Here is a 53785-nt window from a genome sequence, read left to right on the forward strand (position 1 = left end):
CCGGCCGCGGCCCCGCCCGCGGTCTCCCGGGTCGGCGTCTCGCTCACGCGAACCTCCCATAAGGCCAGATACGACGCGATCTTCGGGTAGATCAGGTCCATCCGCACGGCCTGGTTCGGGCACCCTCCGAAGTGGTGGAGGCCGACGACCTCGCCTGTCGCGCGGCTGATCACCGGCGAACCCGAAGAGCCGCCCTCGGTGTCGCACATGTACGCGAAGTCGGTGGCGTAGCCGCGACCGCGGCGCTGCTCGTCGCCGACCAGGCAGCGCGACCCCAGCCCGTCGGGTTCGGAGGTGCTGGCCGCGGCGATCCGCAGCGGCTTCCCGCCCGGGTGCTCGGGGATGTAGATCTTGTCGTGGAGTCCCACCTGCTCCTCGCTGATCGGCAGCGCCGGCAGGTGCGCGATCTTCGCCGGATCGGCCACCGTGAACAGCGTGAAGTCGAGCTTGAAATCGGTCTTGAGGACTCTCGCGCCCCTCACCTTGATCGGCGTGAGGACCTTCCCGCCGGAGCACCAGACGCACTCGTAGCCGAACTGGACCTCGGTCACGCGCGCCTCGGTGCTGTCGACGAAGCAGTGGTTGTTCGTCAGCAGCCGGTCGTCCCCGGCGATCCAACCGGTGCAGTAGAACTCGCCGTTGATGATCAGGCGCGCCACCGAACGGCTCGCACCGTACGCGGCCGGGTCGGAGTCCTTGAAGCAGGCGGCGTTCCGCGAATCGTCCGTGCCGCAGATGCTCTCCGGGCCCGCAGTCGTCGCGCTGGGGCGGCTCGCCAGTTCGGAGTCGTTGAGGCCTCGCGAATACTCGGCGACGCGCGCCGTGGCGGCCGTGCCGTCTGCGGCGTCATGGAGCCGGACCTCCGCGGCCTCGCCTTCGACGGACAGCGCCCACAGGCCGCCGTCCAACACATCGGCGGAACGGTATACATAGGACTCGTCGCCGTCCGGGCTCGCGACGGTGATCGTGTCCCGCTCACCGAGCGCCACCCGGTCGAGGCGCACCTTGACGAAGGCCGCCTCCGCGTACTCGATCAATTGCGTCCGACCGGCTTCCAGCTCGAGGTCGGCCGCTTCGCGCTGGCCGATCTGGTCGGCCCGGTACTGCGGCGTCTCGTTCGCGGCGGTGGTGTGCGGCGCCCATGCGAGCACGGCGGCGGCCGTGACGGCGATGGCGGCGGTTCGGGCGAGTGTGCGCTTCGTCTGCAAGGGACCCTCTTCTGTTCGAAGTGTCGGCTCGGTCTCGCCCGGTCTAGTTGTTGTACTCGTCCTTGTATTCGTCCACGCGGTCCATCCACACGTCCCAGCCGCCCGCGACCAGCGCGATGATGAATGCGGCGACCGCGATGATCGAGATCCAGCCGAGCACGATCGCCGTGGTGGCGAGCCCGCTGCCGGAGTTGTTGCGGGACTTGATCTGGCTCTTCGCGACGTAGCCGAGGATGAGCCCGAGGATGCCCAGCGGCGAGCACAGCCCGACGAACGCGATCACGAAGGACGCGATCGCGAGCCCGTTCATCTCTCTGGGCACGTTGACCTGCGCACCCGGCTGGCCGTATTGCTGCGTCATGACGCCTCCATTGCAGACGGTGAGTGAGCGCAGTCTACGGAGGGATTCGGCCCCTTTAGGGCGTTTCGGGGGAATCAGGCCTGGCGCTTGAACCAGGCGAGGGTCTCGGCGATCGCCTGCTCGTGCGGGGTGACCTTGACGTGCTGGGGGAAGGCGGCGCGGAAGGCGGTGTCGTCGACGACCCAGGGGCGGTCGCGCTGGTACCAGGTCTCGCCGAGTTCCTTGACGACCGGGTTGAACGCGCCGATGAGGCGCTGCATGCCGCGGCTGAGCCCGGCGCTCTTGGGTTTGCCGCCGGCGGCCTTCCAGACGAGGGCGAGGAACTCGTCGCCGGTGACGGGAGGCCCGGCGGGCAGGTGCCAGGCGTACCCGTCGGCCTTCGGGTGCTCGCCGAGGGTGACGAGCCCGGCGGCGAGGTCGGGGAGGTAGGCGACGGTGTGCGGCTCGTCCATCTCGCCGACCCAGCGGGCGGTCCTCCCGGCCGCCGCGGCGGCGAAGATCGTCGGCCCGAGGATGGTGTTGACGCCTCCGGGTCCGAAGTAGTCGGAGGCGCGGCCGAGGCTCGCTCGGATGCGGCCGTCCTTGTGGGCGTTGAGGATCAGCTCGGCGACCCGGGCGCGGGCCCGGCCCTTCGGGAACGTGGCCGCGTACGGCAGCTCCTCGGTCAAGGGCCCTTCGACGGGCCCGTACATGTACAGGTTGTCGGCCATGACGAGCCGTGCCCCGGCCTTCTCGACTCCAGTGAGCACGGTGTCGGTGAGGCCCACGAACTCCTCGGTCCACTGTGCGTAAGGAGGCTGCGCGCACTGGTAGACCACCGTGGCGCCCGCGCAGGCGGCGATGGCCCCTTCGGCGGTGGTGATGTCGGCGCTGAGGCTTTGCGGGCCTTCGGCATGGCGGCTCACGGCGCGCACCTCATGGCCGCGGACGGTGAGCTCGGCGATGACTGCCTTGCCGATGGCGCCGGTGGCGCCGAGGACGACGTGCAGGTCGGACATGGGTGCTCCTGATTCCTGGGCGGTGATGCTCCTATATAACTCCGGACGCCGCGCCGTTCGTTGCGCCACGTTCTCGAGGCCGTCGAGGAAGAGTCCGAGGCCCAGCTCGAAGAGCTCGTCGAGGTCGAGGTCGTAGCCGTCCGGCAGTGCGCCGAGCGCGCCGAAGAGTTCGGCGAAGTGCGGCATGTCGCCCATGAACGCCGCGTCGCCGGTTCGCGGCAGGTACTGGAGGTCGGTCCACTCCTCGGAGGAGAGGCCGGTCTCGGAGACCGCTTCATCCTCGGCCTCGAAGTTCGCGGCCAGGCCTACGACATGGCTGAACAGCAGCACATGCACGTTCATGTGCTGTTTGGGCGGCAGGCCGAGTGGTTCGAGCGCGCCGAGGAGCCGGTCGCCGAGCCGGATGATGCTCGGCAGCGGCAGGGGCCTGGTGAGCGGCTGGGTCCGGCCGAGCCACGGGTGCGCGCGGTGCAGCCGCCACAGCTCTCGCGTCAGCGACTCCACTTGGGACCGCCAGGGGGCGGACGCGTCGCGCTCGAACGCGGCCGAGCCGTACACGGTGTCGGCCATGGCCAGCACCAGTTCGTCCTTGTCCTCTACGAAGCGGTACAGCGACATCGGCGCCACCCCGCAGCGGCTGGCGACCGCGCGCATCGAGACCGCCGCCAGCCCCTCGCCGTCGGCGATCTCGATCGCCTCCGCGAGCACCCGTTCGCGAGTCAGTTCCGCGGCCTCGCCGGACTTCGCCGCGCGCCTCGGCGCGACCACCGTGCCCGAGCGGGGACGGGTGATCACCAGGCCCTCGGCCCGCAGCACGTCCAAAGCCTTCGTCGCTGTGGCCAGTGCCACACCAAATTCTTGGGCGACCTGCCGGGTCGACGGCACCTTGTCGCCCGGAGTCAACTCCCGGTCGGCGATGCGCCTGCTCAGCTCGGCGGCGATGCGAACGTACGGCGGCGCGATCGACTCGGCCACGGCGGCCCTCCCTCAGGTCTGTACTACGACAGATCCTAGCCGCGGCCGGCCCGCGAAGGCCCGCCTGTACTAGGGCAGATCGAGAGCGTATTTGCAGGTCAAGGCCAGGTTTTCTAAGTTGGTTCCAGACAGTCGAGTACAACGTATCCGGAGGAACCCCAATGACCGCCGTCCTCATCTCAGGCTCCAGCATCGCCGGCACCGCCCTCGCCTACTGGCTCCGCGAGCAGGGCCTCACGCCCGTCGTCGTCGAACGCGCCCCGGCCCCGCGCCGCGGCGGCCAGGCCATCGACGTCCGCGGCGCCGCCCTCACCGTCCTGCGCCGCATGGGACTCGAAGCCCGCGCCCGCGAACTCGAGAACCACACCGACGGCATGAACATGCTCGACCCCCAAGGCAACGAGATCTTCCGCTCCGAAGAGTTCGCGCTCTCCTCCGGCAGCCTCGACTCCGATGACATCGAGATCCTCCGCGAGGACCTCGTCGACATCGTCCACGAGAAGAACCACGGCATCGAATACCTCTTCAACGACTCGATCACCGCGATCCACCAGGAAGAGGACGGGGTCGCGGGTGAAGGGGCCACCGTCGAGTTCGAGCACGCCGCCCCGCGCCGCTTCGACCTCGTCGTCGGCGCCGACGGCCTCCACTCCAACACCCGCAAGCTCGTCTTCGGCCCCGAAGCGCAGTACGTCAACCATCTCGGCACCTACCTCGGCGTCTTCAGCCAGGAGAACTACCTCGGCCTCGACAAGTGGCAGACCTGGTTCAACGACGGCGTCGCCGGCGGCGCGGTCATGACCGTCCGCGACAACAAGGAGCTGCGCGTCTACCTCGGCTTCGGCTCCGAGCCGATCGACTACGACTACCGGGACGTCCAGGCGCAGAAGCGGCTCATCGCCGACAACGTGACCGGCTTCGGCTGGGAGGTCCCCGGCTTCATCGAACGCATGTGGAAGTCCGAGGACTTCTACTTCGACGCCATGGCCCAGATCAAGATGGACACCTGGTCCGAGGGCCGCGTGACCCTCGTCGGCGACGCCGCCCACTGCGCCGCGCCGACCTCGGGCCAGGGCACCAGCCTCGCGCTCGTCGGCGCGTACGTCCTCGCCCTCGAACTCGGCCGCACCGACGACCACGCCCTCGCCTTCGCCCGCTACGAGCAGCGGATGCGCCCGTTCGTCGAGATCAACCAGGCGCTGGCCCTGATGGATCCCCGGGAGACGCCCCCGGAAGTGCGGACCGCCCGCACCGACGAGGCCAAGAACGCGATCGACCTCGACGCAATCGTCGCTTAAGGACACTGAGGAGGCCGCGCCCGAGCGGGCGCGGCCCCTTCGCGTTCAGTTCTTCCTGGGCGGCAAGGGGAGCGGCAGCGCCGGGAGGCCGTCGATGCTCTTCGCGTTGAACTCCTTGGACTCGCAGTACGCGGCGAACTCGTCGTCGCTCTTGCGCCCGAGGAACTCCCGCAGCAGCGGCCGGTCCTCCCGGTAGTCCATGAGCGGCACCGCGAACCCGCAGGTGTCGGTGATGAGCTTGGCGCGCACGATGATCACGGCCCGCACGCCAGGCCCGTCGGCCTCGGCGAACAGAGGAATCAGCTCTGCGAAGCGCGGGTCGTCGCGGTAGACGGCCTCGCCGGTGCCGTGGACGCGAACGATGTTGGGCGGGCCGGTGAAGGCGCACCACATGAGGGTGATGCGGCCGTTCTCCCGCAGGTGCGCGTGGGTCTCGGCGTGGCTGCCGCCGAAGTCGAGGTAGGCCACGGTCCGCTCGTCGATCACTTTGAGCGAACCGTTGTGGCCCTTGGGGGAGAGGTTGATGTGACCGTCCTCGGCGAGCGGCGCGGACGCCACGAAGTACACCGGCTGCGCCTCGATGAACTCGCGCAGTCGACCGTCGATCGCAGGATACGTCTTTCCCATGGTTCGAACCCCAGCTCCCATTCCTCGGCAAACCCGCACCCGAACCTACGCCCGCCCCACCCCGCCGGCAACTTCCTTCTCACGGGCTAAACGCTCGGCATGATGACCGGATAGGAAACTCTGCCGAGGGCTGAGCCGCTATTCGCCGAACGCCTGGCGGCGTTCGAATTCGAGGATCACGCGGTCGAGGAAGGCGTCCACTTCGGTCATGTCGTAGCCTTCGCGCAGGCGCGTGATCGTGAACTCGGCGTTCTTGACGTGATCCGAGTGCATCTGCTGCACGCCATCGGCGGGCTCGGCCAGCGCGAGCGCCACCTTGTCGAGGAAGGCGTCGACCTCGTCCTCGTCGTACCCCTCGGTGAACCGCACGGTCTTGAACAGGGCATGGTCGATGTCGGTGGCGGTCAGCAGCGGGTCCTGGGAGACGGCCCGGGGATTCGGCCGTTCCACGATCTCGATGAGACCGGCCTTGAGGCGGTCCAATCGCTCATGAAACTCGCCGGCGGGAATCTGGTCCGCCGCGGCCTGCTCGTCGCCGGCGACGAACCGCCGGTTCCTCGCGAGCGGCAGCAGCTCGGCGGTGTGCGTCCCGACCTTCTGCGGTTCAGGCAGATGGTTCGCCTGGGCGTGATGGAGGAGCTCAAGGTAGAGGTCACCGAGGGTCAGCATCGCCCCCGCACGCGGGCTGCCGTTCTCGAGCAGTCGCAACAGCGAGCCGGTGAAAGCGGTGTAGCCGAAGCCGTCGACGGCGAAGGACGGCTCATTGGCCGGCGAAGAAGTGAGCGTGAAGGCCCCGTTCGCGGTGATCTGGCCGAGGATGTTGCTCTCCTCTGCGCCCAGCAACTGCGTGGCCCTCCCTGAGAAGCAGCAGTCCAGGATGAGCACCTTGGTCCTCGCTCGCGACAACTGGATCGCATGGTGCAGGAGTTTGAAAGGGATGCTGCTCCAAGGGAGGAGCCGCTGCTGGCGTGAGGTCTGGGGGAGCGCCAGGTGCAGGAGGCCGTCGGACGCGACTAGGCCGTGGCCGCTGAAGTAGATGAGGAGCAGGTCGGAAGCCGCCTTGGTGCAGGCTTCCACCTCGCGGCCCACCTCGACGAGGTCGTTCGGGTCGAGCACGCTACGGCAGTTGGCGGCCGGCAGGCCGGTGTGCCGCTGCAGCGACTCCTTCAATGCCCAAAGGTTGTTGCGGATCTCGGGCACGTCGGGCAGGGTCTCGTAGGTGCTCGTGCCGATGAGCAGGGCCCGGGACTCCGCGCCGTTGGGAAGCAGCATCGGCTACTCGCCCTTGTCGATCCGCTTCGGACCCTCGTTCCCGAACAGGTGCTTCGCCACGATCATCGCGGCGGGGCCGCTGGCGCTGACCTCCTTGACGGTGCCATCGGCGCGGAGCGAGACCTTGATGCCCGACTGGCGGGTCCCGAGCCAGACACCGATGGTTCGACCGAGGGCATCGAGCCCGCCCGCGGCGATCGCCGCCAGCAGGAATTCCTGCAAGGCGCCGAGCTCGCCTTCCTTGATCTCGGCGGGCGCGAAGTCGACCTGTCCCTGGTAGTCGCCGTCCTGGTTCAGCCACTGCCACAACGACTCCAGCTCACCCCGGGGGTCATCGGCACCCGTCACCGCGATCTCGACGTCCATCGATCCACCTCCGCTCCCGATTCTCCCAGACCGCCGCCACTGGGCGCGGTCCGGCGAATGCCGCCGGGGGGTCCGCAAATTTTCTTGGGTTCCGCGATGAATCCGCCGGAGTGGGGGAGTCTCTATGGGCGTACACCGGAACACGAACCGAGGAGAACTGCAATGAGCACCAACGAGACCAACCCGACCGGCTTCCCCTACACGCTCACCGCCGAGGCCGACGCACCCATCGCCGCCGTCTGGGCCGCCTGGACCGAGGACGCCCCGTACGAGGCGTGGAGCTACTCCAAGCCCGGCTCGGTCCAGATGGACCCGACGCCCAACGGCCGCTACACCGCCACCGTCGTGACCCCCGACGGCCAGGAGTTCCCGATCACCGGCCGGTACATCGAGGTCGTCGAGAACGAAATGCTCCTCATGGGCATGGACACGCCCGACGGCGGCGAAGAGGTCATGCGTCTCGACCTGGTCGACCTAGGCGAGGACCGCACCCGCCTCACGATCTCGCAGAACTGCGCGACCAGAGAGGAGCACGACATGGCCAAGGAAGGCAGCCAGATGCTGCTGGACTCCTGCCTCGCCTACCTCTCCAAGTCCTGATTCGCGCGGAGGCGTCGGGACCGGACCGGCAGGGTCCGGCCCCGACGCGACTTCGCCGCCGTTCAATTCCGGGCACAATGGGAGGCCCACCGCCCCGGCCGCACCAGCGACCGGGGCCGAACACTGAACGGAGACAGGATGATCGGCATCACCGGAGCGACCGGCGGCATAGGTTCGGGCGTCATCCGCCACCTGCTCGCCGCAGGACGGGACGACCTCGTCGCCCTCGCCCGGCGCCCCGAAGCCCTCCCGCCCGGCGTCACCGCCCGCCGCGCCGACTACGACGAACCCCCGTCCCTGACCGAGGCGCTCCGCGGACTCGACACCCTCGTGATGGTCTCCAGCGACGGCACCGCCGAGACGATGACCCGCCACCACCGCAACCTCATCGCCGCCTGCGCCCCCGACGTCCACATCGTCTACACGAGCATCATCGACATCGCCCCGGACTCGCGCTTCTACTACGCACCGGGCCACCAGGAGACCGAAGCGCTCCTCGCCGACCGCCCCCACTGCCTGGCCCGCACCTCCGTCTTCGCCGACTTCTTCGCCTCCACCTGGCTCGACCTGCCCCGCAACGACGCCGCCGCGGGCGAGCTCGCCCTGCCGCTCGGCGACGGCGCTCCCGGCACCTCCCTCGTCGCCCGGGAGGACGTCTCCCGCGCGCTGGCCGCCGCCGCGACCGCCCGCGTCGAAGGCGTCGTCGACCTCACCGGCCCCGAAGCCCTCACCGGCGACCAGATCGCCGCCGCCGCGGCCGATGCGCTCGGGAATCCCTTGCAGTACAGGCCGATCGACGACGCCGACTACCGCACCCGCCTCGCCGCCGACGGTGAGCCCGACTGGCTCATCGAGGCCTACGCCAGCATGTTCCGGTCCGTACGCGAGGCCCGCTTCGCCGCCGCGCCCGGCGACATCGAGCGGCTGACCGGCACGCCCCCGACGACCTTCGCCGAGTATCTGCGACGCTGACGGGCATGCAGCTCACCGCCGACCAGCTCAACCGCGCCACCCTCGACCGGCAGTCCCTCCTGCGCCGCCGGCCCGGTGACGTGCTCGCCGCGGTCCGGTCCCTCGTCGCCGTCCAGGCCCAGTCGCCGGCCTCGCCCTACATCGGACTGTGGAACCGCCTGGCCGACTTCGACCCGGCCGAGCTCGACGCCGCCTTCACTTCCGGGGACCTCGTGCGCGGCAACCCGATCCGCATGACGCTGCACGCCGTCGCCGCCGACGAGTACCGGTCGTTCCGCGAGGCCACCGAGCCGTCCCTCTACGCCGCGAAACTCGGCGGGCGCATCGCCGCATCCGGCATGGCCGCGGACGACGCCGCCGTGCACGCCGCCGACATCCTCGAATACGCGTCCGAGGTCCGCTCCGCCCGCGACTGCGAGGACCGGCTCGCCGAAGAACTCGGCCCCGAGCAGGCGAAAGCCGTATGGCCGGGCATCCGCCAGTACGCGCCGCTGCTGCGGGTCCCGCTCGGCGGACCGTGGGCCTTCAACGAGAAGGTCGCCTACCTCGCGGCCGCGGACCGTCCCGCGCTCGGCGACCGCGATGCCGCCGATGCGGCCCTCGAACGGCTCGTCCTCCGCTACCTCTCCGGGTTCGGCCCGGCCTCCGTCCCCGACGTCGCCCAGTTCGCGATGGTCCAGCGCGGCAGGGTGAAACATGCCGTCAAAGCCCTCGGCGATCGCCTGGCGCAGCACGAGGGCCCGAACGGCGAGGTGTACTACGACCTGCCCGAAGCCCACATTCCCGACTCCGACACGCCCGCTCCGCCGCGGCTGATGGCCATGTGGGACAACGTGTTCCTCGCCTACCACGACCGCAGCCGCACCATCCCGCCGGAAATGCGCACCACGGTGATCCGCAACAACGGCGACGTCCTCCCGATGATCCTGGTCGACGGCCGCGCCGCCGGCGTCTGGCGCACCACCGCCGAAGGCATCGAGGCCACGGCGTTCCGGCCGCTCACCGACGACGCCTGGGCCGGACTCGCCGACGAAGCCGCAGCGCTCACCGCGTTCCTCGCCGACCGCGACCCCGACGTCTACAGCCGCTACCGCCACTGGTGGCAGCGGCTTCCTGAAGGCGAGACCGTGCTGCTGTCTCCTCGGTTAGGATTTCGAGCCCGCCCCCGAGCCGGAAGGAGCCCGCCATGAGCGGCCGCGAACACCACTACAAGATCACGACGCGCTGGACCGGCAACACCGGCAGCGGCACCGCCAACTACCGCGACTACGGGCGCGACCACGACCTCATCGCCGCCGGCAAACCCGTGATCCAGGCCAGCGCCGACCCCGCGTTCCGCGGGCAGCCCGAGCGCTGGAACCCCGAGGAACTGCTGGTCGCCGCTCTCGCCGACTGCCACATGCTCACGTACCTGGCGCTGTGCGCGCGCGAGCGCATCGTCGTGACCGCCTACGAGGACATCACGACCGGCACCATGGCCGAATTGGCCGGCGGCGGCCGCTTCACCGAGGTGACGCTGGCGCCGGTCGTCACGATCACCGACCCCGAGAAGGTCGATCGGGCGCTGGAGCTCCACCACGACGCGAACAAGCACTGCTTCATCGCGAACTCGGTGAACTTCCCGGTGCACCACCGACCCACCGTCAACATCGAATAAAGAAGCGGATCAGGCTGCGGGAGTGCAGGGAACGGTCGCCGGCAGCTCGAAGTTCCCGTTGACGTCGGCCTGGAAGCCGGCGTCAACGCTCTCGCCGGCGTCGAGGGCGGCGTTGAGGAGGATGTCGCCGTAGCGGTCGCCCTCGATGTGCTCGAGCCCGAAGGTCGTCGTCACCGTGAGGTGCTTGATCTCGAGCAGGACCTCCCACCCCTCGATCGGATCGGTGCCGGTGTTGGTCACGGTCACCGTGACCGACACCGAATCGTCCCACTCGTTGTCGAGCCTGAGCGACGCGGTGCACTGTGGACCGCTGACGGCGGCCTCCGTGGGAGCGGCGGGCTCGCTCGCGGTCGCAGTGCCCGAGGCCGTCTCGGAGGCCGAGGCGGACACGGTCGGCGACGGCGTCGCCGAAACGCTCGCAGTCGCGGTGCCGGACCCGCCGATCACGTCAGCGTCGGTGAGCGCCCCGCGGTCGTCGATCTGCCCCCAGTCCGGGTCGTGATCCTCCCGGAGCATGCTGAACTGCCAGATCGCGGCGACCGAGGTGAGGACGGCGACGGCGACGAGGACGAGCAGGAGGCGGCCGTGGAGGCGCCCGCCCAGCGTCGCGCGGTCCATCCAAGGGCGCATGGCGAACTCCTCCAACGGGATCGGTCGATTCAGGGGTGGACGCGCCCTGGGTCTCCGGTCCAGAGGGGCCCGGTCCCTGTCGTGCAGCGCCAGGTGAAGCGTACAAGGCGCCGCCGCGCGGGCGGAACCGCTGAACGGCACACGTGATCGGTGTAGATTCAGGCGGAATGGAAGGGACACCCATGCGCGCCGTCGTCGTCACCGATTTCGATACCGAACCCCGCCTCGTCGAGCTGCCCGTCCCCGAACCGGGTCCCGGCGAAGTGCTCGTGCGCCTCGCCGCCGCGGGTGTCAATCCCTTCGACTGGAAGGTGATCGAGGGCGCGATGCGCGGCTCGGTCCACCACGCCTTCCCGCTCGTGCTCGGCTCCGACGGCGCGGGCACGGTCGAAAGCGTCGGCGAGGGCGTCTCGTTCACTCCCGGCGACCGCGTCTTCGGCCAGTTCATGGACATCGAACAGGGCCGCGGCTCCTACGCCGAGTACGCGGTCACCAAGGCCGCCAAGCTCGCCCGCCTCCCCGGTGACCTCGACTTCGACACCGCCGCCGCCCTGCCCACCGCCGGCGCCGCGGCCCACGACTTCGTGGAGGGCACCGGGATCGGCCCCGGGCAGACCCTCCTCATCAACGGCGCGTCGGGCGGCGTCGGCCAGGCCGCCGTGCAGCTCGCGGCCGCGCAAGGCGTCCGCGTCATCGCCACCACCGACCCCGACACCGCCGTATACCTGCGCGAACTCGGCGCGTCCGAGATCGTCGACTTCACCGCGGGCCCCACCGCCGACCAGGTGCGCGTCGCCCACCCCGGCGGCATCGACGCCATTGTGGACCTCGTGACGAGCCCCGGCCGGCTCGAACCGATCGCCGCGCTGCTCAAGCCGAACGGCGTCATCGTCTCCTCGAACGGCGCAGTCGACGCCGAGCTCGTCGCCGCCCGCGGCCTGCGCGGCGCGAACCTCTACGCCAACGCCCGGCCCGCGACCCTCGCGTCCCTCGCTGAAGCGGTCGAGCACGGGCAGCTGCGCTTTCGCATCGACTTCAAGGCCCCGCTCGAGGAGGCCGCGGACGCGCTGGCGCGCTCGAAGGCGGGCAAGGCCCGCGGCAAGACCGTGCTCACCATCGAGGCCGCATAAGCGGACCGAGTCCTCTATGGCATGACCAAGGGTCGTCACTCGATCGCTTTGCGCGTATTCAACCATTTTGCTGCGAGAGTTGACGAAAGACAGCATTTGTGGTTATCGTTTGCCTGCTATTGCATCGAACCTATTCGATACGGTAGATGACGGATCGCGTACTTCCCGGCATGGTCGCGCGCCCGTCGCGCCGCCGTGCCCTCCCTGGCCGGCGGCCCCTCCGAAAAGGAACGACCGCACTCCAGGAGCGAGCATGCGCACACGAAACCGCACGCGAAATACCAAGAGGGCCGCCCTCGTCGCGGGCCTGACGGCCTCGGCGGGACTGGCCACGGCCACCGCCTTCGCCGTGTCCCCCTTGGGGAACGCCGCCGAAGGCGATGCCGACGTAGCGCAGGCCGGCTACCAGATGGAAGCGCTCGGCCGCGGTGTCACCGTCGTCCCCACCGGGGAGGGCAACCTCGTCAGCTGGCGGCTCCTCGGGACCGACGCCGCCGACACCGGCTTCAACGTCTATCGCGACGGCGAACTGCTCAACGAGGCCCCGCTCACCGGCGCCACGAACTACCTCGACGCCGGAGGCGACGGCGCCTACACCGTCGAAGCCGCCGGAGGCGAGCCCGAAGCCGCCGAAGCGGTCTTCAATGACGCAGGCGCCCTTGACATCCCGCTCGACGTCCCGGCGGACGGCGACGGCTACACCTACTCCGCCAACGACGTGAGCGTCGGCGACCTCGACGGCGACGGCCGCTACGAGTACCTCGTCAAATGGGACCCGTCGAATTCGAAGGACAACTCCCAGTCCGGCGTCACCGGCAACGTCTACGTCGACGCCTACACCCTCGAAGGCGAGCGGCTCTGGCGGATCGACCTGGGCCGCAACATCAGGGCCGGACAGCACTACACGCAGTTCCAGGTCTACGACTACGACGGCGACGGCAAGGCCGAGATCGCCATGAAGACCGCGGACGCCACTGTGGACGGCACGGGCGCCGTGATAGGCGACGCGAACGCCGACCACCGCAACTCCGGCGGCTACGTCCTCGAAGGCCCCGAATTCTTCACCGTCTTCGAAGGCGCCACCGGCGCGGCCGTCGACACCATCGACTACCAGCCCGGCCGCGGCAACGTCGCCGACTGGGGCGACGACTACGGCAACCGCGTCGACCGCTTCCTCGCCGGCACCGCCTACCTCGACGGCGAGAGCCCCTCGATGATCTTCAGCCGCGGCTACTACACCCGCTCCGTTATCTGGGCCGTCGACTTCGACGGCCAGAACCTCGCCGAACGCTGGACCTTCGACTCCGACGAAGCGGGCAGTGAATACGAAGGCCAAGGCGCGCACAGCCTCTCGATCGCCGACCTCGACGGTGACGGCCGCCAGGAAGTGGTCTTCGGCGCCATGGCCGTCGACGACGACGGCAGTCCCCTGTGGAACACCAGGATGTACCACGGCGACGCCCTCCACGTGAGCGACTTCGTGCCGGACAACGAGGGCCTCGAGGTCTTCATGCCCGCCGAGCACTCCGACCAGCCGTCCATGCGGCTCATCGACGGTGAGAGCGGCGAGGCCATCTGGTCCGAGCCGGCGAGCGGCACCGACAACGGCCGCGCGCTGGCCGCGAACGTCTCAGCCGAGAACCCCGGCGCCGAGTTCTGGTCCGCCGCCGAGGACGGTCTCCGCAACGGCAGCGGCGACACCGTCGGCGACAAGCCCGGTTCGATCAACTTCGCGTCCTGGTGGGACGGCGACGCCGAGCGCGAACTGCTCGACGGCACCGCCATCTCGGATTACGCAGACGGCGGCCTGCTGAGTGGCGAGGGCGTGGCCTCCAACAACGGCACCAAGTCCGTCCCGGCCCTCTCGGCCGACCTGTTCGGCGACTGGCGCGAGGAGGTCGTCTGGCGCACGAGCGACAGCTCGGCCCTGCGCGTCTACGCGACCCCGCACGAGACCGAACTGCGGCTGCCGACCCTGATGCACGACGCGCAGTACCGCGTCGCCGTCGCCTGGCAGAACACCGGCTACAACCAGCCGCCGCACCCGAGCTTCTACATCGGATCGGACATGGCCGCGGTGGCGGCCCCGGAGATCCACACGCCTTGATGCACACCATGAGATGAGGGGCCGGAGGCGCACTCCTCCGGCCCCGCTTCATGTCCCGGTTCAGGCTGTGGCGGTCTCGGCGTGCTCCGTGTCCTTCGCGGCTTCCTTGGAGGCCTTGATGCGGTGCTCCAGAGCGTGGAAGAAGAAGATGAGGCCCACGGTCAGGACGATGTGCCCGAACCCGGCGGTCCAGGCCAGCGTCGTGTCGGCCGCGCCTTGGGGGGCGGCGTCGAGCACCGTCAGCGTGCCGCGCAGCGTCATGACGGCGACGGTGAGGATCAGTCCGCCGTTGTAGAGCAGGAAGAACCACTTGAAGAGGCGGCTCTCGGTCAGGGCGAAGAGCTTCTCGAGCGCGATGACTACGAGGAAGAACAGCATGCCGAGCGCGAGCAGGTGGGTGTGCAGCGTGTCGAGCGGGGTGTCGCCCTCGAAGTGGTTGAGGTGGGTCAATTCGCGGGCGTACAGGCCGCTGACCAGCCCGAGGATCATGTAGATGTTGGCGGTGCGGAAGAGCTGCTTCACGTGGGGTTCCTTGGGGGTCGGTGTCTGTCGAGGGGGATTGCCGAAGGGGTCAACGCGCGGGATGGGTCGGCTGTTCCCGTTGCGCGGCTCGAATTCTCGCTTCGGCGGGACGGCGACGCGGCCGTCCCGCCGAAGGCCTGAAATCGCCTAGGCGGACTCGACGGGCAGGCCCGCGTCGGTCCAGTCCTCGATGCCCTCCTTGTACTTGCGCACATTGGTGTAGCCCAGGGAGGTCAGCCGCTCGGCGACCTGGGTGCTGTTGGCGCAGCCGGGGTTCGAGCAGTAGGTGACGATCGCGGCGTCCTTGTCCGGCAGGAGTGTCGGCGCCTGGGCGTCGACGTCGGCGAGCACGAGCGGGACGGCCCCGGGGAGGTGCTGCTTGGCGTAGTACTCGCCGCCGAGGGCGTCGATCACGGTCACGGCGTCGGTGTCGATCGCGGCCCGAAGCTCGTCGCGGGTGATGAGAGCGGTCATGGCATCGCCTTCCAAGTAAGTGGACTATAGTCCAGATGTGTACGACGATAGTAACGGACCACAGTCCGGTTCTGCAATCCCCTTGGAACTGCTGCGCACGCCGCCGCCGAAGGAACGCGCCGACGCCGCCCGCAACCGGGCCGCGATCCTGGACGCGGCGGCCCGGCTCTTCGCCGAGCACGGCGTCGAAGCCGTCTCGATGGACCAGGTGGCCGCGGCCGCCGGCGTCGGCAAGGGAACGCTCTTCCGCCGCTTCGGCGACAAGGCCGGTCTTGCTGCGGCCCTATTGGATGCGCGCGAACGGATCCTGCAGCAAGGAGTCCTCGGCGGCCCGCCGCCGCTCGGTCCCGGCGCGCCAGAGCCTGAGCGGCTGGTGGCCTTCGCCGACGCGTACCTGGACTACGCGCTCGAGTACCTGCCGCTGCTGCGCATGTCGGAGACCGCGAGCCCCGGCGCGCGGTACCGGATCGGCGCCTACCGCTTCTGGCACCGGCACGTCACGATCCTCTTGCCGCACAACGAGGATCCCGAGCACACGGCTCACGCGCTCCTGGCGATGCTCGACGCCGAGCACCTCACCGCCGTCCTGCCCGAGGTGGGGGAGGAGCGGGTCAGAGCGGGCGTGCGTCGACTGTGGGGCGAAGCGGGTCGGGTGTGAGCGGGCACCCGGCGCCCGCCCGCTCGGCCAGTTCCTCCCGCAGGGCGGCGAGCTCGGCCATCCTCACGTCGACCACCGCGATCTTGTCCGCGAACGGCGCCGAGAGCGCCGCGGCCGAATCGGGCGCCTCGCGCAATGCGGCGCCGTGCGCGGCGATCTCCGCCAGCGTGAAGCCGAGCCGCTGCGCGGTGCGCACGTAGGCGAGCCACGGCTCCGCCGAGGGAGCGAACTCGCGGTAGCGTCGCGCAGCTCGGCCCGTGGTCGCGGGCCCGCCGGGCCTGAACCGCTCAGTCCTCGGGCGGCAGCGGCTCGAGCACGCGGTTGTGGTGGCGCTGGAACACCATCGAGGTCTGGAACCGTGCGACCTCGGGCCGCGTGCCGAGCCGGTCGACCAGGAACGCGTGCAGCCGTTCGACATCGCGCACGGCCACGTGGATCACGATGTCGCTGCCGCCGGAGACCACGAACAGCGTCACCACCTCCGGCCACGAGCCCACGGTCTCCCGGAACGACTCGTAGGAGGACCGCTGGTGCCGGCGCAGCTGCACCGACACCAGCGCCTCCGCGCGCCGGCCGAGCGCCGCGACGTCCACATCGGCCCCGTAGCCGCGGATCACCCCGCGCCTGGTGAGCGCCCGGACCCGCTCCAGCGCGGTCGACGGCGCGACGCCGAGCCGGCGGGCCAGTTCCCGGTTCGACAGCCGCGCATCCGACTGGAGCAACCGCACGATCGATGCGTCAAGTTCGTCCATCCGCTGATTATCGCGCCAATACCGGCCGAACGTTCGGTGAGGCCCGTGATCGACCGAACAAGCGAATAGCTTTGCTGCACATGAACGACCGAACACCCCCTCACGGCTCGCTCGGGACCGCGCGCGGCACCGCCCTCTACCTCGGCGCGATCCTCGGTCCCGGCGTGCTGGCCCTGCCCGGCCTGGCCGCGCAGGCGGCGGGGCCCGCCGCCCTGGTCGCCTGGGTCGCGCTCCTCGTCCTCTCGATCCCGGTCGCCGCCACGTTCGCCGAACTGGCCGCACGCAGGCCGGACGCGGGCGGCGTCGCGACGTTCACCCGCGCGGCCTTCGGCGACCGCGCCGCCGCCGTGTGCGGCTGGTGGTTCTTCAGCGTCATCCCGGTCGGCGCCAGCTCGGCCGCGCTCGTGGGCGCGGCCTACATCGCCGACGCCGCCGGGCTCGGCCGGACCGCCGTCACCGTCATCGCCGCGACGCTCCTGGCGATGGCCTTCGCCGCCAACCACATCGGCCTGCGCCTCTCAGGCGGCGCGCAGCTCGTCCTCATGGGACTGCTCATCGCGCTCCTCGCCGTCGCGTGCGTCGCCGCCCTGCCGCATTTCGACCCGGCGAACCTGCGCCCGTTCGCGCCGCACGGCGTCGCGGGGATCTTCTCGGCCGCCGCGGTCCTGTTCTACGCCTTCTCCGGCTGGGAGGCCGCGAGCCACCTCTCCGGCGAGTTCACCGATCCGACAAGGCAACTGCGCCGGGTCACGGCGCTCGCTCTGGCCATCGTCGCCACGGTCTACCTCGCGCTCGCGACCGCCACTGCGGGTGTGCTCGGCGGGAGCGCCGCCCATTCGGCCGTGCCGCTCACGGACCTGCTCGCGTACGGCTTCGGTTCGGCGGCAGCGCCCCTCACCGCCGTGTGCGCGGCCCTGCTCAGCTTGGGCGCCATGAACACCTTCATCGCCGGGGCGTCCCGGCTCGGTGCGGCGCTCGCCCGCGACGGCGCGATGCCCGCGTCGCTCGCCAAGGGCCATGAGCCCGGCCGGACGCCGCATCGCAGCCTCGCGGTGCTCGCGGTCCTCTCGGGGACCGCGTTCGCCGGGGCCGCCTGGTTCGGGCTCGGGCTCGACGTGCAGATGCGCGCGACCTCGGCGGTCCTCGCCGGTGTCACCGTGCTGGCGTGCGCGGCGGCGGTGCGGCTCTTGACCGGCCGGGCCCGCGTCCGGGCGCTGCTGGCGACCGGGTGCACGGCGGCCATCGGGACGGCGCTCTCCTGGTACCTGCTGCTGCCCTTGGGGATCGCCGTGCTCGCCCTCGCCTACCTGCACCTGAAGCGAAGGCGCCCCCTGCCGCACGCGGTTGCGGTGCGGCAGGGGGCGTAACTGGTTTCCTTGCAGGTCAGCGGAAGTCGTCGGCGTGGTCGGCGACCCAGTCCGCGTAGGTGCGGGCCGGGCGGCCGGTGACGGCCTCGGAGGTGGGGCCCCAGAGCTCGGTCGAGCCGCTGGCGAGCATGTCGAGCAGCGATTCGGGGAGGAACTTCGCAGCCACGGCGCGCGGCAGCTCCTCGACGGTGATCTCGCGGCCGACGGCCTCGCCGATCAGCTCGACCTGGCGGCGCTGCGCCAGGTGGCCCGGCCCGTCGATCACGTAGGTGCGGCCCTCGTGGCCGTCCTCGGTGAGCGCCGCGAAGGCGACCTCGGCGATGTCGCGCTCGTGCACCGGGTTGACCGGCGCGTCCGGATAGGGAAGGCGCACAACGCCTTCGTTGCGGATCGATTCGGCCCACCACAGGGAGTTGGTGGCGAACATGGCCGGGCGGACGAAGGTCCACGGGATGCCGGAGGCCTCCAGCGGGCGCTCGACCGCGAGGTGCATGCGGCCGATGTCGTTGTCCGGTCCGGCGGAGGCGGCCGAGGAGAGGAGCACGACGTGCTTCACCCCGGCTTCCTGCGCGGCGGTGACGAACGCGTCGATGCCCTCGTGGGCGGCGTAGAGGAAGACCTTCTCGACGCCTTCCAGTGCGGGAGCGAGGGTCTCGGGGGCGGTGAAGTCGACGCGGACGGGATCGACGCCTTTCGGGAGGTCGGTCGCGCCGGGGACGCGGCTGGCGGCGCGCACGGTGGTGCCCGCGTCGAGCAGCTGCGCGATGACGTTGCGCGCGATGGCGCCTCGGGCGCCGGTAATGAGCACGGTCATGATTCGGGGTTCCTTTCGTGGTGGTGTTCGGTTTCCTCGGCGAGCCTCGCGATGATGCGAGACAGGGTGTCGCCGTAGCGGGTTTCGAATGCGGGGTCGTCGATGTCGACGCCGAAGAGCCGTTTCGCGGTGCGGCGGAAGACGACCGGGGCGAGGGTCATGCCCATGAAGGCGATCTGGACGGCGGCGGCGTCCAGTTCGGACGCGATCTCGCCGCGCTCCTGGCGCTCGCGCATCTGGTCGAGCTCCCGGTCGGCGTCCGCTTGGGACTCCTCTTCGGGGAGCTCGTCGGCGAGGGCCTGCCACAGCGCGAGCCTGCCGATGCGCGGGTCCTTGAGGTTGTCGCGCAGGTACCAGCGCATGACGTCGGCGGCGGGCACGTCGGGGCCGGCCTGGTCGCGCTCGTCGTCGAGCCATTCGCGCGCCATCGCGCGGTACAGGCCTTCTTTGCCGCCGAAGTAGTAGCTGATGAGCTGCTTGTTCACTCCGGCGCGGGCGGCGATCCCGCCTACGCGCGCGCCGTCGTAGCCGTTGGCGGCGAACTCGGACAGCGCCGCGTCGAGCAGCTTCCGCTTGGTGCGCTCGGCGTCCCGCACCCGCTCGGCGGATTCGGGAGAACGCCGACCAGGCTTCTTCGGTTCCATGCCGAAGAAGCTATCATTTAGTCAACCAACTGGATAATTGAATTATCTGTGAGGATGATTACCTCATTCGGCCGTGTCGCCTCCCGGCTTGCGAACCAGCAGGTAGCCGTAGTGGAAGCCCCGCAGCTCGTCCTCCTCCGGGGCCAGGATCTGGCGGGCCACCTCCTGGAATCCGGTCTCCTGCAACAGATCCGCGACGCGGCCGACCGACAGCCGGTAGGCCGTCGTCACCGTGTGGTCGAACGCCCAGGCGAGCTGCGACGCGTCGGTGTGCGCCTGGAACATCAACAGCAGGTGCCCGCCGGGCGCGAGCAGCCGGTGGCACTCGCTGAAGACCTCGGGCAGTCGCTCGGGCGGCGTGTGGATGATCGAGGACCGCGAGAAGACCCCGCCGAGGCCGCCGTCCGGCAGGTCGACCGCGGTCATGTCGCCGACCTCGAAGGTGAGCTCCGGATACGCTTCGCGCGCCAACGCGATCATCTCGGGGGAGAGGTCGATGCCGCGCGCCTCGAGGCCGATGCGATGCAGATGCTCGGTCACGTAGCCCGGCCCGCAACCGATGTCGAGGATCTTCGGGTTCCCCGACTCCTTGACGAGTTCGGCGAACGCCGTGATCATGACGCGGTCGAAGAGCTTGTAGTCCAGCGAATCGCGGAACCGCTCGAAGTACTCGCCGGCGTAGAAGTCGTATCGTTCGCGCGTGGCGCGCTCATACCCGGTGTCTCCCATGGCGGGGACCCTACCGGTCGGTCGTCCGCTTGCGACCCCGCCATGTCCCCGCGGGCGGTACGCTTCGACGACTATGCAGGAGAACGCCGACCGCCTCGCCCGTCTCGCCCGCGCCTGGGACGAGTCCGCCGCCGGATACGAGGCCTACTTCGTTCCGCGCTTCGCTCCCTGGGTCGACCTCGCGGTCGCGGGCGTCACGGACGCGGACCTTCCGGACGGTGCGATCCTCGTGCCCTGCTGCGGGACCTTCCCCGAGCTCGACCGGCTGATCGACCGGTTCCCCGACCGCGAGATCGTCGGCATCGACCTTTCCCCGGGCATGGTCGAACTCGCCCGCGACCGGGCCGCCGGACGTCCGCACGTCGAAGCGATCGTGGGCGACGCCCAGGCGCTCGACGCGCGCTGGACCGGTCGTTGCGCGGCCGTCGTCTCCGTCTTCGGCCTCCAGCAGCTGCCCGATCCGCTTGCGGCCGTCCGCGCTTGGCTCGACGCGCTCCGCCCGGGCGGACGCCTCTCGGTCGTCTTCTGGCCCGACGTCACCGAGACCGACGGCCCGTTCGCGCTCGTCGCCGCAGTGATCCGCGCGAACCTCCCCGCCTACGACGACTCCCGCTGGGAATCCGAACTCGCGGCGGCCGTGACCGACCACGGCGCCGTCCTCGATCGCGACGAGCTTCCGACGTTCCCGATGACCCACGCCGCCGCCGCCGAGTACTTCGACGCGGCCGCCCACTCCGGTCCCCTTCGCTCCCTTGCCATCGCCAGAGGGGACGCCTTCATGGACCGCCTCCGCGCCGAGTTCCTCCGGCGGGCCCCGGCGGGCGAATGGCGGCACGACCCGCACGCCCGCCTGATCACCGCTCACCGCTGAGGGCGGCGACCGAGGTCGCAACCTCGCGGCGGTGGACCGGCGGTCACGAGTCCGGATTCGTAGGCGGCGATGACCAGCTGGGCCCGGTCTCTCGCTTGGAGTTTGGCGAGGAGGCGGCTGATGTGGGTCTTGACCGTCGCCATGCTGACGAAGAGCGCGGCCGCGAGTTCGGTGTTGCTCAGGCCCTTGGCGATCAAGGTCAGCACCTCCCGTTCCCGCTCGGTCAGGGCGTCGAGGCGGCGCGGGGTCGGGCCGCCCGCCGGGCGGAGGCTGAATTCCTCGATGAGGCGCTTCGTGACCGTGGGGGCGAGCATCCCTTCGCCCGCCGCGATCGAGCGGATGCCGGTCAGGAGCGTCGTCGGGGGCGCGTCCTTCAGGAGGAAGCCGCTGGCCCCGGCCCGCAACGCCGCGTAGACATACTCGTCCAGGTCGAAGGTGGTCAGGATGAGCACTCGGACGCTGCCCGATGCGGGATCGGCGCTGATCTGACGGGTCGCCTCGATGCCGTCCATTTCGGGCATGCGCACGTCCATGACGATCACGTCCGGCCGGGCGGAACGTGCGAGCGCGAGTGCCTCGGTGCCCGTGCCGGCCTCGCCGACCACGGTCAGGTCGTCTGCGGATTCGACGAGGAGCCGGAAACTGCCGCGCACGAGCGCCTGGTCATCGGCGATGAGCACCCGCACGGTCATCGCGGCTCACCGCCGTCGAACGGCACGACCGCCCGCACCGCGAAGCCGCCTTCGGGAACCGGTCCCGCGCTGAACGTGCCGCCGTACATCAGCACGCGCTCGCGCATCCCGATCAGGCCATGGCCGCCGGCCGAGGCCGCCTGGCGCACACCGTCGTCCACGATCGCGGCCCGGACCTCCGAGCGATCGGCTCGCACGGTCACCTCGCACCGGCCCCCACCCGCATGTTTGACCACATTGGTCAGCGACTCCTGCACCACGCGATGGATCGCCAGGGCCACCCCGTCGGGCACCCGCACGGGCACATCGATGTTCGCCTCGACCACCATGCCCGCCTCCCGCGCCCGGTCGACCAGTGCTTCCAGATCCGCCAGGCCGGGCACGGGCGCACGAGTGCCGGACGGCGCATCGGCCCGCAGCACGGTCAGCACGCTCCGCATCTCGGCCAGCGCGTCACGACTCGTCGCCTCGATCGAGCGCATCGCCTCGCGCGCCCGCTCGGGCTGCTCGTCGGCGATGTGGTTGGCGACGCCCGCCTGGACCGCGATGAGGCTGAGGCTGTGGGAGACGATGTCGTGGAGTTCGCGGGCGATGCGCATCCGCTCCTCGATCACGACGCGCGCCCGATCGCTCGCGGCGGCATTTTCCGCTTCCATTCGCTTGCGCCGCAACATGAGGCCCGCGGCCCAGCCGCCGCCCGCGATCGCCCAGACCGCCGCGACCAGCGTGGCAGTGCCCGACAGGGTCTCCGAGGGCGTGATCAGGTGCACGCCCGCGACGAGGCCGCCTCCCAGGACGGCGCATGCGCCTGCGAGCACGGCGATCGACCGGCGCCGGGGCACCAGCGCTCCGACCGAATACAGGACGAGCGCCGCCGGAACGAACGGCTCGCGGGTGAGGTCGAGGACCGAGGAGGCCGCGCAGCCGAGCACCACGACCGACGCGGCGCCGATCGGCCACAGTCGACGGACCGCGATCGGCAGTCCGACGGCCGCCGCGATGAGCCAAGCGAGCCAAGGCGGCCCGGAGAAGACCGGCGTGCCGTCCGATCCGTCGAACGCAGCGAACGAGAGGTAGGCGGCGCACACTGCCAACGCGGCGGCGGCGTCGACGAGGAGCAGGCGGCGGGAGGGCACCGGTGAACGGTATCGCTCCGGGGAGCGGGAGTCGTCATATCCAGGGCTGACGTGTGGTTCCAGACCGTGCTCCGATGCGGAAGTCCCACCGCGGCAACGATGGTTGTGGCATGAACGAAACGCACTTCCCCGGCCGCTGGCTCGGCGGCACCTCGCTCGTGCTCGGCCCGATCGCGCTCCTCTCCGGCGTCCTGCTCCGTGTGGGGCCCGAGTTCTTCTTCCCCGAGCAGTTGCGCGCCTACGCCGACCGTCCGGCGCTCATGACCGCCGCCTACAGCCTCGTACTCGCCGGGTACGTGCTCCTGTGGCCTGCGGTCATCATGCTCGCCCAACGCATCGGGAGCACCCGGCCGACCTGGGCGCTCTGGGGCGGCGGCCTGGCGGTCTTCGGGCTGTTCGCCCGGACGTTCTATGCCGGGGTCGATCACCTCGCGTTCCAACTGGTCGAGTTGCAGGGGCCGGCGAGTGCGACGCGGTCGGTCGCGGACGCCTACGGGGCCTGGCATCTGATGAGCGCGTTCTCGGTGGCGGTCATGGCCGGATGGGTCGTGCTCGCCGTTGGAGCCGTCCGTGCCGGAGCGTTGCGGCTCGTTCAGGCGATCGCGCTGGCCTGCATGGCGTTGATGCCGCTCGGTGTCTTGAAGGGCACGACGCCGTTGTCGGTCGTCGCGGCCCTCGGTCTGGCCGTCGCCTTGGTGCCGTTGGGGGTCGGGGTCCTTCGGGAGGGGCCGCGTCCGCGTCGCCTGTTCGCCGGGGTCGCGGGGATGCTGCTCCTCGTCGCGGCGGCGGTGTTCGTCGGGATGCTCGGCTAGGGCCTGCCCTAGGCGGGGAGGCGGCCGGTGAAGGCGGTCTGGAAGTAGAGGTGCTTCTCCATGTGGGCCACGTATCTGGGGTCGGCGGCCTCGATGGTGAAGCGGGCCTTCTCGCTGCCGGGGTCGGATTCGATCGTGAAGGACGCGATGATCGCGGTGGCGCGGCGCAGGAACTCGTCGCCGCGCGGTTTGAGGACGAGGTAGTCGTAGCCGCCGGAGCGGCCGCTCGACCCGTCGAGCCGGTCGGCGTAGTGTTCGGCCGCTTTGACCTTGGGCTGCACGAGTTCCTTCGTGGCCTCGTCAAGGAGGTAGCCTTCGGCGTCGGTCCAGACCTGCTTGCCTAGGAACAGTTCGAAGCACTCTTCGAACTCCTTGGCGGTGTCCTGGCCCATCGCCATCGTGCCGAAGCCCTGGAACCAGGCGTCCATGAGCAGCTGCAGCCCGAACTCCGCCCCGCGGGGGAATTCGACGCCGTAGCCGAGGCGACTGGTGAGTTGGCCGTCGACTTTGGTTCCCTCACGGCCCCAGGTCAATACCTCGAAGATGGTCGTCATGGTCGCGAATCATATCCAGTGAGGGCAAACCCGTCATCCACCACTCGCACTTAGTTACCGGCGAGTAGCGGCGATGGTGCAGGGCCGGGGCGCCGCCCCGGCCCTCCTCAGATTCCTTTGCGGCTCAGCCCCAGTTGTCGGTGTGCACGTCGCGCGGCCACGGCGCGCCCGTGCCGGTCTCCAACTGCTGCTTGAGGCTCATCAGGAACGACCCCCATTTGGTGCTGCAGTGGTGCATGAACTCGATCGGTTCACGCCACCCTTCGTGCTTGAACAGGACGACCGTGTAGTCGCCTTCGCGGCGCAGGTCCCAGTGGATCTTGGTGCCGATCCACTCGGGCACGTCGCCGCCGACGACCTCCCAGAGGACGCGCTCGCCCGGTTCGAGTTCGAGGACTTCCATCTCGAACTCGCCGTTCTCGAACTTGAAGGCGATCCGGCCGCCCACGTCCGTCGTGCCGGTCGTGTTCTCGGTCCACCATCCGGAGAGTCCCTCCAGTGTGGCCAGTGATTCGTATGCCTGCTCGGGCGTCGTGTGCTCGGCGCCGATGCGGTGCAGGATGTCCACCATCGCGGTGTTCCCTTCTATTCCTCGTTCTCGGTTGCCTGCTTCTGGCGTTCGATGGTCTCGGCGAGGCGCTTGATGCGCTGGAGCCGGGAGTCCCAATTGGTGCCGACCTCGTTCAGCTGGGCGACGGCGCGCGCCAGCTGGGCCTCGTCGACGCGGAAGTGCTTCTCGCGGCCGGCGGTCGCGGCGTGCACCAGGCCGACCCGGTCGAGGACGGCGAGGTGCTTGGCGACGGCCTGGCGGGTCACCGGCAGCCGTTCGCTCAGGCTGGTGGCCGTCCCGCTGCCCTCGCTGAGCAGCAGGTCGAGCATGCGGCGCCGGGTCGGGTCGCCGACGGCGGACCAGAGGTCGTCGTCGACCGCGGTGCTCATCGGCCCGCTCCGACCTTCTCCGCGTACGGCGCCAGGCGCGGCAGGAAGTGATCCCAGCCGGTGACGTGGTCGGCGTGCTCGGCCGCGACCTTGGACTCGGCCCAGCCGCGTTCGCGGAAACCGGTCTCGGTCATCCGAAGCAGGGTCCCGGTGTCGGTGGGCTCGAGTTCGAAGACGACCAGGTACGAGTTGCCTCGCGCCGCGGTCGTGCCCTCCTCGTGGGTCCACCGGAAGGAGAAGCGCCGCGGCGGCATCGCGTCGACCACGGTGAACTGCTGCCAGTCGAGGCCGTCGGCCGGGTTCCCGAAGCCGATCCGCCCGTTCTCGCCCGGCACGGGCGAGAACTCGGCTTCGTCGGGCCACCACTCCTTCAGGTGCTCGGGGCTGCTCACCACGTCGAAGACGACCTCAGGCGAGGCCTCGATGCGGATCTCCCGCTCGATCGATCCGAGTTCCATGACTGCCACCTTTCGCAACGTTTGGTTGCACATCACGCTACCGCAATCCGCGGGGATGTGCAACCTTTGGTTGCTAAAAGGTGGGGATGCTCAGGAACGCTGCGCGGCCGGGGCCGTCCAGCTGTCGAGCAGGCGCAGGGCCTCGGCGCTCTTGGAGGCGGGCTCGACGTTGTAGACGCACATCGTCTGGTCCGGGTCGTCCGGCAGCGCGAGCGCCTCGTACGCGAACTCCAGATCGCCGACCACCGGATGCCGGTACCGCTTGATCCCGTGCGTCCGCCGCAGCACCTCGTGGTCGTTCCACCACCCGCTGAACTCCGGGCAGCCGATCATCAGCTCGCCCACCAGGTCCGCGAGCTGGCGGTCCTCCGGGTGCTTCCCGGCCTCGTAGCGCAGCGCCGCCACATTGTCGCGGGCCATGGCCTCCCAGTCGATCAACCGCTCCCTCGCCTCCGGATCGAGCAGGCTCCAGCGGGCCACGTTCCGCAGCTTCGCGGGCATCGCCTCGAAATCGACCATCACCGCCTTCGCCAAGCGGTTCTGGGCGAGCACGTCCATGCGCCTGCCGAGAATGAACGCCGGCACGTTCTCCAGGCTCTGGAGCGTCAAGAGCAGTCCCGGCCGCACCCGCTGCGCCGCGATCGGCCCGCGCCGCCGCGGTTCGCGGCGTCCCGCCAGGTCGACCAGGTGATCGCGCTCCGACCGATCGAGCCGCAGCGCTTCCGCAAGGGACTCAAGCACCTCCGCCGAAGGATTGCCGGCCCGGCCCTGCTCCAGGCGCGTGTAGTACTCCACGCTCATGTTCGCCAGCCGCGCCACCTCGTCGCGCCGCAGCCCCGGCACGCGGCGCACGCGGCCGTCGTCGGGCAGGCCCGCGTCCTGCGGGCGCACGCGGGCCCGCCTGCTGCGGAGGAAGTCCGAGATCTCAGCGCGCTGGTCCATGCCGTCAATGGTGCCCCAGCCGCGACGGCCCCGCCGAGCCGAAGGTGGTACTGGCGGGGCCAGTCACGAGGGGGCGTTCTTAGGCCCGGTTTCACGCCCCGAACAGTGCTGTACTCGATTGCAGGACGGAGCAACCGCCCTGAACGCCGAGCACACCGAAGGAACACAATGTCCACTGTGAACACCGCCCTGCCGCTCGCGAACCGCGTCGCCGTCATCACCGGCGCCTCCAGCGGCATCGGCGAGGCCACCGCCGAACTGCTCGCCGAACGCGGCGCGAAGGTCGCCCTCATCGCCCGCCGCGCCGACCGCCTCCACGCCCTCGCCGAACGCATCGAGCAGCGCGGCGGCACCGCGCTCGCCGTCCCGACCGACGTCACCGACGCCGAAGCCCTCGGCGCCGCCGCCGCGCGCATCGCCGCCGAACTCGGCACCGTCGACCTCCTGTTCAACAACGCCGGGGTCATGCTGCCCTCGCCCGTCAACGAACCGCGCCCCGACCTGTGGCAGCGCCAGATCGACCTGAACATCACCGGCCTGATGAACGCCATCGGGGCGTTCACCCCGCAACTGCTCAAGGCCGCCGCGGACAAGGGCGTCGCCGACCTCGTCAACACCTCCTCGATCGCGGCGGTCGGCGTCTTCGCGAACTTCGCGGTGTACACCGGCTCGAAGGCGTTCGTCTCACACGCCACCCGCAACCTCCGGGCCGAGCTCGGCCCCCAGAACGTGCGCGTCTCCTCGATCCAGCCGGGCATCGTCACCACCGAACTGGCCGACCACGTCACCGACGACGCCGCCCGCGCCTGGATCGACGCGCAACGCGCCGCCTACGAGGTGCTCGAGTCCGCCGACGTCGCCGAAGCCGTGGCCTACCTGGCGCAGCAGCCCTCCCGCGTCAACCTCTCCGAGATCACCATCATGCCGACCGCCCAGGTCTGAGGGCCGCGCCCGCGATCGATTTGAAGACGATCGTTCATAAACGGGCGCTGCGCGCACGGGACGCGTGGCAGGATTGCCGTCGGAACAGAACGGCAAGGACGCCACGCGTCCCGGCAAGCACCGACACCACGGAGGTTCGACATGGCCAAGCTCGGCAGGACCGACATCGAGATCCACCCGCTCGTCCTCGGCACCAACACCTTCGGGTGGAACACCGAGGAGGCCGAAGCGCACGCGGTGCTCGACGCCTTCACCGCCGCCGGCGGCAACCTCATCGACACCGCCGACTCCTACTCGGCCTGGGCCCCCGGCAACTCCGGCGGCGAATCCGAGACCGTGATCGGCACCTGGCTCGCCAAGAACCGCGACAAGAACGTCCTGGTCGCCACCAAGGTCTCCCAGCACCCCGAGTTCAAAGGCCTCGCCGGACCGAACGTCCGCGCCGCCGCCGAAGCCTCCCTCAAACGCCTCGGCGCCGAAGCCATCGACGTCTACTACGCCCACTTCGACGACCCCGACACCCCGCTCGAGGAGACCGTCGGCGCCTTCAACGACCTCGTCACCGAAGGCAAGATCCGCCACATCGCCGTCTCCAACTACAGCCCCGAGCGGCTCCGCGAATGGCTCGACATCACCGAACGCCACGGGTACGCCCGACCGGTAGCCCTCCAACCGAAGTACAGCCTCGTCAGCCGCAGCACCTTCGAACCGGGACTGCGCGACATCGCCGTGGCCGAAGACCTCAGCGGCCTCCCGTACCACGCGCTCGCCTCCGGCTTCCTCACCGGCAAGTACCGCACCGAGGCCGACCTGCAGCACAGCGTCCGCGGCGGCTCGGCCGCCAAGCACCTCAACCCCTCCGGGCTCGCGATCATCGAGAAACTCGACCAGATCGCCCAGGCCCGCGGCGTCGCGATCGCCTCGGTCGCGCTGGCGTGGGCGCGCACCCGGCCCGGCATCACCGCGCCGATCGCCGGCGCCCGCACCGCCGACCAGCTCGGCCCGCTCCTGGCCTCGGCCGAACTGGAGCTCACCCGGGACGAGGCCGACGAACTCACCGCGCTCTCGGACGTCATCGGCGCCTGACGGCAAGCGAACGGGGCGACCAGACCTGGTCGCCCCGTTCGCATCCCCGTGGGCAATCGGGCCCGAGGCCGTAGGAGCGGGCGCCCCCTCCGCCGCGGCATACCGTCCTGTTCGCTCAGCCGACCTATCATGGCGGCATGCCCGACCCACCGTCCGACGCCCGCAGCAGTCTCCGGTCGCTCCGGCAGCGGGCGATGATGACCCAGGAAGAACTCGCCTTCAAGTCCGGTGTCGGGGCGCGCACCATCCGCGACATCGAATCGGGAAGGGTACGGCCGCAACCGAAGACCGTGCGCCTGCTCGCCGACGCACTCGGCTTGTCCGAGAACGAGTGGACACTGCTGACCAGCGCCGAGGACGCGCTCACGGCGGTGCCCCGCGAACTGCCGAGGACGCTCGCCGCGTTCGCCGGCCGCGAGCACCACCTGGACGCGATCGTCGCCGCGGTCGACGAAGGCACCGCCGTCATCGCCGTGCACGGCATGGCCGGCGTCGGGAAGACCTCCCTGGCGGTCCGTGCCGCCCATGCCCTCGCCCCCCGCTTCCCGGACGGGCAGCTGTTCGTCGACCTCCACGGGTTCAGCCACCCCGACGGCCCCCGCCCGGACCTGCGATCGGTGCTGACGCGCGTCCTGCGAGGCCTCGACGTCGCCGAACGGGCACTGCCCACCGACATCGACGAACTCACCGCCCGCTACCGCAGCGTCCTCGCCGACCGCCGCGTGCTCCTGGTGCTCGACAACGCCGCCGACGCCGAGCAGGTCGAGGCGCTGCTCCCGGGAACGTCGGGCAGCCTCATCCTGGCCACGAGCCGCCGCGGCCTCGACCCGCTGGCGGGCGCGCACTCCGTGCCGCTGGAACCACCGCCGATGCGCGAAGCCGTGGCGATGATCGGCGCCGCCCTCGCCGGCCGGATCACCGCCGAAGAAGCCGCCGCGATCGCCGAACGCTGCGGCTGCCTCCCGCTCGCGATGGGCCTGGCGGCGGCCCGCCTCCGCAGCCGTCCACTGTGGCGGGCACAGGACCTGCTGAACCGCCTCGCCGACGAGGACCGCCTCCTCGACGAACTCGACATGGGCCACCGAGGCGTCGCCGCGGCACTGCGCGCCTCCTACCTCGAACTCGACACCACCCACCGGCGCCTCCTGCGGCGGCTCGGACTCGTCCCCGGCGACGACGTGAACGCCTGCGCCGCAGCCGCACTGTGCGACGAGAACGAGGAGCGGGCGACCGCCATGCTGGAGTCCCTCGTCGACGTCCACCTCGCCGAGACGCGCTCCCCGGGGCGATACCGGCTGCACGACCTGGTGCGGCTCTTCGCGGCCCGACTCGCGGGGCTGGAAGAGACCAAGGCCGAACTCGACGCGGCCCTCCACCGGCTGCTCGGCGTCTACCTGCACTTCGCCTACCAAGCCGCGGCCCGCCTCCACCCGAACAAGCGCCGGTTCACCGAAGGCGCCGCCGCACACGACGCCGGACTCCCCGGTTTCACGGACCAGCCCGGCGCACTGGCGTGGTTCCAGACCGAACGCGCCAATCTGGAGGCCGCCGTAGTCGCTGCGGCGCACGCCGACCGGACCGAACAGGCCTGGCACCTCGCCACCGCCTTCAACGCGTTCTTCGTCCACGACCCCGACACCGGCCCCCACGCCCACGTCAACCGGATCGCGCTCGACATCGCCCGCCGCACCGGCGACGTCCGCAAAGAGGCCTTCACCCTCGGGGACGCCGGGCGCCAACTGCTGGCGGTCGGTCGGCACCGGGAGGCGATCGACTGCCTCGACCGGTCCGTCGCGCTCAAACGCGGCTTCGGCGAGTTCGGCGACGCGGCGCTTACGTTGGCCAACATCGGCATCCTGTACCGCCGGGCCGGCCGGTTCGCCGATTCGATCGAGGTGCACGAGGCGGCGCTGGCCCAGGCGGAGGAGGCCGCGGACGCCGCGGCGGCGGCGCTCATCCGGACGAACATGGTCGTTCCGCTGCTGCGGCTCGGACGCTTCGCGGAGGCCGAACACCGCCTGGCGGCGGCCGAACGGCGGCTGGACTCCGGCGACGAGCACAACCGCATCCGCATCGAGGTCTTCCGCGGGGTCCTCGTCCGCGAGCTCGGCGACCCGACCGAAGCCGTGACCATGCACGCCGACTGCCTCCGGGCCTACCGCGGGGAAGGCGTCACGGCCGACGTGACCGCGACGCTCATCGAACTGGGCGTGGACCTGCTGCGCGCGGGCCGGGCGGACGACGCCGCCGCCGAACTCGGCCGGGCCGTCGAGTACGCGGTGCGACTTGCCGACCCGTCGCTGGAGCGGTCGGCCCGCAACGATCTCGGCCGCGCGTTCACCGACTTGGACCGGATCGACGAGGCGATCGGCCAGCACGAGCGGGCCGCGGTGATCGCCGAGTCCCATGAGGACGCCTACGAGCTCGCGCGGTCGCACCACGGCCTCGCCGAAGCGCACCGCCACCAAGGCGACGGTGCCGCCGAGCGTCGGCACTTGCAAAGCGCCGCTGAGCGATACGAGGCCTGCGGCGTCCCCGAGACGGCGCTGGTCGCCGCGCGGCTGGGTGAACTCCGCGAGCGGTGAGACAGGGACACCACAGGACTTGACGCCCGCGACCCAGCCCTCACCGCACGGAAGCACCCGCCCGGCGTATCGCCGAGCGAGCTCTGAGCGAACCGTCGTCCGCGGTGGGGTGTTGTCGTCCGACGCCGACGCCGACGCCGACGCCGACGGCGCATGGCGCGGTGTTACTTGCGGCGGCAGGTGTCGTAGCCGCCATCGTAGATCCGGCCCCAGGTGACCCGGGCCGACTTCAAGAGCCCTTCGATCGAGTCGACGCCGTGCGCGCGCTGCTGGGCGACGAGGATGCCCGCCGCGGCGAGCGTGTCCGAGGCGGCCTCGTGGTGGCGGGTGAGGTCCACGCCCGCGGCCGCCGCGACGTCGGGCAGCCGGTACGAGGGCATCGGCCAGGTCTGCTTCGCGATGACCATGGTGCAGGCGTACCGCATCGCGGGCCACGGCAGCCCGGTCGCCGTGTTGGCGGCCCTGATGACCGAAGTGTCGAACGACGCGTTGTGCGCCACCAGCGGGTCATCGCCCGCGAACTCGCTCAGCCGTCCCCACACCTGGCGCCACCCCGGTGCACCGACCACATCGGATGATTGGATGCCGTGGATCTGGGTGTTGCGGTATTCGAACCGGTCGTGCCCGGCCGGCGGCCGGATGAGGCTCGCGAACCGGTCGACGACTTCGCCGCCCTTGACCCGGGCCATCGCCACCGAGCAGGCACTCGCCCTACTGCCGTTGGCGGTCTCGAAGTCGATCGCCACCCAGGAGTCCATGTGCCGCCCTTCGCGTCCGAGGAAGCCCGAAGGTTAGCAGGGCCGCCGCGCGATGCCGGTCTTCGGTTCGGCGGCGGCGCCGGCCGGGCCGTCAGCCCAGGGCGTTGAAGACCGCTTCGGCGCGGTCGCGCTTGCTGAACAGGTCCCAGGCGGTATCGGCGATGCCGTCCGGGTCGAGCGTGGCGATCTTCGTGTCCCCGAACATGTTCGGGTCGGAACTCATGGCCTTGTGGATGTCGCCGCGTTCGATGAGGCCGCCGATGGTGAGGGCCCCGGCGTAGACGCCGGTGGTGGAAAGGCCCGCGTTGAGGGTGATGGCGTAGTTCCGCAGGGCGGCTGTCATGACCGCGAGGGCGCCGAGCGTGGGCATGGGCACGACGGAGCTGAGCCCTCCGGCGAACAGGAAGCCGCCGGAGCCGCGCTCGATCATGCCCGGCAGGACTTTCCCGACCGCGTCGACTGCCGGGTACACGAGCTCCATCGCCGCGCGCACGTCCGCTGAGCCGGCCTCGGCGATGAGCCCGGGCATGGGGCCGTCCATCGCGGCCGGTCCGTAGTACGCCAGGTCGATGGTGCCGAAGCGGGCGAGGATCTCGTCGAGGACGGTGTCGAGCCGTTCCTTGTCGCTCAGGTCGGCGGTGAAGGCCGCCGCTTCGATCCCGGCCTCGGCGAGGGAGGTGAGGTAGGCGCCGTGGCGTGTGTCGCTGCGGGAGACCAGGGCGACTCGGTAGCCCTCGCGGCCGAAGCGGTGCGCGATGGACATGCCGAGGCCGGGGCCGGCCCCGAGGACGACGGCGGTCTTGGTGGTGGACATGGCGATTCCCTTCACGAACGTAATTTGAGGGTTCCCTCAAGTTAGTTGCGACCGTACCACAACTTGAGGGAACCCTCGACTTCGTATGATGGGGGTATGCCCGAGACCAGATCCCGCCGTTCCGACGCACTGCGCAACCGGGACCGGCTCCTGGCCACCGCCGCCGCGCTGTTCGCCGAGCGCGGCCTGGAGGTGCCGCTCGACGAGATCGCCCGCAGTGCGGGCGTGAGCATCGGGACGCTCTACAACCACTTCCCGACCCGCGAAGCGCTGTACAACGCGATCATTCCTGCGCGCCTCGGCGCTCTCGACAGGATCGTCGCCTCCGCGCTCGAGATCGAAGACCCGTGGGAAGGCTTCGTCGCGTACCTCGAAGGCGTGTTCGGCCTGCAGGCCCAGGACCGCGGCCTCAACGACGCGATCGCGCGACGCCGTCCCGCCAGCGACGAGATCGCCGCAATGTGCACCCGCAACGTCGACGACGTCCTGCAACTCATCGCCCGCGCGAAAGCGAGCGGCGGCCTCCGCGAGGACTTCCAGCCCATGGACCTCGCCATGCTCGGCGCGGCCATCTCCCAGGTGATCCAGGAATCGGGGGATTGGCGGCGCTTCCTGGCCTTCCACATCAACGGCCTGCGCGCGGACGCCGCCTGACACGACGAAGGGCCCTCACCGCCGAACAGCGGTGAGGGCCCTTGACTTCCTCCGCTCTGCCCTCCGAGACGTACAGGGCAGAGCGGCAGCCTCCTAAGCGGCAGGGGCCTTCGCGAAGACCTCGATCTCGCTGAGGATGATCCACCCGGCAGTGTCCCCGGTCCCGGCCGTCATGGCGACCCGGACCGCGGAGGTCGCGGCGTTCACCTCGACGTCGATGATCGGGGCCTCACCCGTCGGGACGTCGACGACGTCACCGGCGTTCTGCCAGTTGCCGTCCGCGTCCAGGTACTGCACCTGCAGCGTGTCGGCGTAGCTGTTGCGGCCGCCGTCGCTCCAGAAGTGCGACACCACGCGGGTCACGTCCCGGACCTCGGGGAGTGTCACGGTGATCGTGTCCTCGGTGTTGAACGCGCCCGACTTCCAGTTCGACCAGCCCTTGTCGGTCAGGTTCCCGTTGCGCAGGGCCTCAGTCGAATAGCCCGGCTCGGTGAACGTCGCCGACGTGGTCACGCCGTCCCCGAGCGCGACATTGACCTCGATCGGGTCGGTCACCTCGACGTCGATCGACGCCGGCAGTTCGGTGCCGTCGATCAGGACCGCCGTGCCCGCCAACGTGACGGTGCCGTAGTCGTCGAACGCGCCCTCGGGCGCCTCCTCCCACGTCACCGGCACCGAAGCCTCAGTGCCGCGCTCGCCCACGGCGATCACCGTGTCCGGCAGGTCCGGCGTGAAGCCCGGGTAGGTCTTCGCCGAGGCCGTCGCGGTCTCGGAGAAGTTGTCGATGCTGACGGTCACCTTGGTGCGGAACGTGTTTCCGAGCGGGTCGGTCGCCTTGCCCCGCACGGTCTCCGTACCCACCTTGTTCCAAGTGGAGTCAGGCGGCAGATCCCAGACGACCGGGAGCGCCCCGCGCGCGCCGTCGCGGTAGACGCCGGGCACGGTGTCCGGCAGCTCGGGCACGAAGCGCGGCACGGTGTAGGTCGTGACATCGGCCGTACCCAGCACGGTCTCGTCGACAACGGTCCAACGCTGGTTGCTCGCCGACGTCGGGGTGTAGGTCTGGACCGGCGAACCGTCCGCCGTCGCCTCGCCCCACACGTCCAGGACCACGCCGGTGCCGACGTTGACGGGCACGTACGTGCCGTCGCCGGTGGTCGACAGGTACCACTGGGCCGCCTCGGACGGATCCCCTTCGGCCCCTTCGAGGACCGCCAGGCCGTCGGCGACCGCCAAACGGGTCCCGGTGGCGGCGTTCACGATCTGGTACTTCTCACGGTTCGAGTAGCCGTCGGTCAGCTGCTGGATCTCCCACAGCTGCTCGACGCTGGAGGCGTCGTCGGTCTCGAGCACGATGCCGGTGCCGTCCGCCGACGGGGCGATCGACTTGCCGCTCTGCACGCCGTCGAAACGGTAGACGTGGCCGTCGAGCACCATCGCCGCGTCCTCGGCGACACCCGAGACGCCGTCGACCAGGAAGGTCGTCACCGACTTGCCCGGCACGGTCAGCGTCGCGGTGGAGCCGTCGACGACCACCGGCTCGCCCTCGACGAGCGCGCCGTCGGCGCTGGTGACCACCGGGGTCACGGTGGTGCCGGAGTCGACCGAGCCGAACTTCGACAGGTCGAGGGTCACGGCGACCGCGTTCTCGGAGTTGTTGGTGTACACGACGCTCGCGGCGTCCTCGGAGTCCTTGATCGCCGCCACGGTGGAGCCGTTGTCGGTGCCGATCATGTGGTCGCCGGGCTCGATGTAGTGCGTGAAGTTGCGGATCGTGTCGAACTTGGTGTTCGTCTGGATCTCGCAGGTCTCGAGGGTGTCGTCCGCGGTGCAGTCGAAGGGCAGCTGGATCTCGCCCCAGCTGTGGCCCAGGTTCTTGTCCTCGATCGGCTGCCACAGCACCCACGCCGACGGCTCGAGCTCGCGCAGGTCGTCGGTGATGCGGGTGGCGATGCCCAGGCCGTTCTCCATCGAGGTGTAGTCCTGGCCGTTGGTCCAGGCGCCGCCGACCTCGCTCATCCACAGCGGCTTGTCGCTGCCCTTGGCCAGGTCGCGGGCGCTGGTGCGCTGACCCGTGCCGTAGGTGTGGACGTTCATCTGCTCGACGTTCGCCCGGGACTCCTCGGTGTAGGCGTTCCAGTTGCTCGTGAACTTGCCCGGGTTGGTCTCGTCCATCGCCGAGACCACGGTGTCCAGTTCGGACTCCGAGAGCTGGTCGGCGAGCGCGTTGATGACCAGCTGCTGGAGCTCGGGCCCGGCGTGCGCGCCCTCCTGGCCGCCGCCGGTCGGCTGCACGCCGTCGGCGCCGAGCTGGGTGCGCCAGTAGTTGGTGTTGGGCTCGTTGAGCGGGTCGACGGTGTCGAACTCGATGCCGTGCTCGGCCTCGACGTGCTCCATGACCTCGGTCAGGTAGGTCGCGAACTCGTCGACCGAGTCGGTGCGGATCTGGTCGGCGTTGGCGTCGAAGCCGCCCGAGACGTAACCGGAGACGGTCTGGAAGTAGGGCGGGGAGTTGGAGAACGCCTCCCAGTGGGTGACGTCGTCCTTGATCTGGTCGATCCACCAGCGCTGGTTCGCGTCGGCGTCCCAGTTCCAGTGCTCGGGGTTCTCGGGGTCCCACCAGTCCTTGTCCTCCTGGGTGGTGCCCTCCGGGGCGGCCCAGTAGCCGGGCACGGCCGAGGCGCCGCCGCGGAGGTACTCGTTGTCGATGTTCGGGGCGTTGCCGCCGCCGATGTTGTACCTGGCGATGTTGAGGTTCAGGCCCTCCTCGCCGAAGACCAGGTCCACCAGTTCATCGCGGATCTCGTCGGGGTAGCCGCCGGTGGCGTTGGCGAACCAGACGAGGCTCGTGCCCCAGCCTTCGAATTCGGGACCCTGGTACGACGGGTCGAGGGTGACGCTGACGGCGGTCGCCGCGGTCTCCTGCGCGCCGGCGGTGTTCGCGTTCCAAAGGGGCAGCGCGGCTGCGGTGAGCGCGGCGGCGAGGCCGACAGCACCGGCCGCGGCCAGCGGGCGCCTACGCCTCGGTCGGGGAGATGACATCGTTGTCTCCTTCAGGGGGGTTGCAATCGAGTGACTTGAATATTGCACAAAAAACAACGCTTGTGAACACCCTTTGTCTAACGGATTGAAAAACCCTGACCTGGAATCGCTCCCGCAGGACTGAAAATGTCGTACCTAGAGTGCAGGGTTAGTACCGGGGGCCCACCAATGTCCGATTTATGCAGACCCTCCGCTCACATTCGAACCGAGCCGAAAACTGTCGTACCCATAGGTCAGGGTTTAGACCGGGGGGCCAACGATGTCCGATTTGCCGGGACCCTCCGCTCACGTTTCCTCGCGCTGCTCCACCCGCTCCGCCCTCGCCGCCTGCCGCCGAGCCGTCCTCGACAGCCGGCTGATCGCCAGGATGCTCACGTCGTCGTCCATCCGCGCCGCGAACCGGTCCGCGTCGTCCCACACGAACTCGATGAGCCTGCGCAGCGAACTCGGCACCACCAGCCCGTCCAGGTGCTCGGCCAGCGGATAGTAGTTCCCGTCCGCGTCGCGAGCCTCGACCAGGCCGTCCGAGAACGCCAGCAGCGTGTCCTCGGCCCCGAACGCCACCGAGGCCATCCCGACCGGCTTCACCGGCGCCGCCAACCGCAGCCCCAGAACCGGCGCGGGCTTGAGGTCGATCTCCTCCACCTGCTCGCCCCGCAGCAGCAGCGGCGACGGATGCCCGCAGGACAGCAGCCGCAGCTCCTCCGACTCCTCCGCGAACTCCGCCAGCAGCACCGAGGCGAACAGCTCCGGCACGTACCCGTGCGCCGCGTCCTCCAGGATCCGCCGCTCCAGCCGCCAGGCGATCGCGCCCAGTTCCGCCTCGTCGAGGATCGCTTCATGGAAGACCGACAGCAGCATCGAAGCGGTCCCCACCGCGTCGAGCCCATGCCCCTGCACGTCGCCGAGGATCAGCCGCACCCCGAACGGGCTAGGCCGCACGTCGAAGAAGTCCCCGCCGATCCGCGCCCCCCGCTGCGCCGAGTGGTACAGCCCCGCGCACGCCAGGTCGCCCACCCGCTCGGGCAGCTCCGGCAGCACCGCCCGCTGCGCCGCCTCTGAAACGCTGAACACCGTCACCAGGCCCGCCTCGAAGCGCTGGCGGATCCACGAGATGCTCACGGCCGTAGCGAAGATGATCGACACGACCATGATGTCGGGGAAGTCGAAGCCCTCGGTGATCGGCAACGGCGCGGCGATGAGGGTCAGTGCGACGGCCGAGATGATCGCGGTCCAGGCAGGGCCGAGCACGAACGCGGCGAGCAGCGGGACGACCGCCATCGCGATGCCGGCGTGGAGGGGGTCGCGCGAGAGGACCTGGGTGGCGGTGGCGATGCCCAGGGCTACGAGCGGCAGCAGCCGGACCCACCGCGGAATGGCCGTGCCCGGCCGCAGCTCGCCCAATCTCGGGACCTGCGCAGCCATGGCCCGAGTCTAGGTCTCTAGTGGCTCGCCACCTGCGATTTCGAACAGGTTGAGTGAAGAATCAGGACGCGCGGCGGGAGTCGTACTCGGCGTGCGAGTCGAGCACCCGGGGCATCTCGTCGTAGAGGTGCACCACGAGTTCGCGCAGCCGCAGTTCCAGGCCGGCGCCCACCTCGGTGAGGCGGTATTCGACGCGGGACGGGTAGCCGTCCGCCGGGGCGAGGCGGTCGACGATGCCGTCGCGTTCGAAGTGCTTGAGGCTCTGCGCGAGGGCCTTGTCGTTGACGCCCTGCACGGTCCGCCTGATCTCACTGAAGCGCATCGGTCCTTCATGCAGCGCCAGCAGGATGAGCGTGCCCCAGCGGCCGGTGATGTGGTCGAGGATGGTGCGCGACTCGCACCCCTCGGCCTGCACCTCGAAGCCGGGGAAGAGTTCGGTGGGCTGGGTGCTCATGACGTGATGTTACCTCGATAACAGTGCTTTCGAAATGATTGTACTTTCGTTTGGTAAGTGCAATGGTAGACCCACTCGACAGTTGAAGGAGCAGAAAATGATCGTCGTCACCGGTGCAACTGGACAACTCGGCACGTTCGTCGTCGAAGGCCTGATCAACCAGGTCCCCGTGGAAGAGATCGCCGTCGTCGTGCGCGACGCCGCCAAGGCCAAGCGCTTCGGCGAGCTCGGCATCGAGGTCCGCGTCGCCGACTACAGCGACCCGGCCACCCTCGTCGACGCCTTCCGCGAAGGCGAGAAGGTCCTGCTCATCTCCGGCAGCGAAGTCGGCCAGCGCGTCCCGCAGCACAAGGCGGTCATCGACGCGGCCAAGAACGCGAACGTCGCGCTCCTGGGATACACCAGCGTCCTCGGCGGCCCGGCCGCCGACTTCGAGCTCGCCCGCGAGCACCAGATCACCGAGCGGTACCTGATCGACTCGGGCGTCCCGTACGTGCTGCTGCGCAACGGCTGGTACCACGAGAACTACACCGCGAACCTGGGCCAGGTCATCGCGAACGGCGGCGTCCTGACCAGTGCCGCCGAGGGCGCGAAGATCGCGAGCGCCACCCGCGCCGATTTCGCGGCGGCGGCGGTCGCGGTGCTCACCACCGAGGGCCACGAGAACAAGGAATACGAGCTCAGCGGCGACCAGGCCTGGACGTACGAGGAGTACGCGGCGGAGGTCTCGCGCCAGCTCGGCAAGGAAGTCGGGGTCAGCCGCGTCCCTGGCGAGCAGCACCGCGAGATCCTGGTCGGCGCGGGCGTGCCGGACCCGTTCGCGGCGATCCTCGTCGGCGTCGAAGACGCGATCTCGCGCGGCCTCCTGGCCGTGCAGACCGGCGACCTGTCGAAGCTCATCGGGCGTCCGACGACCCCGATCGCGCACTCGATCACCGAGGGCCTCCAGGCCGCTCAGGCGTAAGCGAGCACGACGACGGCCCGCGGGGATCATCCCCGCGGGCCGCTTCGCGTCTCAGACCTCGATGTGGGCGCCCATGGTCACGGTGCGTTCGCGCGGCAGTTTGAAGTGGTCGGCGGCATCGGCGGTGATGTAGGAGGTGGCGATGAACAGGCGTTTGCGCCAGTTCGCCATGGTCGGCTCGGGACCGTAGCGCAGTTGGATGGTCGAGAGGAAGTAGGTGGCGTCCTTGAGTTTGAGCTTGCGGCCCTCGGATTGGCGCGACTTGACCTGCCGCAGGGCGGCGGGCACGTCCTGGGGTTCCATGTAGCCGAAGCGGGCGGTGACGTGGATGATGCCGTCGTGAGCGAGGCCGAGGTCGTCGACGAGGACGCGGTCGGCCTCGGCGACACGCGGGACCGGTTCGGTCTCGACGGAGAGGATCACGATCTGGGCGTGCCGCACGTGGTTGCGTTCCATGTTGGCGCGCATCGCGAGCGGGGCGGTCTCGGCGCCCCGGTTGAGGAAGACGGCGGTGCCGGGAACCTGCGCGACCTTCGGTTCCCCGGCGTGGAGCCGGGCGATGAACTCGCGCAGGGGCCCTTCGAGCCGGTCGCGCTGGGCGGTGACGATCTCGCGGCCGCGCTGCCAGGTGACCAGGACGGTGAACCCGGTGACGCCGATGACGAGCGGCAGCCATGCGCCGTGTGCGAGCTTGGTGGTGTTGGCGGCGAGGAACAGCAGGTCGAACGCGAGCATGAGGCCGCCGCCGGTGAGGACCAGCCACTTCGGCGCGTGCCACTGGGTGCGCGCGATGTAGAAGAACAGCAGAATCGCGATGCCGATGGTGCCGAGGACGGCCATGCCGTACGCGTACGCGAGCGCCGCGGAGCTGCGGAAGGCGAATACCAGCGTGAGCACCGAGACCATGAGCAGCCAGTTGATCCAGGGCACGTAGATCTGCCCGATCTCGTGCTCGGAGGTGTGGGAGATGCGCAGGCGCGGAAGGTAACCGAGTTTGGAGGCCTGGGAGGCCACTGAGTACGCGCCGGTGATCACGGCCTGGGAGGCGATCACGGTGGCGACGGTGGCGAGGAGGAGGAGTGGCACGCGGCCCCATTCGGGCGCCAGAAGGAAGAACGAGCCGTCGACGTTCGCGGGGCTGTCGAGGATCATCGCCCCCTGGCCCATGTAGTTGAGCAGGAGCGCGGGGAAGACCAGGAAGACCCAGCCGACGGTGATGTTCCTGCGCCCGAAGTGCCCCATGTCGGCGTAGAGGGCTTCGGCGCCGGTGAAGGTGAGCACGACGGCGGCGAGGGCGAAGAACGCGATATGGAAGTGGTCGAAGAGGAAGCCGACGGCGTAGGTGGGGCTGAGCGCTCTGAGGATGTCGGGGTTGCGGGCGATGCCGCCGAGGCCGAGCAGGGCGAGGGCGAGGAACCACAGGATGATGATCGGGCCGAACAGGCGACCGACCGCACCGGTGCCCTTCTTCTGGAACCCGAAGAGCAGCACGATGATCACGGCGGTGATGGGGATGATCCAGACTTCGAAGGTCGGGTCGATCACCTTGAGGCCCTCGACGGCGGAGAGCACGGAGATCGCAGGGGTGATCATGCTGTCGCCGAGGAAGAGCGCCGCGCCGAAGATGCCGAGGGCGGCGAGGACGAGCGAGGTGCGGCGGCCGCGTCGCGTGACGTGGCGGCGGATGAGGGTGATGAGGGCCATGATGCCGCCTTCGCCGTCGTTGTCGGCGCGCATGGCGAGCATGACGTAGAAGATCGTCACCACGATCATCATCGACCAGAAGATGAGCGAGATCAGCCCGAAGACGTTGTTGTCGTTGATCGGCACCGGGTGCGGGTCGGCGGGATTGAAGAGGGTCTGCAGGGCGTAGATCGGGCTGGTGCCGATGTCGCCGAAGACGACGCCGAGTGCGCCCACGACGAGTGCGAGTCGCAGGGCGCCGCGCGGGGTGACAGGGCCGTTCGCGGGCGCGGACATCGACTCCGGTTCCGGGGTGACATCCGGCGTACTCGCGTCGAATTGAGAGGTCACGACGGCTGCTCCTTCCGGAGGATCGGGCATCGGCGGTCCGGTCCGACCGGTGGACGATACCGCGCGAAACGGGTGCCCAGCTGCAGAGTGGGGTAATCCGAGAACACCTAGTGACCTGCGAGTCGGCCCCGGACAAGGTCGCCCGGGGCCTTCGCGTCACCGGAAGGAGTCGGCGTGGTCGCGGGCCCAAACGGCGAAGGTTCGCGCCGGACGGCCGGTGACGTCCTCCACAGTGCTGAAGACCTTCTGCGCGAACTCGGGCGGGTTCGCCCGCCAGTCGAGCACGTACTCGATGGCGTCCTCCTCGATGCCCATGGCGCGCATCCGGATCCGCGCGCCTTCGCGGTCTTCGGCCTCGTAGCGCACGTCCTTCCCAAGGGCGCCGGCGATCAGTTCGACCTGCTGGGGCGCGGTGAGCACTTCGGGGCCGGTGAGGGTGTAGGCCTGGCCGGCGTGGCCGTCCTCGGTGAGGGCGAGTGCGGCGACGGCGGCGATGTCGCGCACGTCGACGGGGGAGTGCCCGATCTCGCCGTAGGCCTCGCGGACCACGCCTTCGGTGCGGATCATCTCGGCCCAGCTGAGCGCGTTCGACATGAACTCGCCGGGCCGCAGGTGCGTGTACTCGAGTTCGGAGTCTTCGACGGCCGCCTCGACCGGGCCTTCGAAGCCGTTCCACAGCAGCGTCACGCGCCGCACCCCGGCTTTGACGGCGGCGGCGACCAGGTCGCGGCTGTTCGGGACGGTGGCGTTCGCCGGACCGAACGAGGTCATGAGGTGCAGTGCGGTGACGCCTTCGAGGGCGGCTTCGAGGCTCGTGAAATCGGTGAAGTCCCCGGCGCGCACGTCCACGCCCGCAGGCAGATGCGCATTGTCCGGGTCGCGGGTGAGGGCTCGTACGGGGCGATTCGCGGCGTTGAGCAGCTGCACGAGGTGGCGTCCGACGTTGCCGGTGGCGCCGGTGATCAGAATGGTCATCGCTGGTCCTTCTCGGTTCGCCGGGGCCGTGGCACGGCTCCTGTGGCGGCTGGGCCAACGGTAGATTCGCGCGGGGCGATCGGCATCGGACTCACGGCGTGGTCGCGGGTACGTCGCTGGTCCTAGGACCGTTAGATCACGACGACGAGCTTCCCCTTGGCGCCGTTGAACTCCATGAGGGCATGGGCATCGCGGATGCGGTCGAGGTCGAAGACGCGGTCGAGCGGCACGGCGGCCCGACCGGCCGCCACATCATCCAGATAGGACTGCAGGACCTCGGGTGCGAGGTCGCTCGCGTCGCCGGAGTAGGCGGTGAGCCGGACCCCGGTGGGCAGGTAGGCGATCGGATAGAAGTCCTTGACGGTCCACTTGTTGGAGAGCATCCCGGTGAAGCAGACGGTGCCGTGGATCCTGGTGGCGCGCAGCGTGTCCGGCAGAGTCGGTGTGCCCACGAGCTCCAGGGCCGCGTCGACCCCGTCGGGGAGGATCCGCCGCACCTGCGCGGCCACGTCCCCGTCGTCGATGAGCACGTGGTCGACGCCGGCCTTTTCGAGCGCGCCCGCTTTGGCGGCGTTGCGGGTCGTGGCGAGCACGGTCATGCCGATGCGCTTGGCGAGGATCGCGGTCGCCGTCCCGACCGAGGAGGTGCCGCCGCGGATGAGGAGGCTCTGGCCCGGCCGCGCGTCGAGGCCCACGGTGAGCGAGCCGTTCGCGGTCTGCAGCATCTCCGGGATCGCGCCGAGCACCGACCAGTCCAGTTCGGACTTGAACGGCACGATCTGCCCCAGCGGCACGCAGGTGTACTCGGCGTACCCGCCGTCGAAGGTCCGGCCCATGCCGCCCATCATCGTCACGACCTGCTGGCCGGGGGCGAACGTGCCGCTCGGGTCGGCGTCCACAATGCCCGTGGCCTCGATGCCGAGCACCCGCGGGAACGTGACGCCCTCGGCCAGGCCGAGCCGCGTGTGCAGCTCAGACCTGTTGAGCCCGAACGCCTTCACCTTGATCCGCACCCATCCCTCGACCGGTTCGGGGACCGGCAGCTCGCGGATCTGCAGATTGGAGACCGGTCCGGGGGCGTCGAGGACGACGGCTCGCATGGTCATGGACGGTGCCTTTCGGTCGTGATGTCGAGTTGTTGGCGCAGCCAAGCTCGTTCGGCCTTGCTGGTCGCCTTGGCGATCACGAGCATCCCGCGCCGGTACGGGTCCTCGATCTCTTTGGCGCGCAGCGGATGCCCGCCGTCGTAGAAGAAGCTCGCGGGCTGGTCGAGGAAGTCGAGGCGGCGGCGCAGCACCGCGCGGCGCTCGGCCTCGTCGGGCAGGTGCGACAGGAACGCCAGCACCACGAAGTACCGGCCCGTGTCCGTGATGTCGTACCCGTCCGCGTCCCGCAGGTGCTGCCGCAGCCGCTGCAGACCGAAATCGGTGAGCCGCAACGTCCCCTTCTGCGCCGCGGCCTGCCCGCGCCCCATCTCCCTGACGAGCGCTCCGGAGGCGACGAGCCGGTTGATCGCCGGGTAGACCGTGCCGTCGCTGAAGGTCCGGGCGTATCCGTGCAGCTGAGACATCTTGCGACGCAGCTCGTAGCCGTGCAGCGGTCCCTCCGCCAGAAATCCCAGGATCATCAGTTCGATCACAGGTACTATCCTATACCTCGATTCGTTGTATAGACTGATCGTGACCGCTTTGCCCACGTCCTGCAGGGAAGCCGCTGTGATCGAGTTCGAATCGGTGTCGAAGACCTTCTATCCGGGCCAATCCGTGGCCGTCGCAGACTTCTCGCTCGTCGTGCCCTCCCACCGCACCGTCGTGCTCGTGGGCTCCTCCGGCTCGGGCAAGTCCACGCTCCTGCGCATGGTGAACCGCATGGTCGAACCCACCTCCGGCCGCGTCCTCATCGACGACGAGGACGTGCGTGAGAGGGACCCCGTCGCCCTGCGCCGCTCCATCGGCTACGTCCTCCAGCACGGCGGCCTCCTTCCGCACCGCACCGTCCTCGACAACATCGCCACCGTGCCCATCCTCAACGGCGTCGACAAGAAGCAGGCGCGAAGCGCCGCAATGGAACTGCTCGAACGCGTCGGTCTCGACCCCCAGACCGCGCGCCGCTACCCCGGGCAGCTCTCCGGCGGGCAGCAGCAGCGCGTGGGCGTCGCCCGCGCCCTCGCCGCCGACCCGAACATCCTGCTCATGGACGAGCCCTTCGGCGCCGTCGACCCGATCATGCGCCGCGAACTGCAGGACGAGCTCCTCCGGCTCCAGTCCGAGCTGCACAAGACCATCGTGTTCGTCACCCACGACGTCGACGAGGCCTTCCTGCTCGGCGACGAGGTCGTGGTCCTGCGCGAAGGTGGTCAGATCGCCCAGCGCGGTACCCCGGCCGAGATCCTCGGCGCTCCGGCCGACGACTTCGTGCGCGACTTCGTGGGCGCCGACCGCGCCGAACGCGAACTCCACGTCACCACAGTGGACGGACGCACCATCGCCGTCGACGGCGCCGGCCGGCCCGTGGGGGTGCTCGCGCCTTGAACTGGCTGTCCCTGAACTGGCAGCAGGTCGTGGAGCTCTCCCGCGACCACCTGCTGCTCAGCGCCCCCGCGATCCTCCTGAGCGTGCTCATCGCGGTCCCCATCGGACGCCTCGCCCAGCGCCGCCCCCGCCTCGGCGGCGCCCTCCTCGGCGCGGCCAGCCTCATGTACGCGATCCCCGCGCTGCCGTTGCTCATCATCATCCCGGCGATCCTCGGCATCCCGCTGCGCTCGCCCGCCACCATGGTCACCGCCCTCAGCGTCTACGGCGTCGCCCTGCTCGTGCGCACCGCCGCAGACGCCTTCGCCTCGGTCGACCCGCGCGTGCGCGAAGCCGCTGTCGCCGTTGGCCACTCGCCCCGCAGCGTGTTCTGGCGCGTCGACCTCCCGCTCGCCGTCCCCGTTCTCCTCTCCGGGGTGCGCGTGGTCGCCGTGAGCACGGTCAGCCTCGTCACCATCGGCGCGCTCATCGGCGTGCCGAGCCTCGGCACGCTGCTCACCGACGGTTTCCAGCGCGGCATCCCCGCCGAAGTCGCCACCGGCGTCATCGCGACCATGCTGCTCGCCCTGCTGTTCGACGCGATCCTCGTCATCACCGGGCGCGTCCTCACGCCGTGGACCACCACGCAGCGCGAACGCCTGCTCCCGCAAGAGGAGACGACATGAACCTCTTCCTCGGCGCCCTCGCCTGGCTCACCGACCCCGCACAGTGGACCGGCCCCAGCGGTGTGCCCACGCGCGTCCTCCAGCACCTCGCCATCACGGCCGCCGCCGTCGGCGTCAGCGCCGTCCTCGCCCTGCCCGTCGGAGTCCTCATCGGACACACCCGCAAGGGCGCCGGCATCGTCGGCGCCGTCGCCGGGGCCGCCCGCGCGATCCCCACGCTCGGACTTCTCACGCTTCTCGGTCTCGCCCTTGGCATCGGCCTCAACGCACCCCTGCTCGCCCTCATCGTCCTGGCCATCCCGTCCGTCCTCGCGGGCGCTTACGCGGGCGTCCAGAACGTCGACACCGCCGTCACCGGCGCGGCCCGCGCCATCGGGATGAGCCCGCGCCAAGTGGTCTTCCAGGTCGAACTCCCGCTCGCCTCACCGGTCATCATCGGCGGCCTGCGCGCGGCCACCCTCCAGGTCGTCGCCACCGCCACGCTCGCGGCCTACACCGCCGACTTCGGCCTCGGCCGCTACCTGTTCTCCGGCCTCAAATCCCGCGACTACGCCGAAATGCTCGCCGGGGCACTCCTCGTCGCCGCCCTGGCCCTCCTGCTCGAACTCGCCCTCGCGGCCGCGCAACGCATGGCCGCCAACCGAATCGCCGCACCCGGCCGGGAGCCGATCCCGGCACCGCGATTCGAAACCACCCGAGAGAAGGAACCCGTATGAACCGCCGCACCAAGGCCTTGAGCGCCCTCGCCCTCGCCGGCGCCATGGCCGCCACCGCCTGCACCTCCAGCGACCCGCTCGACAGCGGTGAATCGGACGGCGAGACCATCGTGATCGGCTCGCAGGACTACTACTCCAGTGAGATCATCAGCGAGATCTACGCCCAGTCCCTTGAGGACGCCGGGTACACCGTGGACCGCCAGTTCCGCATCGGCCAGCGCGAGGCCTACCTGCCCGAGATCGAGGGCGGCTCGATCGACCTGTTCCCCGAGTACACGGGCCCGCTGCTGCAGTACTGGGTGCCCGACACCGAGGCGCGGCTGAGCGACGACGTCTACGCGGCGCTGCAGGAGTCCACGCCCGAGGGTCTGCGCGTGCTCGACCAGTCGGCCGCGACCGACCAGGACTCGTACACCGTCACGCGGGCGTTCGCCGACGAGTGGAGCCTGACCACGGTCGACGACCTCGCGAACGTGACCGTGCCGATGACCATGGGCGCCAACTCGGAAGCCGAGACCCGTCCGAACGGCCCGCAGGGCCTGCTCGACACGTACGGCGTCGAGGTCGGCTTCACGCCGATCGAGGACGGCGGCGGCCCGCTCACCGTGGGCGCGCTCAACGACGGCGACATCCAGCTCGCCATCATCTACACCGCGGACCCGTCGATCGCGGCGAACGACCTGGTCTCGCTGCAGGACACGAAGGGCCTGTTCCTGGCCTCTCACGTGGTGCCGCTCGCGAGCGACAATGTGGACGACGAAGCCGCCGCGGTCATCAACGCGGTGAGCGCCGCGATGACCCCGGAGGACCTCATCGCGATGAACTCCCGCAGCGTGAACGAAGAGCTGCCGGCGGCCACGATCGCCACCGATTGGCTCAAGGAGGCCGGTCTCGACTAGCACTGCCATGACAAGGGGAGCCGCCCCAGGCGGCTCCCCTTGCTGGTGTGCGTAGTGGCGGGACCGGGCCATCCTGTAGCGGTCCAAGCCGAACCGAACCTTGGAGTCGAACATGGCCCCAGCCGCTCGAGGCAAGGCCGTCAAGCCCCATCCCGCGGTGACCGCGGTGCTCCTGCTGCTCGTCGGCGGTGTACTCGCGCTCTTCCCGATCGCTTTGTACGCCAATGCGGTGGCGATGATCGACGGCTACCGCGCCGCACACGGCCAGGCCGGGACCCCGGGCACCGCGACCGTCGAGAGCGCGGTCGACGCCAGAGGCGGCCAGGTCTGCAGAGGCACGTTCGTCCCCGACGACGGCCCCGCCCGGGCCGAAGTCCGCATCGAGGTCCCTGGCAGTTGCGAAGAGGGCCGGCAGACCGAAGCGCACTTGATGGACGGCCGGTCCTCCATGTTCATCGGCTACGGCGAGCCCAAGGCCTGGGCGCCCGGCGCGAGCGACTGGGCCGGCTACCTCCCGCTGGTGATCCTCTTCGGACTCCTCAGCCTGCCGATCGTCCTCCTGATCGCCATGATCCTCGCCAGGCTCGCCAAGCGCCTCCTGACACCGGACGCCCCGAAGCGCTGAGTCGGGCCGCCACGACCACCGTTCGCGGGCAGCGGCGGCGGGAGCTATCGCGACGCGAAGGCGCGCAAGGCTTCGGCGAACGCCTTCGGCTGGTCGACCGGGATGAGGGTGCCGCAGTCGTCGAGTTCCAGGAGTTCGGCCCCGGGGATGAGTTCGGCCAGGCGGCGCCCGTGCTCGGGCGGCATCATCTGGTCCTGCCTGCCCCAGACGACGAGGGTCGGGCCGCTGAACTCGGACAGTTTCTCCGCCGCCTCGAGCATCTCGGACCGGCGCGTGGCCGTGAGGTACTTGACGAGATCGGCCCGCACGGCCTTGTCGGTCCGCAGTGGAGCGAGCCAGTCGTCGGTGAGGTCGTGCGGGACGCCTTTGGCGGTCATGACCGCGAAGCCGGTGCCCGGGATGCGGCGCAGCGGCCGCGGGGTGAGCGCCAGGGCCAGCAGGTGGATGCCGCCGGGGATCTTCGCGGCGGCGGCCATCATGGTGCCTCCGCCCTTGGGCGGGTAGTTGTCGAAGGCCTCACAGCCGGCGATCACCATGCGGCCCACGCGCTCGGGCCGTTCGGCGGCGAGCTGCTGGAGGCGTCCGGCGTCGTTCTCGACGAAGACGGTGTCCCGGGGCAGGTCGAGGGCGTCGGCGAACTCGCCGATGAGGAGCGCGGTGCTGTGGGGCGTGAGGTCGGCGTCGGGCCGCAGCGGGATCGTGTGGCTGCCGTAGGGGAGCGTCGGGGTGATGACGCGGTGATCGGTGGCCAGGTCGGCGGCGACGTCGCGCCACACGGTGGCGTTCTGCACGAGCCCGTGGAGGAGCAGGACAACCGGGCCGGAACCGGTGTCCTCATAGGAGACGGTGCCTAGGGAGAGGTCGATGGTAGGCATCAGTGCCCTTCTGTCGCTGGGTGCGGCGCTCGAATCGACCCTATCCCTTGCAGTGCAAGCGAGCCCGGCACCGCAGTGCCGGGCCCGCGTCTTGCAGTTAGCGCTTCAGCAGGGCGAAGACGCCCCAGCCGAGGTGATCGCGTTGGTAGCGAACGTGATTGGCGCGATCCACCTGCAGTTTGTTCCGCATCTCGTCCTCGAGCTCGTGGCCCGGGTTCGCGTCGAGCCAGCGGCGGATGTTGAGCCAGTGCGGGGCCGCGTAGCGGTCCCAGCTGTCCTGGTCGGCCAGCATCATCTCGACCACGTCGTAGCCGAGCGAGTCGAAGTGGTCGATCAGGCCCGGGAGCGAGAACAGCGAGTCCTTGCTCTCGATGTAGCAGCCCTTGACGGTGGCTTCGTCGGGCGGGTCGAGCCGCCAGTAGCACTCGCCGATGAGCATCAGCCCGCCCGGGCGCAGGCTGCGCTCGAGCAGTTCGACCGTGCCGGCGGTGCCGCCGCCGATCCAGGTCGCGCCGATGCACGCGGCGACGTCGACGGGTTCGCTCGCGATGTAACCGGAGGCATCCCCGTGGACGAATTCGGTCCGCTCGGCGACGCCGAGCTCCTCGGCCCGGGCCTCGGCCTTGGCGAGGAACGCGGTGCTGATGTCGACACCCGTGCCGCTGACGTCGTGGTCGCGCGCCCAGGTGCAGAGCATCTCGCCCGATCCGCTCGCGAGGTCGAGCATCGTGGATCCGGGTGCGAGGCGCAGCGCTTCCCCGAGGTCGGCCAGCTTGCGGCTATCGAGCGGGTTGTGGATGCGGTCGTTGCTCTCGGAGATGACGAACGATTGTGGGAGATCCACTCGTGTGGTCCTTTGCTTTCGATGAGGTCGTGACGGATTCGAAGAGCGGCCGGCCGTGGCCGACCGCGTGCAACTGGACCTTCATGAAATGCACCTCCACAGATTGGTTCACCTACTGATGGCCGCACCTTACGACCCGCGGGGCCGTCGTGTCGAACGGTTATCGACCGCCCTGATAGCGTTTGCTGCATGAGCGAGCCGATGCCGTCCGCCTTCCCGCTGCGCCTGCCCGAGATGCCGCTGCACGACCCTTACGTCGTCGCCGACACCGAGTCCGGCCTGTACCACCTGTACACCGCCAACCAGGGGTTCACGGCCGAGGCCACGGGGCCGGTGTCCGCAGCCGGGGTCGGCACCATGTGCTACCGGTCCCCGAACCTCCTGGAATGGGCCGAGCCCGTCCCGGTCTTCCTTGTGGCAGAGGAGGAAGCGCCGTGGGCGGTGCACGGCGCCTGGGCCCCGGAGGTCCATCGCTGGAACGGCCGCTGGTACCTCTTCACCACGCTCCACAACACCGCTGCCCCACTGCCCGTTCCAGAACCGGGGGAGTACGGCACGCCGTTCCCGGTCCCGAACTACCGCCGCTCCACGATCGTGGCGGTCGCCGACTCGCTCACCGGACCGTTCCGCATGGTCAAGCCGGAGGCGCCGATCCTCCCGGCCGAACTGATGACCCTCGACGGGACGCTGTTCACCGATGACGGCGGCCGTCCGTGGATGGTCTACGCGAACGAATGGCTGCAGCGCATCGACGGCACCATAGAGGCGTTCCCCTTGTCCGACAAGCTGGACGCCGTGGCAGGCGACGCGGTCATGCTGTTCAAGGGCTCCGACGCCCCTTGGATCACGCGCGAGATCCCGGCCGGCGTGCCGCACCAGATCCCGCCGTACGTCACGGACGGGCCGCAGCTGGTCCGCGCTCCCGGCGGCGCGCTGATCTGCCTGTGGTCGACCTACGAGAAGAACCGCCTCACCCCGGGCGGCGTGGACGGCGACTACGTCCAGACCTGGGCCGTGTCTCCTTCCGGACGCCTTGAAGGCCCTTGGGACCAAAGGGAACCGCTGGTTCGCGGCGACTCGGGGCACGGGATGCTCTTCACCACCTTCGAAGGCGAGCTCATGCTCGTCCTGCACCGCCCCTTCACCGGGGCGCGCGGCAAGCTCTACGAGATGGCCTGGGACGGCGACGAACTCCGCGTCGTCCGCCAGCGCACCGACCTCGACGGCGACTGAGCGACCGCCCGGTCGATCCGGAATGGAGCGACCGGGCGCATCGGGGCTACCAGGCGACCGGCCCGAGGCGGTCGATGAAGATCCCGCTCGGACCGTCCGCGTCGAGGGTCGCGAGCTCGATGAACGGGTCGGTGCCCTCGGTGACCGTGAGCTGGCCCCGGTGCCCGTTCATGTCGGTGGCGGTGAACTTCTTATTGACGACCTCACCGGGGGTGAGGAGGTTGAATTTGACCTCCGGGATCGCCTGGGCGTAGCGGACGGTGATCATGTTCAGGGCCGCTTTCGAAGAGGTGTAAGCGAGTTCGTGCATCTTCGACATCTGCTGCGCCGGGTCGGTGACGACCGAGAACGACCCGCCGCCGCTCGACACCATGACCACCCGCGGGTTCTCGGATGCCCGCAGCAGGGGCAGGAACGCGTGCGTGACCCTGACGGGGCCGTACACATTGGTGTCGTACACGCCGTGGATCTCCTCGGCCGTGGCCTCCGCGGGCGCGACCATGTGCCCCGGCGCTCCGGCGTTGTTGATGAGTACGTCGAGCCGGTCGGTGTGTTCCTGCACTAGCCCGAGCGCTCCGGCCACGGACTCGTCCGAGGTCACGTCGAGCGGCACCAGGATCACGTTCGCGCCGCCGGCCGTGAGCTTGTCGACGGCGGCCTGGCCGCGGCCGACGTCCCGCGAGCCGAGGAACACCGTCCAGCCCATCTCGCCCAGGCGGCGGGCCGCTTCGAGGCCGAGGCCCTTGTTGGCGCCGGTGATGAGGACCGTGGTGGCTGACGCGTCCGTCTTGTTCGTTGACATCGCTGGTCTCCTTCTTGCTTCGGTCGGAACTGCCCTTGCACTTGGTCTGACGGACGGCGAAGCGGGAACCAGACGGCTCAGCGGAAAGAATTTTGCGGCACCGGTCTTGAAGGAGCCCTCGGGTAATCGTTTGCATTGAGATATTGACATGTGGCAACCCCTTGCCTAGGCTCGGTGGACAAATCCCTTTTTACTCGCATTTCAACACAGGGTAGTGAAGCGACGACGAACGCGTCCCGCGCCATCCGGCGCGGCCGCATCGACGCAACCGAACAACACGCCCTTGAAGGAGCGATACGACATGTCCACGAGACGAACCAAGACCGCAGTCGCGGTCGGCGTGAGCGGCCTCGTCGCCGCGGCGACCACAATGGTCGCGATGACCACCGCGAACGCGTACCCGGTCGTCGACCCGGAGCAGGAGGGCGCGATCTTCGCCGCGCCGGACGGCACCGACGGCGCGGCCGGGACCGAGGAGGACCCGACCACCGTCGCCGCCGCCATCGGCATGGTCGAGCCGGGCGGCACGATCTTCTTGCGCGGCGGCACCTACGACCTTGCGGAAACGGTTGCCATCGAGCCCGGCAACGACGGCACCGAAGCCGACCGCACCGAACTGTTCGCCTACGAGGGCGAAGCGCCGGTCCTGAACTTCTCGGCGCAGGAGGAGAACTCGGAGAACCGCGGCCTCGCCGTCGGCGGCGACTGGTGGCACATCCAGGGCATCACCGTCGAGCACGCCGGTGACAACGGCATCCTGGTCGGCGGCAGCAACAACGTCGTCGAGCGCGTGGTCACGCGCCACAACGCCGACTCGGGTCTCCAGCTCTCCCGGTACACAGCTGGGGCCCCTGAAGCGGAATGGCCCGCCGACAACCTCATCGTCAGCGTCGAGTCCCACGACAATGTGGACTCCGACGGCGAGGACGCCGACGGGTTCGCCCCGAAGCTCACCGTCGGCCCCGGCAACGTGTTCCGCTACACGGTGTCGCACAACAACATCGACGACGGCTACGACCTCTACTCCAAGGGCGACACCGGCCCCATCGGCTCGGTGACCATCGAGAACTCCCTCGCCTACGAGAACGGCACGCTCTCGGACGGCTCGCAGGCCGGCGCGGGCGACCGCAACGGCTACAAGCTCGGCGGCGAGGACATCGGCGTCGACCATGTCGTGACCGGCAGCATCGCCTACGACAACGGGAAGCACGGGTTCACCTACAACTCGAACCCCGGCTCGATCACGGTGTCCGACAACGTGAGCATCGGCAACGCCGAGCGGAACTTCAACTTCGACGAGGGCTCGCACCAGTTCAGCGGCAACACCTCGTGCGACAGCGGCGACGAGGACCGGATCGTCGGCACCGACGACGGCTCGAACCAGTTCTGGGAGGGCTCGAACGGCTCCCGCTGCGCCGACTACGCCGGTGCGCTCGACTGGAGCTTCGCCGAGGACGGCTCGCTCGTCGTCACCTTCGGCGGGCAGCAGGTGATGGGCTAAACCCCACTCCCGCAACGCGGCACACGTCAGGGCCCGCTTCCATTCGGAAGCGGGTCCTGACGTTCCGTGTCGGGGAATTTCGTTTTTCGGTCCAAACCCCTATAGTTGGACAGACGGACGCGAGAAGGGGGAACGCCATGAGCTTGGCGGACAAGTTGAATGAATTGAAGGACCGGTTCTCAGGGGCCGTAGAAGACGTCAAGGGCAAGGCCGAGGAGTACATCGGCGGGGCGGCGGATCTGCCGGTCGACCAGGTCGGCGAGCAGGTCACCGGCGCAACCGAGGACCTCCAAGGCCAGGCGCAGGAGGGCGTCGAGAACGTCCAGGGCCAGGCCCAGGACGGGATCGAGAACGCCCAGGGCCAGACCCAGGAAGGCGTCGAGAACTTCAAGAACGACCACGGCCTCTAAGCGGAGGTGACGACCGGGGCGGGCGGGTTCAGCGATCCGTCTGCCCTCGGCGGTGCCGACTTCCTCAGCGGGAGTTGAGGGTGCCGCACAGGCGCGTGTAGTCGCCGAACGCGTCCTCCACGCCCTGGATGGTGAGGCCGTACCGCGACAGCGAGTACTCGTGGCGGCGGTCGCGCTGCGGACGGGCCAGGACGTTCTCGAGGTTGTCCGCGTCCTTTTCGGTCCACTTCGCGTCGATCGCCCGGTAGAGCTTCGGAACCTCGTTCACCGGGTCCGAGTTGAGCCGGTGATACGGCACGTCCACGATGGACTCGGACGGCAGCGTGATCCGCGACCGCCGACCCCGCTCGATCGATTCGACCAGCATCGACAGCGCCACCTGCCCG

General features: G+C 69.7%; 57 protein-coding genes and 1 pseudogene (2 of these 58 cut by a window edge). 24 read left to right on the forward strand and 34 right to left on the reverse strand.

Going from position 1 to position 53785, the window contains the following annotated elements; translation table 11 throughout:
* The 3 genes from ACFO8M_RS03425 to ACFO8M_RS03435 form a co-directional block, all read right to left on the reverse strand.
* On the reverse strand, positions 1-1208 hold the 5' portion of the coding sequence (locus tag ACFO8M_RS03425; RefSeq protein WP_387970495.1) for a trypsin-like serine peptidase. It extends 964 nt beyond the left edge of the window; 1208 of the gene's 2172 nt are visible here — the first part of the coding sequence; the start codon lies at positions 1206-1208; its stop codon lies off the left edge, out of view.
* A 43-nt stretch (positions 1209-1251) separates the two neighbouring features.
* Positions 1252-1569 (reverse strand): DUF4190 domain-containing protein, encoded by a 318-nt coding sequence (locus ACFO8M_RS03430; protein WP_387970498.1) that lies wholly within the window; start codon positions 1567-1569, stop codon positions 1252-1254.
* A 74-nt stretch (positions 1570-1643) separates the two neighbouring features.
* Complete coding sequence (locus ACFO8M_RS03435; RefSeq protein ID WP_387970501.1) at positions 1644-3542, reverse strand: GntR family transcriptional regulator; 1899 nt, start codon at positions 3540-3542, stop codon at positions 1644-1646.
* Between the two features lie 161 nt (positions 3543-3703).
* Here ACFO8M_RS03435 and ACFO8M_RS03440 point away from each other — a divergent pair, with 161 nt between their 5' ends.
* Complete coding sequence (locus tag ACFO8M_RS03440) at positions 3704-4840, forward strand: FAD-dependent monooxygenase (RefSeq protein WP_387970504.1); 1137 nt, start codon at positions 3704-3706, stop codon at positions 4838-4840.
* A gap of 45 nt (positions 4841-4885) precedes the next feature.
* Here the strand turns inward: ACFO8M_RS03440 and ACFO8M_RS03445 are convergent, their stop codons facing one another.
* The 3 genes from ACFO8M_RS03445 to ACFO8M_RS03455 all read right to left on the reverse strand — a co-directional run bounded on the left by ACFO8M_RS03445 (position 4886) and on the right by ACFO8M_RS03455 (position 7105).
* Positions 4886-5467 (reverse strand): pyridoxamine 5'-phosphate oxidase family protein, encoded by a 582-nt coding sequence (locus ACFO8M_RS03445; RefSeq protein WP_387970507.1) that lies wholly within the window; start codon positions 5465-5467, stop codon positions 4886-4888.
* Positions 5468-5605: 138 nt separating this feature from the next.
* On the reverse strand, positions 5606-6739 hold the full coding sequence (locus ACFO8M_RS03450; RefSeq protein ID WP_387970509.1) for a caspase, EACC1-associated type: 1134 nt from the start codon (positions 6737-6739) through the stop codon (positions 5606-5608).
* Between the two features lie 3 nt (positions 6740-6742).
* The gene (locus ACFO8M_RS03455; RefSeq protein ID WP_387970512.1) at positions 6743-7105 is read right to left on the reverse strand and encodes an effector-associated constant component EACC1; all 363 of its coding nucleotides are present in this window, start codon (positions 7103-7105) and stop codon (positions 6743-6745) included.
* A gap of 162 nt (positions 7106-7267) precedes the next feature.
* On the opposite strand from ACFO8M_RS03455, the gene ACFO8M_RS03460 reads away from it, so the two are divergent.
* From ACFO8M_RS03460 to ACFO8M_RS03475, 4 genes are all read left to right on the forward strand, one after another.
* Positions 7268-7705, forward strand: a complete 438-nt coding sequence (locus ACFO8M_RS03460; RefSeq protein ID WP_387970515.1) for an SRPBCC family protein — start codon at positions 7268-7270, stop codon at positions 7703-7705.
* Positions 7706-7843: 138 nt separating this feature from the next.
* Positions 7844-8677, forward strand: a complete 834-nt coding sequence (locus ACFO8M_RS03465) for an NAD(P)H-binding protein (protein WP_387970518.1) — start codon at positions 7844-7846, stop codon at positions 8675-8677.
* A gap of 5 nt (positions 8678-8682) precedes the next feature.
* The gene (locus tag ACFO8M_RS03470) at positions 8683-9867 is read left to right on the forward strand and encodes a winged helix DNA-binding domain-containing protein (RefSeq protein WP_387970520.1); all 1185 of its coding nucleotides are present in this window, start codon (positions 8683-8685) and stop codon (positions 9865-9867) included.
* A complete protein-coding gene (locus ACFO8M_RS03475; protein ID WP_387970523.1) occupies positions 9864-10334 on the forward strand; it encodes an OsmC family protein in 471 nt (156 codons plus the stop codon). Before ACFO8M_RS03470 ends, ACFO8M_RS03475 begins: the two co-directional genes overlap by 4 nt.
* Before the next feature lie 9 nt (positions 10335-10343).
* Here ACFO8M_RS03475 and ACFO8M_RS03480 read toward each other — a convergent pair whose 3' ends face one another.
* Positions 10344-10964: a cellulose binding domain-containing protein gene (locus ACFO8M_RS03480; protein ID WP_387970526.1), complete on the reverse strand. Its 621-nt coding sequence runs from the start codon at positions 10962-10964 to the stop codon at positions 10344-10346.
* A 167-nt stretch (positions 10965-11131) separates the two neighbouring features.
* On the opposite strand from ACFO8M_RS03480, the gene ACFO8M_RS03485 reads away from it, so the two are divergent.
* Both ACFO8M_RS03485 and ACFO8M_RS03490 read left to right on the forward strand, forming a co-directional pair.
* Positions 11132-12094: an NADP-dependent oxidoreductase gene (locus tag ACFO8M_RS03485; protein WP_387970528.1), complete on the forward strand. Its 963-nt coding sequence runs from the start codon at positions 11132-11134 to the stop codon at positions 12092-12094.
* A gap of 253 nt (positions 12095-12347) precedes the next feature.
* Positions 12348-14201: a rhamnogalacturonan lyase gene (locus ACFO8M_RS03490; protein ID WP_387970530.1), complete on the forward strand. Its 1854-nt coding sequence runs from the start codon at positions 12348-12350 to the stop codon at positions 14199-14201.
* A gap of 60 nt (positions 14202-14261) precedes the next feature.
* On the opposite strand, the gene ACFO8M_RS03495 is transcribed toward ACFO8M_RS03490, so the two are convergent.
* Both ACFO8M_RS03495 and ACFO8M_RS03500 read right to left on the reverse strand, forming a co-directional pair.
* Positions 14262-14723, reverse strand: coding sequence for a DUF2871 domain-containing protein (locus tag ACFO8M_RS03495; protein WP_387970533.1), 462 nt, complete (start codon positions 14721-14723; stop codon positions 14262-14264).
* Between the two features lie 147 nt (positions 14724-14870).
* Entirely contained in the window at positions 14871-15197 is a 327-nt protein-coding gene (locus tag ACFO8M_RS03500) for a rhodanese-like domain-containing protein (protein ID WP_387970535.1), read from the reverse strand.
* An 82-nt stretch (positions 15198-15279) separates the two neighbouring features.
* Between ACFO8M_RS03500 and ACFO8M_RS03505 the strand changes: the two genes are divergently transcribed.
* Complete coding sequence (locus ACFO8M_RS03505) at positions 15280-15855, forward strand: TetR/AcrR family transcriptional regulator (RefSeq protein ID WP_387971186.1); 576 nt, start codon at positions 15280-15282, stop codon at positions 15853-15855.
* Here the strand turns inward: ACFO8M_RS03505 and ACFO8M_RS03510 are convergent.
* Positions 15809-16051 (reverse strand): MerR family DNA-binding protein, encoded by a 243-nt coding sequence (locus ACFO8M_RS03510; RefSeq protein ID WP_387970538.1) that lies wholly within the window; start codon positions 16049-16051, stop codon positions 15809-15811. The genes ACFO8M_RS03505 and ACFO8M_RS03510 overlap by 47 nt on opposite strands.
* Before the next feature lie 91 nt (positions 16052-16142).
* Entirely contained in the window at positions 16143-16607 is a 465-nt protein-coding gene (locus tag ACFO8M_RS03515) for an Lrp/AsnC family transcriptional regulator (protein WP_387970541.1), read from the reverse strand.
* Between the two features lie 80 nt (positions 16608-16687).
* Here ACFO8M_RS03515 and ACFO8M_RS03520 point away from each other — a divergent pair, with 80 nt between their 5' ends.
* Positions 16688-17974, forward strand: coding sequence for an APC family permease (locus tag ACFO8M_RS03520; protein WP_387970544.1), 1287 nt, complete (start codon positions 16688-16690; stop codon positions 17972-17974).
* A gap of 16 nt (positions 17975-17990) precedes the next feature.
* Here the strand turns inward: ACFO8M_RS03520 and ACFO8M_RS03525 are convergent, their stop codons facing one another.
* The 3 genes from ACFO8M_RS03525 to ACFO8M_RS03535 all read right to left on the reverse strand — a co-directional run bounded on the left by ACFO8M_RS03525 (position 17991) and on the right by ACFO8M_RS03535 (position 20161).
* Complete coding sequence (locus ACFO8M_RS03525) at positions 17991-18788, reverse strand: NAD(P)H-binding protein (RefSeq protein WP_387970547.1); 798 nt, start codon at positions 18786-18788, stop codon at positions 17991-17993.
* Complete coding sequence (locus tag ACFO8M_RS03530; protein WP_387970550.1) at positions 18785-19432, reverse strand: TetR/AcrR family transcriptional regulator; 648 nt, start codon at positions 19430-19432, stop codon at positions 18785-18787. The genes ACFO8M_RS03525 and ACFO8M_RS03530 overlap by 4 nt, the downstream gene beginning before the upstream one ends.
* Positions 19433-19495: 63 nt before the next feature.
* Complete coding sequence (locus tag ACFO8M_RS03535; protein WP_387970553.1) at positions 19496-20161, reverse strand: class I SAM-dependent methyltransferase; 666 nt, start codon at positions 20159-20161, stop codon at positions 19496-19498.
* A 73-nt stretch (positions 20162-20234) separates the two neighbouring features.
* Here ACFO8M_RS03535 and ACFO8M_RS03540 point away from each other — a divergent pair, with 73 nt between their 5' ends.
* Positions 20235-21032, forward strand: coding sequence for a class I SAM-dependent methyltransferase (locus tag ACFO8M_RS03540; protein WP_387970556.1), 798 nt, complete (start codon positions 20235-20237; stop codon positions 21030-21032).
* Here ACFO8M_RS03540 and ACFO8M_RS03545 read toward each other — a convergent pair.
* Positions 21023-21724 carry a response regulator gene (locus ACFO8M_RS03545; protein WP_387970558.1) on the reverse strand — a complete coding sequence of 234 codons (702 nt, stop codon included), beginning with the start codon at positions 21722-21724 and terminating at the stop codon, positions 21023-21025. The genes ACFO8M_RS03540 and ACFO8M_RS03545 overlap by 10 nt on opposite strands.
* Positions 21721-22860: a sensor histidine kinase gene (locus ACFO8M_RS03550; protein ID WP_387970561.1), complete on the reverse strand. Its 1140-nt coding sequence runs from the start codon at positions 22858-22860 to the stop codon at positions 21721-21723. The genes ACFO8M_RS03545 and ACFO8M_RS03550 overlap by 4 nt, the downstream gene beginning before the upstream one ends.
* A 110-nt stretch (positions 22861-22970) precedes the next feature.
* Here ACFO8M_RS03550 and ACFO8M_RS03555 point away from each other — a divergent pair, with 110 nt between their 5' ends.
* A complete protein-coding gene (locus tag ACFO8M_RS03555; RefSeq protein ID WP_387970564.1) occupies positions 22971-23672 on the forward strand; it encodes a hypothetical protein in 702 nt (233 codons plus the stop codon).
* An 8-nt stretch (positions 23673-23680) separates the two neighbouring features.
* Here ACFO8M_RS03555 and ACFO8M_RS03560 read toward each other — a convergent pair whose 3' ends face one another.
* The 5 genes from ACFO8M_RS03560 to ACFO8M_RS03580 form a co-directional block, all read right to left on the reverse strand.
* Positions 23681-24226 (reverse strand): hypothetical protein, encoded by a 546-nt coding sequence (locus tag ACFO8M_RS03560; protein ID WP_387970565.1) that lies wholly within the window; start codon positions 24224-24226, stop codon positions 23681-23683.
* Positions 24227-24350: 124 nt separating this feature from the next.
* On the reverse strand, positions 24351-24797 hold the full coding sequence (locus ACFO8M_RS03565) for an SRPBCC family protein (protein WP_387970567.1): 447 nt from the start codon (positions 24795-24797) through the stop codon (positions 24351-24353).
* A 14-nt stretch (positions 24798-24811) separates the two neighbouring features.
* Positions 24812-25165 carry an ArsR/SmtB family transcription factor gene (locus ACFO8M_RS03570; RefSeq protein WP_387970570.1) on the reverse strand — a complete coding sequence of 118 codons (354 nt, stop codon included), beginning with the start codon at positions 25163-25165 and terminating at the stop codon, positions 24812-24814.
* Positions 25162-25623 carry an SRPBCC domain-containing protein gene (locus ACFO8M_RS03575; protein ID WP_387970573.1) on the reverse strand — a complete coding sequence of 154 codons (462 nt, stop codon included), beginning with the start codon at positions 25621-25623 and terminating at the stop codon, positions 25162-25164. The genes ACFO8M_RS03570 and ACFO8M_RS03575 overlap by 4 nt, the downstream gene beginning before the upstream one ends.
* A 90-nt stretch (positions 25624-25713) precedes the next feature.
* Positions 25714-26565: a helix-turn-helix transcriptional regulator gene (locus ACFO8M_RS03580; RefSeq protein WP_387970576.1), complete on the reverse strand. Its 852-nt coding sequence runs from the start codon at positions 26563-26565 to the stop codon at positions 25714-25716.
* Positions 26566-26733: 168 nt separating this feature from the next.
* Here ACFO8M_RS03580 and ACFO8M_RS03585 point away from each other — a divergent pair, with 168 nt between their 5' ends.
* The 3 genes from ACFO8M_RS03585 (at position 26734) to ACFO8M_RS03595 (ending at position 31178) form a co-directional block, all read left to right on the forward strand.
* Entirely contained in the window at positions 26734-27507 is a 774-nt protein-coding gene (locus tag ACFO8M_RS03585; protein WP_387970579.1) for an SDR family oxidoreductase, read from the forward strand.
* A gap of 141 nt (positions 27508-27648) precedes the next feature.
* Positions 27649-28593: an aldo/keto reductase gene (locus ACFO8M_RS03590; RefSeq protein WP_387970582.1), complete on the forward strand. Its 945-nt coding sequence runs from the start codon at positions 27649-27651 to the stop codon at positions 28591-28593.
* 137 nt (positions 28594-28730) lie between these two features.
* Positions 28731-31178 (forward strand): ATP-binding protein, encoded by a 2448-nt coding sequence (locus ACFO8M_RS03595; RefSeq protein ID WP_387970585.1) that lies wholly within the window; start codon positions 28731-28733, stop codon positions 31176-31178.
* A gap of 164 nt (positions 31179-31342) precedes the next feature.
* On the opposite strand, the gene ACFO8M_RS03600 is transcribed toward ACFO8M_RS03595, so the two are convergent.
* A complete protein-coding gene (locus ACFO8M_RS03600; RefSeq protein WP_387970588.1) occupies positions 31343-31936 on the reverse strand; it encodes a 3'-5' exonuclease in 594 nt (197 codons plus the stop codon).
* 91 nt (positions 31937-32027) lie between these two features.
* Positions 32028-32750, reverse strand: coding sequence for an SDR family NAD(P)-dependent oxidoreductase (locus tag ACFO8M_RS03605; protein WP_387970591.1), 723 nt, complete (start codon positions 32748-32750; stop codon positions 32028-32030).
* Positions 32751-32846: 96 nt separating this feature from the next.
* On the opposite strand from ACFO8M_RS03605, the gene ACFO8M_RS03610 reads away from it, so the two are divergent.
* Positions 32847-33404, forward strand: coding sequence for a TetR/AcrR family transcriptional regulator (locus ACFO8M_RS03610; RefSeq protein ID WP_387970594.1), 558 nt, complete (start codon positions 32847-32849; stop codon positions 33402-33404).
* 93 nt (positions 33405-33497) lie between these two features.
* Here ACFO8M_RS03610 and ACFO8M_RS03615 read toward each other — a convergent pair whose 3' ends face one another.
* From ACFO8M_RS03615 to ACFO8M_RS03625, 3 genes are all read right to left on the reverse strand, one after another.
* On the reverse strand, positions 33498-36446 hold the full coding sequence (locus tag ACFO8M_RS03615) for a glycoside hydrolase (RefSeq protein WP_387970597.1): 2949 nt from the start codon (positions 36444-36446) through the stop codon (positions 33498-33500).
* 285 nt (positions 36447-36731) lie between these two features.
* Positions 36732-37871: a PP2C family protein-serine/threonine phosphatase gene (locus tag ACFO8M_RS03620; RefSeq protein WP_387970600.1), complete on the reverse strand. Its 1140-nt coding sequence runs from the start codon at positions 37869-37871 to the stop codon at positions 36732-36734.
* A gap of 61 nt (positions 37872-37932) precedes the next feature.
* A complete protein-coding gene (locus tag ACFO8M_RS03625; protein ID WP_387970603.1) occupies positions 37933-38325 on the reverse strand; it encodes a winged helix-turn-helix transcriptional regulator in 393 nt (130 codons plus the stop codon).
* Between the two features lie 97 nt (positions 38326-38422).
* On the opposite strand from ACFO8M_RS03625, the gene ACFO8M_RS03630 reads away from it, so the two are divergent.
* Positions 38423-39289, forward strand: coding sequence for an SDR family oxidoreductase (locus ACFO8M_RS03630; RefSeq protein ID WP_387970606.1), 867 nt, complete (start codon positions 38423-38425; stop codon positions 39287-39289).
* Positions 39290-39340: 51 nt separating this feature from the next.
* On the opposite strand, the gene ACFO8M_RS03635 is transcribed toward ACFO8M_RS03630, so the two are convergent.
* From ACFO8M_RS03635 to ACFO8M_RS03650, 4 genes are all read right to left on the reverse strand, one after another.
* Entirely contained in the window at positions 39341-41269 is a 1929-nt protein-coding gene (locus ACFO8M_RS03635) for a potassium transporter Kup (protein ID WP_387971188.1), read from the reverse strand.
* Positions 41270-41479: 210 nt separating this feature from the next.
* Positions 41480-42298 (reverse strand): NmrA family NAD(P)-binding protein, encoded by an 819-nt coding sequence (locus ACFO8M_RS03640; protein WP_387970608.1) that lies wholly within the window; start codon positions 42296-42298, stop codon positions 41480-41482.
* 131 nt (positions 42299-42429) lie between these two features.
* The gene (locus tag ACFO8M_RS03645) at positions 42430-43398 is read right to left on the reverse strand and encodes a zinc-binding alcohol dehydrogenase family protein (RefSeq protein ID WP_387971191.1); all 969 of its coding nucleotides are present in this window, start codon (positions 43396-43398) and stop codon (positions 42430-42432) included.
* 2 nt (positions 43399-43400) lie between these two features.
* Positions 43401-43937 carry a PadR family transcriptional regulator gene (locus ACFO8M_RS03650; RefSeq protein WP_387970611.1) on the reverse strand — a complete coding sequence of 179 codons (537 nt, stop codon included), beginning with the start codon at positions 43935-43937 and terminating at the stop codon, positions 43401-43403.
* Positions 43938-44013: 76 nt separating this feature from the next.
* On the opposite strand from ACFO8M_RS03650, the gene ACFO8M_RS03655 reads away from it, so the two are divergent.
* The 5 genes from ACFO8M_RS03655 to ACFO8M_RS03675 all read left to right on the forward strand — a co-directional run bounded on the left by ACFO8M_RS03655 (position 44014) and on the right by ACFO8M_RS03675 (position 47734).
* Positions 44014-44829, forward strand: coding sequence for an ABC transporter ATP-binding protein (locus ACFO8M_RS03655; protein WP_387971194.1), 816 nt, complete (start codon positions 44014-44016; stop codon positions 44827-44829).
* Positions 44826-45494: an ABC transporter permease gene (locus ACFO8M_RS03660; protein ID WP_387970614.1), complete on the forward strand. Its 669-nt coding sequence runs from the start codon at positions 44826-44828 to the stop codon at positions 45492-45494. Before ACFO8M_RS03655 ends, ACFO8M_RS03660 begins: the two co-directional genes overlap by 4 nt.
* Complete coding sequence (locus ACFO8M_RS03665) at positions 45491-46210, forward strand: ABC transporter permease (protein ID WP_387970617.1); 720 nt, start codon at positions 45491-45493, stop codon at positions 46208-46210. Before ACFO8M_RS03660 ends, ACFO8M_RS03665 begins: the two co-directional genes overlap by 4 nt.
* On the forward strand, positions 46207-47109 hold the full coding sequence (locus ACFO8M_RS03670; protein ID WP_387970620.1) for an ABC transporter substrate-binding protein: 903 nt from the start codon (positions 46207-46209) through the stop codon (positions 47107-47109). The genes ACFO8M_RS03665 and ACFO8M_RS03670 overlap by 4 nt, the downstream gene beginning before the upstream one ends.
* Before the next feature lie 112 nt (positions 47110-47221).
* A complete protein-coding gene (locus ACFO8M_RS03675) occupies positions 47222-47734 on the forward strand; it encodes a hypothetical protein (protein WP_387970623.1) in 513 nt (170 codons plus the stop codon).
* Positions 47735-47778: 44 nt separating this feature from the next.
* Here ACFO8M_RS03675 and ACFO8M_RS03680 read toward each other — a convergent pair whose 3' ends face one another.
* Positions 47779-48609, reverse strand: a complete 831-nt coding sequence (locus tag ACFO8M_RS03680) for an alpha/beta fold hydrolase (RefSeq protein ID WP_387970626.1) — start codon at positions 48607-48609, stop codon at positions 47779-47781.
* Positions 48610-48706: 97 nt separating this feature from the next.
* Complete coding sequence (locus ACFO8M_RS03685; RefSeq protein WP_387970629.1) at positions 48707-49453, reverse strand: SAM-dependent methyltransferase; 747 nt, start codon at positions 49451-49453, stop codon at positions 48707-48709.
* A 189-nt stretch (positions 49454-49642) separates the two neighbouring features.
* On the opposite strand from ACFO8M_RS03685, the gene ACFO8M_RS03690 reads away from it, so the two are divergent.
* On the forward strand, positions 49643-50686 hold the full coding sequence (locus ACFO8M_RS03690) for a glycoside hydrolase family 43 protein (RefSeq protein WP_387970632.1): 1044 nt from the start codon (positions 49643-49645) through the stop codon (positions 50684-50686).
* A gap of 46 nt (positions 50687-50732) precedes the next feature.
* On the opposite strand, the gene ACFO8M_RS03695 is transcribed toward ACFO8M_RS03690, so the two are convergent.
* A complete protein-coding gene (locus ACFO8M_RS03695) occupies positions 50733-51488 on the reverse strand; it encodes an SDR family NAD(P)-dependent oxidoreductase (RefSeq protein ID WP_387970634.1) in 756 nt (251 codons plus the stop codon).
* A 433-nt stretch (positions 51489-51921) separates the two neighbouring features.
* On the opposite strand from ACFO8M_RS03695, the pseudogene ACFO8M_RS03700 reads away from it, so the two are divergent.
* Together ACFO8M_RS03700 and ACFO8M_RS03705 are read left to right on the forward strand one after the other, a co-directional pair.
* A pseudogene (locus tag ACFO8M_RS03700) lies at positions 51922-52989 on the forward strand (silent information regulator protein Sir2); the annotation flags it as partial.
* Between the two features lie 137 nt (positions 52990-53126).
* The gene (locus tag ACFO8M_RS03705; RefSeq protein WP_387970637.1) at positions 53127-53399 is read left to right on the forward strand and encodes a hypothetical protein; all 273 of its coding nucleotides are present in this window, start codon (positions 53127-53129) and stop codon (positions 53397-53399) included.
* A 64-nt stretch (positions 53400-53463) separates the two neighbouring features.
* Here the strand turns inward: ACFO8M_RS03705 and ACFO8M_RS03710 are convergent, their stop codons facing one another.
* On the reverse strand, positions 53464-53785 hold the 3' portion of the coding sequence (locus ACFO8M_RS03710; RefSeq protein WP_387970640.1) for a sulfotransferase family protein. The gene runs 884 nt beyond the window's last position; 322 of the gene's 1206 nt are visible here — the last part of the coding sequence; its start codon lies off the right edge, out of view; its stop codon occupies positions 53464-53466.

The sequence above is a fragment of the Glycomyces rhizosphaerae genome, from assembly GCF_042647865.1.
Lineage (GTDB): Bacteria > Actinomycetota > Actinomycetes > Mycobacteriales > Micromonosporaceae > Glycomyces > Glycomyces rhizosphaerae.

Excerpts from the sequence above, each read along its gene's own strand:
- ACFO8M_RS03430 (WP_387970498.1), bottom strand. The coding sequence starts at position 1,569 with ATGACGCAGCAATACGGCCAGCCGGGTGCGCAGGTCAACGTGCCCAGA.
- ACFO8M_RS03440 (WP_387970504.1), top strand. The coding sequence starts at position 3,704 with ATGACCGCCGTCCTCATCTCAGGCTCCAGCATCGCCGGCACCGCCCTC.
- ACFO8M_RS03445 (WP_387970507.1), bottom strand. The coding sequence starts at position 5,467 with ATGGGAAAGACGTATCCTGCGATCGACGGTCGACTGCGCGAGTTCATC.
- ACFO8M_RS03450 (WP_387970509.1), bottom strand. The coding sequence starts at position 6,739 with ATGCTGCTTCCCAACGGCGCGGAGTCCCGGGCCCTGCTCATCGGCACG.
- ACFO8M_RS03455 (WP_387970512.1), bottom strand. The coding sequence starts at position 7,105 with ATGGACGTCGAGATCGCGGTGACGGGTGCCGATGACCCCCGGGGTGAG.
- ACFO8M_RS03460 (WP_387970515.1), top strand. The coding sequence starts at position 7,268 with ATGAGCACCAACGAGACCAACCCGACCGGCTTCCCCTACACGCTCACC.
- ACFO8M_RS03465 (WP_387970518.1), top strand. The coding sequence starts at position 7,844 with ATGATCGGCATCACCGGAGCGACCGGCGGCATAGGTTCGGGCGTCATC.
- ACFO8M_RS03470 (WP_387970520.1), top strand. The coding sequence starts at position 8,683 with ATGCAGCTCACCGCCGACCAGCTCAACCGCGCCACCCTCGACCGGCAG.
- ACFO8M_RS03475 (WP_387970523.1), top strand. The coding sequence starts at position 9,864 with ATGAGCGGCCGCGAACACCACTACAAGATCACGACGCGCTGGACCGGC.
- ACFO8M_RS03480 (WP_387970526.1), bottom strand. The coding sequence starts at position 10,964 with ATGCGCCCTTGGATGGACCGCGCGACGCTGGGCGGGCGCCTCCACGGC.
- ACFO8M_RS03485 (WP_387970528.1), top strand. The coding sequence starts at position 11,132 with ATGGAAGGGACACCCATGCGCGCCGTCGTCGTCACCGATTTCGATACC.
- ACFO8M_RS03490 (WP_387970530.1), top strand. The coding sequence starts at position 12,348 with ATGCGCACACGAAACCGCACGCGAAATACCAAGAGGGCCGCCCTCGTC.
- ACFO8M_RS03500 (WP_387970535.1), bottom strand. The coding sequence starts at position 15,197 with ATGACCGCTCTCATCACCCGCGACGAGCTTCGGGCCGCGATCGACACC.
- ACFO8M_RS03515 (WP_387970541.1), bottom strand. The coding sequence starts at position 16,607 with ATGGACGAACTTGACGCATCGATCGTGCGGTTGCTCCAGTCGGATGCG.
- ACFO8M_RS03520 (WP_387970544.1), top strand. The coding sequence starts at position 16,688 with ATGAACGACCGAACACCCCCTCACGGCTCGCTCGGGACCGCGCGCGGC.
- ACFO8M_RS03525 (WP_387970547.1), bottom strand. The coding sequence starts at position 18,788 with ATGACCGTGCTCATTACCGGCGCCCGAGGCGCCATCGCGCGCAACGTC.
- ACFO8M_RS03530 (WP_387970550.1), bottom strand. The coding sequence starts at position 19,432 with ATGGAACCGAAGAAGCCTGGTCGGCGTTCTCCCGAATCCGCCGAGCGG.
- ACFO8M_RS03535 (WP_387970553.1), bottom strand. The coding sequence starts at position 20,161 with ATGGGAGACACCGGGTATGAGCGCGCCACGCGCGAACGATACGACTTC.
- ACFO8M_RS03540 (WP_387970556.1), top strand. The coding sequence starts at position 20,235 with ATGCAGGAGAACGCCGACCGCCTCGCCCGTCTCGCCCGCGCCTGGGAC.
- ACFO8M_RS03545 (WP_387970558.1), bottom strand. The coding sequence starts at position 21,724 with ATGACCGTGCGGGTGCTCATCGCCGATGACCAGGCGCTCGTGCGCGGC.
- ACFO8M_RS03555 (WP_387970564.1), top strand. The coding sequence starts at position 22,971 with ATGAACGAAACGCACTTCCCCGGCCGCTGGCTCGGCGGCACCTCGCTC.
- ACFO8M_RS03560 (WP_387970565.1), bottom strand. The coding sequence starts at position 24,226 with ATGACGACCATCTTCGAGGTATTGACCTGGGGCCGTGAGGGAACCAAA.
- ACFO8M_RS03565 (WP_387970567.1), bottom strand. The coding sequence starts at position 24,797 with ATGGTGGACATCCTGCACCGCATCGGCGCCGAGCACACGACGCCCGAG.
- ACFO8M_RS03570 (WP_387970570.1), bottom strand. The coding sequence starts at position 25,165 with ATGAGCACCGCGGTCGACGACGACCTCTGGTCCGCCGTCGGCGACCCG.
- ACFO8M_RS03575 (WP_387970573.1), bottom strand. The coding sequence starts at position 25,623 with ATGGAACTCGGATCGATCGAGCGGGAGATCCGCATCGAGGCCTCGCCT.
- ACFO8M_RS03580 (WP_387970576.1), bottom strand. The coding sequence starts at position 26,565 with ATGGACCAGCGCGCTGAGATCTCGGACTTCCTCCGCAGCAGGCGGGCC.
- ACFO8M_RS03585 (WP_387970579.1), top strand. The coding sequence starts at position 26,734 with ATGTCCACTGTGAACACCGCCCTGCCGCTCGCGAACCGCGTCGCCGTC.
- ACFO8M_RS03590 (WP_387970582.1), top strand. The coding sequence starts at position 27,649 with ATGGCCAAGCTCGGCAGGACCGACATCGAGATCCACCCGCTCGTCCTC.
- ACFO8M_RS03595 (WP_387970585.1), top strand. The coding sequence starts at position 28,731 with ATGCCCGACCCACCGTCCGACGCCCGCAGCAGTCTCCGGTCGCTCCGG.
- ACFO8M_RS03600 (WP_387970588.1), bottom strand. The coding sequence starts at position 31,936 with ATGGACTCCTGGGTGGCGATCGACTTCGAGACCGCCAACGGCAGTAGG.
- ACFO8M_RS03605 (WP_387970591.1), bottom strand. The coding sequence starts at position 32,750 with ATGTCCACCACCAAGACCGCCGTCGTCCTCGGGGCCGGCCCCGGCCTC.
- ACFO8M_RS03610 (WP_387970594.1), top strand. The coding sequence starts at position 32,847 with ATGCCCGAGACCAGATCCCGCCGTTCCGACGCACTGCGCAACCGGGAC.
- ACFO8M_RS03615 (WP_387970597.1), bottom strand. The coding sequence starts at position 36,446 with ATGTCATCTCCCCGACCGAGGCGTAGGCGCCCGCTGGCCGCGGCCGGT.
- ACFO8M_RS03620 (WP_387970600.1), bottom strand. The coding sequence starts at position 37,871 with ATGGCTGCGCAGGTCCCGAGATTGGGCGAGCTGCGGCCGGGCACGGCC.
- ACFO8M_RS03625 (WP_387970603.1), bottom strand. The coding sequence starts at position 38,325 with ATGAGCACCCAGCCCACCGAACTCTTCCCCGGCTTCGAGGTGCAGGCC.
- ACFO8M_RS03630 (WP_387970606.1), top strand. The coding sequence starts at position 38,423 with ATGATCGTCGTCACCGGTGCAACTGGACAACTCGGCACGTTCGTCGTC.
- ACFO8M_RS03635 (WP_387971188.1), bottom strand. The coding sequence starts at position 41,269 with ATGTCCGCGCCCGCGAACGGCCCTGTCACCCCGCGCGGCGCCCTGCGA.
- ACFO8M_RS03640 (WP_387970608.1), bottom strand. The coding sequence starts at position 42,298 with ATGACCATTCTGATCACCGGCGCCACCGGCAACGTCGGACGCCACCTC.
- ACFO8M_RS03645 (WP_387971191.1), bottom strand. The coding sequence starts at position 43,398 with ATGCGAGCCGTCGTCCTCGACGCCCCCGGACCGGTCTCCAATCTGCAG.
- ACFO8M_RS03665 (WP_387970617.1), top strand. The coding sequence starts at position 45,491 with ATGAACCTCTTCCTCGGCGCCCTCGCCTGGCTCACCGACCCCGCACAG.
- ACFO8M_RS03670 (WP_387970620.1), top strand. The coding sequence starts at position 46,207 with ATGAACCGCCGCACCAAGGCCTTGAGCGCCCTCGCCCTCGCCGGCGCC.
- ACFO8M_RS03675 (WP_387970623.1), top strand. The coding sequence starts at position 47,222 with ATGGCCCCAGCCGCTCGAGGCAAGGCCGTCAAGCCCCATCCCGCGGTG.
- ACFO8M_RS03680 (WP_387970626.1), bottom strand. The coding sequence starts at position 48,609 with ATGCCTACCATCGACCTCTCCCTAGGCACCGTCTCCTATGAGGACACC.
- ACFO8M_RS03690 (WP_387970632.1), top strand. The coding sequence starts at position 49,643 with ATGAGCGAGCCGATGCCGTCCGCCTTCCCGCTGCGCCTGCCCGAGATG.
- ACFO8M_RS03695 (WP_387970634.1), bottom strand. The coding sequence starts at position 51,488 with ATGTCAACGAACAAGACGGACGCGTCAGCCACCACGGTCCTCATCACC.
- ACFO8M_RS03705 (WP_387970637.1), top strand. The coding sequence starts at position 53,127 with ATGAGCTTGGCGGACAAGTTGAATGAATTGAAGGACCGGTTCTCAGGG.